The organism is Streptococcus parasanguinis (assembly GCF_040908565.1).
GTDB classification, from domain to species: Bacteria; Bacillota; Bacilli; order Lactobacillales; family Streptococcaceae; genus Streptococcus; species Streptococcus parasanguinis_AC.
The window spans coordinates 57,672-115,342 of sequence record NZ_JBDGEA010000003.1 but is presented as its reverse complement, the minus strand read 5'-3'; the positions used below and the strand labels follow the sequence as shown (position 1 = coordinate 115,342).

The 57,671-nt window shown below is 42.0% G+C and carries 54 protein-coding genes, 1 tRNA gene, 1 other RNA gene and 2 pseudogenes (1 of these 58 only partly in view); 14 read left to right on the top strand and 44 right to left on the bottom strand.

Features of this window, described 5'->3' with window-relative positions; translation table 11 throughout:
* Window positions 1-110: 110 nt before the first annotated feature.
* Together leuS and AB5Y61_RS02565 are read right to left on the bottom strand one after the other, a co-directional pair.
* Complete coding sequence (gene leuS / locus AB5Y61_RS02570) at window positions 111-2,612, bottom strand: leucine--tRNA ligase (protein ID WP_368403029.1); 2,502 nt, start codon at window positions 2,610-2,612, stop codon at window positions 111-113.
* 269 nt (window positions 2,613-2,881) lie between these two features.
* A complete protein-coding gene (locus AB5Y61_RS02565; protein WP_368403028.1) occupies window positions 2,882-4,861 on the bottom strand; it encodes a peptide ABC transporter substrate-binding protein in 1,980 nt (659 codons plus the stop codon).
* Window positions 4,862-5,005: 144 nt separating this feature from the next.
* Here AB5Y61_RS02565 and AB5Y61_RS02560 point away from each other — a divergent pair, with 144 nt between their 5' ends.
* Window positions 5,006-6,328, top strand: coding sequence for a DUF1958 domain-containing protein (locus AB5Y61_RS02560; protein ID WP_368403027.1), 1,323 nt, complete (start codon window positions 5,006-5,008; stop codon window positions 6,326-6,328).
* Window positions 6,329-6,393: 65 nt separating this feature from the next.
* Here the strand turns inward: AB5Y61_RS02560 and AB5Y61_RS02555 are convergent, their stop codons facing one another.
* From AB5Y61_RS02555 to AB5Y61_RS02520, 8 genes are all read right to left on the bottom strand, one after another.
* Window positions 6,394-7,485 carry a glycerol dehydrogenase gene (locus tag AB5Y61_RS02555; RefSeq protein ID WP_368403026.1) on the bottom strand — a complete coding sequence of 364 codons (1,092 nt, stop codon included), beginning with the start codon at window positions 7,483-7,485 and terminating at the stop codon, window positions 6,394-6,396.
* Window positions 7,486-7,499: 14 nt separating this feature from the next.
* Window positions 7,500-8,168: a fructose-6-phosphate aldolase gene (locus AB5Y61_RS02550; RefSeq protein WP_342983640.1), complete on the bottom strand. Its 669-nt coding sequence runs from the start codon at window positions 8,166-8,168 to the stop codon at window positions 7,500-7,502.
* Between the two features lie 15 nt (window positions 8,169-8,183).
* Window positions 8,184-10,622 (bottom strand): glycyl radical protein, encoded by a 2,439-nt coding sequence (locus AB5Y61_RS02545; RefSeq protein WP_368403024.1) that lies wholly within the window; start codon window positions 10,620-10,622, stop codon window positions 8,184-8,186.
* A gap of 141 nt (window positions 10,623-10,763) precedes the next feature.
* On the bottom strand, window positions 10,764-12,065 hold the full coding sequence (locus AB5Y61_RS02540) for a PTS sugar transporter subunit IIC (RefSeq protein ID WP_048691625.1): 1,302 nt from the start codon (window positions 12,063-12,065) through the stop codon (window positions 10,764-10,766).
* An 11-nt stretch (window positions 12,066-12,076) separates the two neighbouring features.
* Window positions 12,077-12,388: a PTS sugar transporter subunit IIB gene (locus tag AB5Y61_RS02535; RefSeq protein ID WP_368403023.1), complete on the bottom strand. Its 312-nt coding sequence runs from the start codon at window positions 12,386-12,388 to the stop codon at window positions 12,077-12,079.
* Window positions 12,389-12,398: 10 nt separating this feature from the next.
* Window positions 12,399-12,722: a PTS lactose/cellobiose transporter subunit IIA gene (locus tag AB5Y61_RS02530; protein WP_368403021.1), complete on the bottom strand. Its 324-nt coding sequence runs from the start codon at window positions 12,720-12,722 to the stop codon at window positions 12,399-12,401.
* A gap of 166 nt (window positions 12,723-12,888) precedes the next feature.
* Complete coding sequence (locus tag AB5Y61_RS02525; RefSeq protein ID WP_048717591.1) at window positions 12,889-13,860, bottom strand: sugar-binding transcriptional regulator; 972 nt, start codon at window positions 13,858-13,860, stop codon at window positions 12,889-12,891.
* A gap of 14 nt (window positions 13,861-13,874) precedes the next feature.
* A complete protein-coding gene (locus AB5Y61_RS02520; protein WP_368403018.1) occupies window positions 13,875-14,618 on the bottom strand; it encodes a DeoR/GlpR family DNA-binding transcription regulator in 744 nt (247 codons plus the stop codon).
* A gap of 129 nt (window positions 14,619-14,747) precedes the next feature.
* On the opposite strand from AB5Y61_RS02520, the gene AB5Y61_RS02515 reads away from it, so the two are divergent.
* Window positions 14,748-15,524: a glycyl-radical enzyme activating protein gene (locus tag AB5Y61_RS02515; protein WP_135783210.1), complete on the top strand. Its 777-nt coding sequence runs from the start codon at window positions 14,748-14,750 to the stop codon at window positions 15,522-15,524.
* Window positions 15,525-15,786: 262 nt separating this feature from the next.
* On the opposite strand, the gene AB5Y61_RS02510 is transcribed toward AB5Y61_RS02515, so the two are convergent.
* Window positions 15,787-17,682, bottom strand: a complete 1,896-nt coding sequence (locus AB5Y61_RS02510) for a M13 family metallopeptidase (RefSeq protein ID WP_368403017.1) — start codon at window positions 17,680-17,682, stop codon at window positions 15,787-15,789.
* A 148-nt stretch (window positions 17,683-17,830) separates the two neighbouring features.
* Between AB5Y61_RS02510 and AB5Y61_RS02505 the strand changes: the two genes are divergently transcribed.
* The 4 genes from AB5Y61_RS02505 (at window position 17,831) to tpx (ending at window position 20,910) form a co-directional block, all read left to right on the top strand.
* Window positions 17,831-18,553, top strand: coding sequence for a metal ABC transporter ATP-binding protein (locus AB5Y61_RS02505; RefSeq protein ID WP_048691612.1), 723 nt, complete (start codon window positions 17,831-17,833; stop codon window positions 18,551-18,553).
* A complete protein-coding gene (locus tag AB5Y61_RS02500; RefSeq protein WP_048691610.1) occupies window positions 18,550-19,392 on the top strand; it encodes a metal ABC transporter permease in 843 nt (280 codons plus the stop codon). Before AB5Y61_RS02505 ends, AB5Y61_RS02500 begins: the two co-directional genes overlap by 4 nt.
* 11 nt (window positions 19,393-19,403) lie before the next feature.
* Window positions 19,404-20,336 (top strand): metal ABC transporter substrate-binding lipoprotein/fibrin-binding adhesin FimA, encoded by a 933-nt coding sequence (fimA, locus tag AB5Y61_RS02495; RefSeq protein ID WP_368403015.1) that lies wholly within the window; start codon window positions 19,404-19,406, stop codon window positions 20,334-20,336.
* A 79-nt stretch (window positions 20,337-20,415) separates the two neighbouring features.
* Window positions 20,416-20,910, top strand: a complete 495-nt coding sequence (gene tpx, locus AB5Y61_RS02490) for a thiol peroxidase (protein ID WP_368403013.1) — start codon at window positions 20,416-20,418, stop codon at window positions 20,908-20,910.
* Between the two features lie 33 nt (window positions 20,911-20,943).
* Here the strand turns inward: tpx and AB5Y61_RS02485 are convergent, their stop codons facing one another.
* Complete coding sequence (locus AB5Y61_RS02485; RefSeq protein WP_368403011.1) at window positions 20,944-21,969, bottom strand: DUF3114 domain-containing protein; 1,026 nt, start codon at window positions 21,967-21,969, stop codon at window positions 20,944-20,946.
* A 124-nt stretch (window positions 21,970-22,093) separates the two neighbouring features.
* On the opposite strand from AB5Y61_RS02485, the gene AB5Y61_RS02480 reads away from it, so the two are divergent.
* Window positions 22,094-22,747, top strand: a complete 654-nt coding sequence (locus tag AB5Y61_RS02480; protein ID WP_368403009.1) for a metal-dependent transcriptional regulator — start codon at window positions 22,094-22,096, stop codon at window positions 22,745-22,747.
* Between the two features lie 21 nt (window positions 22,748-22,768).
* Here the strand turns inward: AB5Y61_RS02480 and dtd are convergent, their stop codons facing one another.
* From dtd to AB5Y61_RS02440, 8 genes are all read right to left on the bottom strand, one after another.
* On the bottom strand, window positions 22,769-23,212 hold the full coding sequence (dtd, locus tag AB5Y61_RS02475; protein WP_049473116.1) for a D-aminoacyl-tRNA deacylase: 444 nt from the start codon (window positions 23,210-23,212) through the stop codon (window positions 22,769-22,771).
* A gap of 320 nt (window positions 23,213-23,532) precedes the next feature.
* The gene (locus AB5Y61_RS02470) at window positions 23,533-25,752 is read right to left on the bottom strand and encodes a RelA/SpoT family protein (RefSeq protein WP_013904522.1); all 2,220 of its coding nucleotides are present in this window, start codon (window positions 25,750-25,752) and stop codon (window positions 23,533-23,535) included.
* Between the two features lie 83 nt (window positions 25,753-25,835).
* A complete protein-coding gene (locus AB5Y61_RS02465; protein ID WP_368403007.1) occupies window positions 25,836-26,129 on the bottom strand; it encodes a hypothetical protein in 294 nt (97 codons plus the stop codon).
* A complete protein-coding gene (locus AB5Y61_RS02460) occupies window positions 26,116-26,505 on the bottom strand; it encodes a hypothetical protein (protein WP_368403006.1) in 390 nt (129 codons plus the stop codon). The genes AB5Y61_RS02465 and AB5Y61_RS02460 overlap by 14 nt, the downstream gene beginning before the upstream one ends.
* A 3-nt stretch (window positions 26,506-26,508) precedes the next feature.
* The gene (locus tag AB5Y61_RS02455) at window positions 26,509-27,825 is read right to left on the bottom strand and encodes a hypothetical protein (RefSeq protein WP_368403004.1); all 1,317 of its coding nucleotides are present in this window, start codon (window positions 27,823-27,825) and stop codon (window positions 26,509-26,511) included.
* Window positions 27,826-27,827: 2 nt separating this feature from the next.
* Window positions 27,828-28,220, bottom strand: coding sequence for a DUF1310 family protein (locus AB5Y61_RS02450; RefSeq protein WP_368403003.1), 393 nt, complete (start codon window positions 28,218-28,220; stop codon window positions 27,828-27,830).
* A gap of 177 nt (window positions 28,221-28,397) precedes the next feature.
* Window positions 28,398-28,793, bottom strand: coding sequence for a DUF1310 family protein (locus tag AB5Y61_RS02445; RefSeq protein WP_368403002.1), 396 nt, complete (start codon window positions 28,791-28,793; stop codon window positions 28,398-28,400).
* Window positions 28,794-28,988: 195 nt separating this feature from the next.
* Window positions 28,989-29,381, bottom strand: a complete 393-nt coding sequence (locus tag AB5Y61_RS02440; protein ID WP_368402999.1) for a DUF1310 family protein — start codon at window positions 29,379-29,381, stop codon at window positions 28,989-28,991.
* 165 nt (window positions 29,382-29,546) lie between these two features.
* Between AB5Y61_RS02440 and AB5Y61_RS02435 the strand changes: the two genes are divergently transcribed.
* The gene (locus AB5Y61_RS02435) at window positions 29,547-31,964 is read left to right on the top strand and encodes a bifunctional 2',3'-cyclic-nucleotide 2'-phosphodiesterase/3'-nucleotidase (RefSeq protein ID WP_368402997.1); all 2,418 of its coding nucleotides are present in this window, start codon (window positions 29,547-29,549) and stop codon (window positions 31,962-31,964) included.
* 41 nt (window positions 31,965-32,005) lie between these two features.
* On the opposite strand, the gene AB5Y61_RS02430 is transcribed toward AB5Y61_RS02435, so the two are convergent.
* The 6 genes and pseudogenes from AB5Y61_RS02430 to AB5Y61_RS02405 all read right to left on the bottom strand — a co-directional run bounded on the left by AB5Y61_RS02430 (window position 32,006) and on the right by AB5Y61_RS02405 (window position 35,867).
* On the bottom strand, window positions 32,006-32,755 hold the full coding sequence (locus AB5Y61_RS02430; protein WP_368402996.1) for a 16S rRNA (uracil(1498)-N(3))-methyltransferase: 750 nt from the start codon (window positions 32,753-32,755) through the stop codon (window positions 32,006-32,008).
* 1 nt (window position 32,756) lies between these two features.
* Window positions 32,757-33,707, bottom strand: a complete 951-nt coding sequence (gene prmA / locus AB5Y61_RS02425) for a 50S ribosomal protein L11 methyltransferase (RefSeq protein WP_368403064.1) — start codon at window positions 33,705-33,707, stop codon at window positions 32,757-32,759.
* A gap of 137 nt (window positions 33,708-33,844) precedes the next feature.
* Window positions 33,845-34,318, bottom strand: a complete 474-nt coding sequence (locus AB5Y61_RS02420; RefSeq protein ID WP_368402994.1) for a GNAT family N-acetyltransferase — start codon at window positions 34,316-34,318, stop codon at window positions 33,845-33,847.
* Entirely contained in the window at window positions 34,315-34,749 is a 435-nt protein-coding gene (locus tag AB5Y61_RS02415) for an NUDIX hydrolase (RefSeq protein ID WP_031574864.1), read from the bottom strand. Before AB5Y61_RS02415 ends, AB5Y61_RS02420 begins: the two co-directional genes overlap by 4 nt.
* A 49-nt stretch (window positions 34,750-34,798) precedes the next feature.
* Window positions 34,799-35,342: pseudogene (locus AB5Y61_RS02410) on the bottom strand (hypothetical protein).
* Window positions 35,343-35,396: 54 nt separating this feature from the next.
* On the bottom strand, window positions 35,397-35,867 hold the full coding sequence (locus AB5Y61_RS02405) for a DUF3013 family protein (RefSeq protein WP_251457086.1): 471 nt from the start codon (window positions 35,865-35,867) through the stop codon (window positions 35,397-35,399).
* A gap of 114 nt (window positions 35,868-35,981) precedes the next feature.
* Between AB5Y61_RS02405 and AB5Y61_RS02400 the strand changes: the two genes are divergently transcribed.
* The 3 genes from AB5Y61_RS02400 (at window position 35,982) to AB5Y61_RS02390 (ending at window position 37,590) form a co-directional block, all read left to right on the top strand.
* Window positions 35,982-37,253 carry a replication-associated recombination protein A gene (locus AB5Y61_RS02400; protein WP_368402992.1) on the top strand — a complete coding sequence of 424 codons (1,272 nt, stop codon included), beginning with the start codon at window positions 35,982-35,984 and terminating at the stop codon, window positions 37,251-37,253.
* 66 nt (window positions 37,254-37,319) lie between these two features.
* A non-coding RNA gene (gene ssrS, locus AB5Y61_RS02395) (6S RNA) lies at window positions 37,320-37,512 on the top strand.
* 5 nt (window positions 37,513-37,517) lie between these two features.
* Window positions 37,518-37,590: transfer RNA gene (locus AB5Y61_RS02390), tRNA-Lys, on the top strand.
* 86 nt (window positions 37,591-37,676) lie between these two features.
* Here the strand turns inward: AB5Y61_RS02390 and AB5Y61_RS02385 are convergent.
* Complete coding sequence (locus tag AB5Y61_RS02385) at window positions 37,677-38,816, bottom strand: site-specific integrase (protein ID WP_003014245.1); 1,140 nt, start codon at window positions 38,814-38,816, stop codon at window positions 37,677-37,679.
* Between the two features lie 32 nt (window positions 38,817-38,848).
* On the opposite strand from AB5Y61_RS02385, the pseudogene AB5Y61_RS02380 reads away from it, so the two are divergent.
* From AB5Y61_RS02380 to AB5Y61_RS02370, 3 genes and pseudogenes are all read left to right on the top strand, one after another.
* A pseudogene (locus tag AB5Y61_RS02380) lies at window positions 38,849-39,169 on the top strand (XRE family transcriptional regulator); the annotation flags it as partial.
* A gap of 322 nt (window positions 39,170-39,491) precedes the next feature.
* Window positions 39,492-40,502, top strand: a complete 1,011-nt coding sequence (locus tag AB5Y61_RS02375) for a YeiH family protein (protein ID WP_003009857.1) — start codon at window positions 39,492-39,494, stop codon at window positions 40,500-40,502.
* 684 nt (window positions 40,503-41,186) lie between these two features.
* The gene (locus AB5Y61_RS02370; protein WP_368402990.1) at window positions 41,187-41,717 is read left to right on the top strand and encodes a hypothetical protein; all 531 of its coding nucleotides are present in this window, start codon (window positions 41,187-41,189) and stop codon (window positions 41,715-41,717) included.
* Between the two features lie 199 nt (window positions 41,718-41,916).
* Here the strand turns inward: AB5Y61_RS02370 and AB5Y61_RS02365 are convergent, their stop codons facing one another.
* From AB5Y61_RS02365 to ytpR, 17 genes are all read right to left on the bottom strand, one after another.
* The gene (locus AB5Y61_RS02365) at window positions 41,917-42,624 is read right to left on the bottom strand and encodes an ABC transporter (RefSeq protein WP_070586326.1); all 708 of its coding nucleotides are present in this window, start codon (window positions 42,622-42,624) and stop codon (window positions 41,917-41,919) included.
* A complete protein-coding gene (locus AB5Y61_RS02360) occupies window positions 42,621-43,301 on the bottom strand; it encodes an ABC transporter ATP-binding protein (protein ID WP_014712801.1) in 681 nt (226 codons plus the stop codon). The genes AB5Y61_RS02365 and AB5Y61_RS02360 overlap by 4 nt, the downstream gene beginning before the upstream one ends.
* 289 nt (window positions 43,302-43,590) lie before the next feature.
* The gene (locus AB5Y61_RS02355) at window positions 43,591-44,895 is read right to left on the bottom strand and encodes a sensor histidine kinase (protein WP_368402989.1); all 1,305 of its coding nucleotides are present in this window, start codon (window positions 44,893-44,895) and stop codon (window positions 43,591-43,593) included.
* Window positions 44,896-44,908: 13 nt separating this feature from the next.
* Window positions 44,909-45,643 carry a response regulator transcription factor gene (locus AB5Y61_RS02350; protein ID WP_368402987.1) on the bottom strand — a complete coding sequence of 245 codons (735 nt, stop codon included), beginning with the start codon at window positions 45,641-45,643 and terminating at the stop codon, window positions 44,909-44,911.
* A gap of 1,004 nt (window positions 45,644-46,647) precedes the next feature.
* Window positions 46,648-48,273, bottom strand: coding sequence for a chaperonin GroEL (gene groL / locus AB5Y61_RS02345; protein WP_070465259.1), 1,626 nt, complete (start codon window positions 48,271-48,273; stop codon window positions 46,648-46,650).
* A 21-nt stretch (window positions 48,274-48,294) separates the two neighbouring features.
* On the bottom strand, window positions 48,295-48,576 hold the full coding sequence (gene groES / locus AB5Y61_RS02340; RefSeq protein ID WP_041818410.1) for a co-chaperone GroES: 282 nt from the start codon (window positions 48,574-48,576) through the stop codon (window positions 48,295-48,297).
* Window positions 48,577-48,705: 129 nt separating this feature from the next.
* A complete protein-coding gene (locus AB5Y61_RS02335; RefSeq protein WP_003004348.1) occupies window positions 48,706-48,999 on the bottom strand; it encodes a hypothetical protein in 294 nt (97 codons plus the stop codon).
* 101 nt (window positions 49,000-49,100) lie between these two features.
* A complete protein-coding gene (locus AB5Y61_RS02330; RefSeq protein WP_195423977.1) occupies window positions 49,101-49,955 on the bottom strand; it encodes a PTS system mannose/fructose/sorbose family transporter subunit IID in 855 nt (284 codons plus the stop codon).
* Window positions 49,939-50,781 (bottom strand): PTS mannose/fructose/sorbose/N-acetylgalactosamine transporter subunit IIC, encoded by an 843-nt coding sequence (locus AB5Y61_RS02325; protein ID WP_049513889.1) that lies wholly within the window; start codon window positions 50,779-50,781, stop codon window positions 49,939-49,941. The genes AB5Y61_RS02330 and AB5Y61_RS02325 overlap by 17 nt, the downstream gene beginning before the upstream one ends.
* A 56-nt stretch (window positions 50,782-50,837) precedes the next feature.
* Window positions 50,838-51,332 carry a PTS system mannose/fructose/N-acetylgalactosamine-transporter subunit IIB gene (locus tag AB5Y61_RS02320; RefSeq protein ID WP_000261775.1) on the bottom strand — a complete coding sequence of 165 codons (495 nt, stop codon included), beginning with the start codon at window positions 51,330-51,332 and terminating at the stop codon, window positions 50,838-50,840.
* Window positions 51,333-51,346: 14 nt separating this feature from the next.
* Window positions 51,347-51,784, bottom strand: coding sequence for a PTS sugar transporter subunit IIA (locus AB5Y61_RS02315; protein ID WP_049499847.1), 438 nt, complete (start codon window positions 51,782-51,784; stop codon window positions 51,347-51,349).
* Window positions 51,785-51,924: 140 nt separating this feature from the next.
* Complete coding sequence (locus AB5Y61_RS02310; RefSeq protein ID WP_368402986.1) at window positions 51,925-53,223, bottom strand: ABC transporter substrate-binding protein; 1,299 nt, start codon at window positions 53,221-53,223, stop codon at window positions 51,925-51,927.
* Entirely contained in the window at window positions 53,220-53,903 is a 684-nt protein-coding gene (locus AB5Y61_RS02305; protein ID WP_049496902.1) for a response regulator transcription factor, read from the bottom strand. The genes AB5Y61_RS02310 and AB5Y61_RS02305 overlap by 4 nt, the downstream gene beginning before the upstream one ends.
* Window positions 53,904-53,908: 5 nt before the next feature.
* Window positions 53,909-55,225 (bottom strand): sensor histidine kinase, encoded by a 1,317-nt coding sequence (locus tag AB5Y61_RS02300; RefSeq protein WP_368402985.1) that lies wholly within the window; start codon window positions 55,223-55,225, stop codon window positions 53,909-53,911.
* A complete protein-coding gene (locus AB5Y61_RS02295) occupies window positions 55,225-56,208 on the bottom strand; it encodes a substrate-binding domain-containing protein (protein WP_368402983.1) in 984 nt (327 codons plus the stop codon). The genes AB5Y61_RS02300 and AB5Y61_RS02295 overlap by 1 nt, the downstream gene beginning before the upstream one ends.
* A gap of 188 nt (window positions 56,209-56,396) precedes the next feature.
* Window positions 56,397-56,792, bottom strand: coding sequence for a single-stranded DNA-binding protein (locus AB5Y61_RS02290; protein ID WP_003004675.1), 396 nt, complete (start codon window positions 56,790-56,792; stop codon window positions 56,397-56,399).
* Window positions 56,793-57,179: 387 nt separating this feature from the next.
* Window positions 57,180-57,671, bottom strand: partial view of a YtpR family tRNA-binding protein gene (gene ytpR / locus AB5Y61_RS02285; protein ID WP_368402982.1) — the 3' portion only. The gene runs 135 nt beyond the window's last position; 492 of the gene's 627 nt are visible here — the last part of the coding sequence; its start codon lies off the right edge, out of view; its stop codon occupies window positions 57,180-57,182.

The following is a 57,671-nucleotide window of genomic DNA, read 5'->3' as shown; positions in this document are numbered from 1 at the left end:
AGCTTAGCTCTGAAGGACTTTTAATTTTATTTCACAACAATATTTACAAGTTTGGTTGGCTCAAATAGTTTGGGAAACTGTTTGAGGTTGGAAATCAGCAAATAAATTGGTTATTTTACAACAATATTAACCAATTTATTTGGTACCGCAATCACTTTCACGATTTCTTTACCGTCAATCTCTGCCTTGACTTTTTCGTCAGCCAGAGCGACTTCTTGCAATTCTTCGCGTGATAGGTCTTTTGCGACCATGAGTTTGGCACGGACTTTTCCTTTGATTTGGACGACGATTTCAATTTCATCTTCAACCAATTTGCTTTCGTCCCATGTTGGCCAAGCCACATAAGAGATAGACTCGCCTGTTGCTGCCACTGTTTGCCAGAGTTCTTCTGCCAAGTGAGGGGCAAATGGAGCAATCAATTGGATGAAGCCTTTGGCGTAATCCACATAGAGTTTGTCTTCCTTGTTTGCCGCATTGACAAAGACCATGAGTTGAGCAATGGCTGTGTTGAATTTCATGGACTCGATTTGCTCTGTGACAGCCTTAACAGTTTCGTTGTAAACCTTGTCTAGAGCGCCATTGTTTTCCGCAACGATTTCTTTACTTGTGATCAAACGGTACACACGGTCGAGGAATTTACGACTTCCTTCCAGACCTTCTTCAGACCAAGCGATCGAAGCATCAAGTGGTCCCATGAACATTTCATAAACACGAAGGGTATCGGCACCATATTGTTCCACCACATCGTCTGGGTTGACCACGTTCTTGAGGGATTTAGACATCTTAGCTGGTGCTTGCTCCAATTCTTCCCCTGTTTCCACATGGAAGAAGGAACCATCACGTTTTTCAACCTTGTCAGTTGCTACAAGAGCACCACGGTGGTCACGGTAGCTGGTTCCCAAGATCATTCCTTGGTTAAAGAGTTTTTGGAATGGTTCTTTAGTAGGTACAACACCGATATCATAGAGGAATTTATGCCAGAAACGAGCGTAAAGTAAGTGAAGAACAGCGTGTTCTGCACCACCCACATAAATATCGACTGGCAACCATTGTTTGAGGAGATCCTCGTCAGCTAATTTTTCTGTGTTGTGTGGATCGATATAGCGGAGGTAGTACCAGCTTGAACCAGCCCATTGTGGCATGGTATTGGTCTCACGACGACCTTTGACGCCATCTTCACGAGTCACTTCCAGCCAGTCTGTCAAGTTAGCTAGTGGGCTTTCCCCAGTACCTGAAGGACGGATGTCCTTGGTGACTGGCAAGACAAGTGGCAAATCACTTTCTGGAACAGCTGTTGAAGTCCCATCTTCCCAATGGATGATTGGGATTGGCTCACCCCAGTAACGTTGACGGCTAAAGAGCCAGTCGCGGAGACGGTAGGTAACCTTTTCTTGACCACAGCCTTTTTCTTCCAACCAAGCCACAATTTTAGCAATGGCGTCTTCTTTATTCAATCCATCTAGGAAGTCAGAATTAACATGAAGGCCATCTTCTGTGTATGCAGCTTCTTCAACGTTTCCACCTTCCAAGACTTCTACAATTGGAAGTCCAAATTGTTTAGCAAATTCCCAGTCACGCTCATCGTGGGCAGGTACGGCCATAACAGCACCTGTACCGTAGCTAGCAAGAACGTAATCGGCAATCCAGATTGGGATTTCTTTACCATTGACAGGGTTGATGGCATAAGCACCAGTCCAAACCCCTGTTTTTTCCTTGGCAAGGTCTGTACGAGCCAAGTCTGATTTGAGGCTGGCTTGGTGTTTGTAGTCCGCTACAGCCTTAGCTTGTTCAGGTGTTGTAATGGCATCTACCAAGTCATGTTCAGGAGCCAAAACAGTGAAAGTCGCCCCAAAAAGAGTATCTGGACGTGTCGTAAATACTGTAAATTCCTTATCAGTTCCTTTTACTTTGAAAGTAACATTGGCACCAGTTGATTTTCCAATCCAGTTGCGTTGCATGTCCTTGATAGACTCTGGCCAATCAAGTTCATCCAAGTCATTGAGCAAACGCTCAGCATAGGCAGTGATTTTAAGCATCCATTGGCGCATTGGTTTACGGACAACTGGATAGCCACCACGCTCAGAAGTTCCATCTGGAAGGACTTCTTCATTGGCGATAGCTGTTCCCAATTCTTCAACCCAGTTTACTGGCACTTCAGCTTCATAGGCCAAACCTTTTTCGTAAAGCTTAGTGAAAATCCATTGCGTCCACTTGTAGTAGTTCGGATCTGTCGTATTGACTTCACGGTCCCAGTCATAAGAGAATCCAAGCGAATTGATTTGACGTTTGAAGTTAGCAATGTTTTCCGCTGTGAATTCTGCTGGGTCATTCCCTGTATCCATCGCATATTGCTCTGCAGGCAAACCAAAGGCATCCCAGCCCATTGGGTGAAGGACGTTGTAGCCTTGCGCACGTTTGAAACGGCTAAGGATATCTGTTGCTGTGTAGCCTTCTGGGTGTCCTACGTGTAGACCCGCTCCAGATGGGTAAGGGAACATGTCCAATGCATAAAACTTCGGTTTTGATGCGTCAGTTCCTGTCTTAAAAGTATGATGGTCAGCCCAGTATTTTTGCCACTTAGGCTCGATTTCTTTATGATCGTAAAAACTCATAGCGTCTCTCCAATTTTCGTGATGCTCCTATTATACCATTTTTAGGCGATTTTTAAAGGTTCAGACAAAGAAAAAGAGACTGGGCAAAAACTGTCCAGCCTTCGATGCTTGATAGAAATAACAGTATGACGCAGTGGTTGATTGGCATCTTTGGAGCTTTTTAAGCTCCAAAGATGACCTAATCAACTGTGCGGGGGTGGGAAAACGAACTCTTTTCATCCAGTCCGAGTTCTTTCCCACTCCCCCATCCTGTTTTCTCTAAGAAAAGTCTATTTCACATGCTTTTCAAGTTCTTCTTGCGCTTTTTTATTGGATTTTTCTTTTTCTTTCTTCCATTGTTCACGCGCTTTGTCGTAGTCTTTCGCCGCTACGACCTTGTCTTGAACTTCTAAATACTTATAGTTAAAGGTTTGACCCTTGTGGCCGGTCCAAGCAAAGGCTGCAGAGTATGGTACAGTCTTACGGACGACTGGAGAAGCTCCATCCGAATGAATCGGAATCAAGAGGGCACTATCGGTCAACCAAGCTTGAGCCGCAGCATATTTTTCATAACGCTTGTTGACATCTGTGTTTTCTTTTTGAGCGTCTTCAATTAATTGATTGTACTCATCAAAGCCAGCTGCTTTTGCGGCCGCATTATCCGTACCAGCATCGAATCCAAAGTAAGCATTGGCATTTTCACCAGATTTACCACTAGTGATGTCGATGTAAGAAGATGGGTCTGTATAGTCTGGTCCCCAACCCAAGTTATTGTTTAGATCCCAGTCTTGTTGGGAAGCATTTTCAGCAAAGTAAGTCACTCGTTGAAGATCATCCTCAGAAACCATATTCAGATCGATGACAATATTTTCTGCTCCCAATGTAGATTCAATCGACTGTTTGAAGGATTGGGCTTGTTTGATTCCTTCCGTATAAGTCGAAGAAGTTGGAAGGTCTAAATGAATTGGGAATTCAACTCCTTGAGACTGCAATTCTGCCTTAGCTTTGGCAAACTCTTCTTTGGCCTTGCTTGGATTGTAGAGGGTGTCTTTTCCATCTGCGACAGAGACCCCTTTCCATTCATCCCCATAAGCTTCTAAGTCTTTTTCTACTGCATCACCAAATTGTTTGCCATCGATTTGGACAAAGTTTGGTGGCGTAAAGGTATTACGGATCACCTTATTGGCACCCGCTTCCCCGTTAGTTTGCGCTACATAAGCCTTGCGGTTGAAGGCAAACATAATAGCTTGACGGAAGTCCTTGTTCAAGATTGCTTTCTTGGTAGAGGCCTTTTGAGCATCCGTGGTCTTCTTTGTGATTTCATAGGCCTGACGGTCAATGTTGAAGGAAAGGTTATAGGTTGAGGAACCTTGGTCAGTATAGACGATGTCGTCCTTATGCTTCTTCTCTACACTCTTATAGTTGGAACCATTTGGGAAAACACGGGCAACTGTATAGTCACCGTTATCAAATCCACGGATCAGAGACTCGGAGTCTTGACCATCATAATAGGTCAGTTTGACTTTACTGATCTTGACATTTTCCGCATCCCAGTAGGTTGGATTTTTTTCTAATATCGCAGAAGATTTCGAAGTAATGGATTTGATCAAATAAGGTCCGCAGTAGAGGATACTAGACGGAGAGGTTCCTTGACCGTAATCATCTCCCTTGGATTTCAAGAATTCTTCGTTGACCGGCATCAGGATCCCCATCGTGGTCTTAGAATTCCAGAAGCTTTCAGGCTGGCTCAAGGTATATTGAACGGTATAATCATCAATGGCTTTGATACCAACCGTTGAGAAGTCTTTGGTTTTTCCTGAGACATAATCATCCAAGCCTTTGACAGATTTTTGGACGAGATAGAGGGCCGAAGATTTCTTATCCGCTGCGTGCTTGAGACCTGTCACAAAGTCTTGGGCCTTAACCTCTCCTCCATATTCTTCCCCTTCAGAAGTCATCCATTTGACCCCTTTGCGGAGTTTATAAGTATAGGTCAAGCCGTCTTTGGAAACAGTCCAGTCTTTAGCAAGCGAAGGGATTAAGTTCCCATACTTGTCTACTTCCAATAATCCATCTACCGCATTTCCTGTAAACTCGGAAGTCGATTTTTTATTGGAAATCGAATAGTCGAGCGTATCCGGATCCTGGGTATAAACATAGCTAAACGTCTGTCCACCGGAACTTCCAGATTTTCCACCTGAGCAAGCTACTAGGACACCAGCTGATAAAAGCAGAGCGCTGGTAGCTAAGAGTACCTTTCCTTTGTTCATATAATTCACCTCATTGTAAAAATGTTATATTCAATTTAAATTATAGCACTTTCCAGGAAAATGTAAACGCTTTTACTGCGAAATTGTTCTCTTTTTTCTTTTTCTAGAATTTTTTCCGTTTTAATCCCTAATCTGTATGATATAATGGAATTTATGAATAACGGGAGACATTTACACAAACGACTAAAACACAGCCTCTTGTCCCTCCTTGTAGGAGTCTTGACATTAGGCCCTATCTCTACTGCTTTTGCGGACGATATCTATCAGCAAGAAGATGTCATGAAAATCGCAGCCGATGCTGGACTGGTATTGGATGATTTTTACAAGCCTAAGGCCGACATCGTCATCGATGCCAATACTGGAGCTATCCTATACGGAGACAATATTGATACGGTCCGGGACTCAGGCAGCATGGCCAAGCTCATGAGTGCCTATGTGGTCTTTCGGGCTCTCAAAGAAGGTAAGATCAAGTACGATACCGTGGTCACAGCAACAGAGGCTGATCAAGCTATTTCGGAAAACAATTTGTTAAGTAACTCACCTATTGTAGCTGGTGTGGACTATAAGGTATCTGAATTGATCAAGATGCTCTTTGTTCCATCTTCTAGCGCAGCTGTGATTATGCTCGCAAACGCTGTTACGGACAATGATCCCGATAAGTTTTTGGACTTAATGAATCAGTACGCACAAGAAATGGGGATGAGCCATACCAAATGGCACAATCCAAATGGGGCAATGATTTCGGTGCTTCAAGGCTACTACAACCCTCAGCGCTACGATGTCAATGCCAATAACGAAATTACAGCGCGAGACATGTCTATTCTGGCTTATCACATCGTAAACGACCTGCCAGAAATGTTGGAATACACCAAGCAAGCTCACACCACCATCATGGAAGGAACCCCTTACGAGCAAAGCTACGATAATTACAACACTTCCCTCGAAGGTGGAAAGTTCGCCCTCAAGGGGACAGATGGACTCAAGACCGGATCTAGCCCGACTGCTGACTACAACTACACCGCGACAACCAAGCGAGGTAAACAACGGATTATCGAAGTCATTTTGGGGGTTGGAAACTACGATGTCGAGATCGCCGAAAGCTACCGCAATCAAATCGGAAATACCTTAGCAGAGAAAATGTTTGCGGATTACCAATACAAAAAAGTTCTCTCTGCAGGGGAACACACCATCGACGGGAAGACCATTCAACTGAAGCAAGACTTTTATGCAACCGTTAAAAAAGGTACGAATCCAGCAATTAAACTGGAAAACAACCGCCTGGTCGTCCAAAACGGCTTGCAACAGGTATCTCCAAGTATTAAGGCGGGAATGGCCGTGAGCGATTCTAAAGCAACAAACTCTAGCAGTAAACAGAAGGGACTAGATGTTATGTGGCTCTTCTGCTTCTTGCCAGCCGGAATCTTATACCTGATCTTTAAACAAACCGATCCAAAAAGAAGAAAATAAAACAAGAACTCCCATTACCATAAGGTATGGGAGTTCTTGTTTTAGAAAGGAGTTCCGTTCTATAGTTAGCCTAAGGACTTGACATAAGCATCTACTGCTACAATGGCTTGAGCAATATCAGATGCTTGTACCTTGAATGGCATTTGGTGAATGGTTTCTCCTTCGATGGTAGCTTGTTGGCCAACCTTGATAAGATCTTCGTAGCTTGCATTTTCAAGATGCATTTCTTTCAGAGTCGTTGGCATGTCAATTTGTTGATAGAAACGAATGTATTTGTTCAATTCTTCTTTTGGTCGGTTTTCCAAGAACAATTGAACCAAGGTTCCATAGGCTACTTTTTCACCGTGAGTCAAATGGTGAATGTCTCCGGTGAGGGCCGTAAAGCCATTATGGATGGCGTGAGCCGCTGCTAACCCTCCACTTTCAAATCCAATCCCACTAAGAAGGGTATTGGCTTCAATGATGTTTTCAAGAGCAGGAGTTACGACTTTGGCTTCACAAGCAGCCATGGCTTGAAGACCGTCTGCAAATAAGGTTTCTTCACAACGTTGTGCAATCGCAACACCCGCTAAGGTTTGTCGTTGACCCAACATGTTTTTTCCATTGGCTTGCATTACCGCACGCGCTTCGACCCAAGTCGCTAATCCATCTGCAATACCAGAAGCGAGTAAACGTTTTGGTGCTTGAGAAATAACCTTACTATCCACTAATACCAATTCAGGGTTTTTAGAATAGAAGATATAGCGGGCAAAGGCCCCCTCATCCGTGTAGATAACTGACAAGGCTGAAACCGGAGCATCTGTAGAGGCAATAGTCGGAGCAATGACAACTGGTGATTTTAAAAGATCAGCAATGGCTTTTGCACTGTCGATGGTCTTTCCTCCACCAAGTCCGATAACTAAATCACAGCCATTTTCTTTAGCTAGGCCGACCACACGATTGATTTCATTATCAGAAGCTTCACCATTGAAGAATACTGGCAAGACTGTAAAGCCATACCGAAGGAGATACTTTTCAAAACGTTCCCCTACGATATCATAGACTACTGAATCACAGAGTAAAACGGCATGACTCCCCAGTTCTAAAATAGGTTTTGCATTTTCAAATAAAGCATTTTCACCTTGAATGTAACGGGATGGGCTTGCAAAATTTCTCATACACTCCTCCTTTATCAAATTGTATTCTTATGATGAACGGCTGACCAATCTGCCTCGAAGTCATCCACTGCTTTTGCAATAGAAGGCATTCCAAAAGCTGCTTCAAAGACATCTGCCCCTGCCGTAATTGCTTGTGTTCCTTCTTTAAATGCTCGATTAACTTGAGCCACATTTTTAAAGGAAGCTGCTAGAATTTTGCTTGATGAATGATTACGCTCTATGGCACTCGCTAACTGAGAAATAACCTGAGCTGAATCAATGTTTAAGTTTTCCATACGATTGTAATAAGGTGCTAAATAGTCGGCTCCTGCTTCAATAGCTAACAGTCCTTGAAAAACAGTATAGATTGCTGTTGCAGTAATTTTGTAACCCTCTGCTTTTAACACTTTAATTGCAGCAAGTCCTTCAGGTGTTACCGGGACTTTAATATAGGTGTTTTCATCGCATTGTTCGCGAATTTTAGCCGCATCTTTCAAAATTCCTTCATAATCTTTTGCGACAACTTGAACATGGATGGAAGGAGAGCCCCCAATGATTTCTCGCACCTTATGGATACGATCAAAAAAATCAATGTCCCCTTCTTTTTTAGCAATTGTTGGGTTCGAAGTTACCCCAGCAAGGGGTAACACTCGTGCCCATTTTTTTATCTCATCTAAATTTAAAGTATCAAGCATAAATTCCATATACATACCTCTTTACTATAGAGTATGCTCTGTCCGTCCAATAATATCATCTTGTGTAGCTCTTGATAGTACATTGAAGAAAGCTGAGTAGCCTGCAACACGTACAATTAAGTCACGGTGTTTTTCCGGATGTTTTTGAGCATCTAACAACGTTTCTCTAGAAACCACATTGTATTGAATATGGTATCCATGTAGACGATTAAAGAACGTACGGAGTAAAGCAATAAGTTTTAATTTATCTTCTTCTTTGGCTAAAGTTTGTGGGTTTACTTTTTGGTTCAGTAAAACACCACCAACAATTTCATCTGTTGGCAATTTAGAAACAGATTTTAGAACAGATGTTGGGCCATGTTGGTCCATATTGTGGGATGGAGAGCATCCTTCTGCTAGTGGAGTTCCGGCATTACGACCGTCCGGAGTAGCTAATGTTCCACGACCTTGTCCTACATTGGCTGAAATAGAAGATGTACCTGAGTAACGGATACCACCGATTGGCCCACGTCCATAGCGAGTATTTGGATATTTAGCAATTTCATCCACATAAATATCGTATGCTTCTCGAACTAAGCTGTCCGCATAGTCATCATCGTTTCCATATTTCGGTGCGTCATGGATAAGCATCTCTTGGATTTCTTTTCCACGTTCGTCCTCGTAATCGGTTTCTAGAGCATGCCATAGCTCTTGTGGCGTTAAGCGTCCTTCTTCGAATACCAGTTTCTTGATTGCTGCAAGTGAATCGGATAAGTTTGCAATACCCACTTGTAGACCAGAAATATAATCGTAGACAGCTCCACCTTCTTTTAGGTGTTTTCCACGTCCAATACAGTCATCTGTCAAAGCTGAACAGAGGATGTCTGGCACTTCTCTTTCAAGAGATAGGTCGATCGAGTTTTCTACGATCACACTCATGCGGGTTAAGTGGCGCAAAGTCTTGTCCCAAGCAGTCTGCAATTCATCGAAGCTCTTCATGTCTTTAAAATGACCGAAGCTTGGTGCAAAGCGCTTGCCAGAAGCAGGATCGATTCCATCATTCATCGTGATGAGCAAAACTTTAGGGAAGTTCATATAACTCATACCTGTACAGCGATATCCCCATTTACCTGGAACAGCTGTTTCTACACAACCAATTGCACTGTAATCATAAGCATCTTCTTCAAGAACACCTTTTGAAATAAAGGATGGAATTATGATCTCATCATTATTGAAAGCAGGCATACCGAATCCGAGCTTCATAACTTCAATACATTCGTTCATGAAGCGGGCATCCAAACCAGCATGGTAACGAACAGTTAAGTTTGGTTGAGGAAGGTGAGTTTGAGCAACAGACTTCAACACTAAATAAGACAATGGGTTGACAGCATCTTTCTTATCACGCGTTTGACCACCAATCGTAACGTTTTGATAAAGCGGACTACCTGCAGATGAGAAGGTATGTGCTTGACTACGTACTTTGTTAATTGTAATAGTCTTAATCCAAAGGTTGGTCAAGCGTTCAACAATACTCTCTTCAGTTTCCCGTCCACTTTCCAAATCAGCTTTAACGTATGGATACATATATTGGTCAAAACGGCCATATGAAAGTGAGTGTCCATTTGATTCAATCTGAAGAATACATTGGATAAACCAAACAGACTGAACAGCCTCTGCAAATGTACTTGCAGGCTCGTATGGAACTTTTGAGCAAATCTCAGCAATTTCAAGCAATTCCTTCTTGCGTTCAGGAGTTGCTGTTTCAGCAAGTTGTTTAGCAAGTTCCACAAATCGTTGAGCATAGGTCTTAACAGCATCAACTACGATAAAGATAGAATCGTAAAAATGGTACTTATCAATGCTAGCTGGATCCGTTAGATCTAGGGCTGCTTTAGCTTGGCGAGCTCTTTCTTCAAAACCTTTCAAGCCATATTGCAATAATTTTTGATAATTGACTGCTAAGTGGGCATCTCCTGAATTCATCTTCCCTTCCATACCGAAGAATCCTGTTTCCATATAGACAGATACTTCTTCAGGTAGAAGAGCTCCAGCTCTTGCACGTAAGTTATTATTTTCCCAGAACGGTGCGATACTACGGAGCTGTTCTTTCGTTTCTTCCGTAATATAGAAGACATCACCATCCCGCTTTTCAAAAAGATCCAATTCCTTCAAAACGAACTCTAAAGTATATTCTGGGAAAATCGGAGCATCTTTATTAGAGGATGCTTGGTTTCCAGCAATCATGGATTCATCCTCAATATAGATTGTCATATTTTCAAGAATCTCTTTCAACATATAGGCACGTTTAAGAACATTTGGTTGTTCCTTATAACGATCATATGCCTTAGTTGCAAGAACAGCACGTTCAGCATCGATGTAAGGCTTCTTGTTTAAGACATCTTCACGATACTTATTCATGCGTTCAGTGAGGCTTCCAAAATATTCTGTTTTAATGCTTGTACTTGCTACTTCTACTTGTTTCATTTTTTCAAAACCTTTCTTTTGAAATTATTTTGTTTTCTTTCGTAACTATAGTAGCATTAAATTTTACGAATTTCAATGAATTATGGATAATACCTATAAATTCTATTCCAGTCGCACATCTGTGCATTCCTAATAAACGCACTATTTTTCAGCTTGTAATTCGTTGTTATAAGCAAGATTATCTTGGAATTTGAAGAATGGGAAATATACGACAGTCGAGGTTGCAAGAACTAACACTTGAACAAAAGCACCTTGCCAACCTCCAACCATAAAGCCAGAAATAATGGCTGGTGTACTCCAAGGAAGGGTCACACCTGAGAATGGATGCATGAACCCAATAGCAATTGAAGTATAAACAATTATCGCTGCTAAAATTGGAACGATAATAAATGGAAGGAACATCACTGGGTTCATTACAATTGGGAAGCCAAATACGACGGGTTCATTAACATTGAAGATTGCAGGAAAAGCTGCAACTTTCCCAAGTGCCTTATATTGTTTTGACTTAGCAGCAAATAACATAGCAATAACCAAGCCAAAGGTTATACCTGATCCAGACAAAATAAGGAAACTATCTAGGAATTGTTGGGTTACAATGTGGGCACCATTTTCAACGGATAGCTTCCCAGCTGCTAACATTGATTTATTGGCATCTAGGTTAGAAAGTAGCAAGGCTGTTACTACCCCATTGACAACTGATTGTCCGTGTACACCAAACCACCACAAGAATGAAATAAAGAAGGCAATTCCAATCGCTCCGTAAAGGGATCCTGTTAGACCTTGTAGAGGAACCTGAATGACATCATAAATCATTTCAATGAAGGTACCGCCACTTGTCACTACTTTTGATACGATATAGACAATCATTGATAGTAAGAAAATCACGAAAGCAGGAATCATCGCTTCAAATTGTTTGGCAATGGCTTGAGGTACTTGTTCTGGCATTTTAATAACAATATGTCTTTGGATAAACACAGTATAAATCGCACCAACTACCAGACCAATAATAATAGCACCGATAATCCCTTGACCACCAAACCATACTTTTGCAATGGCATCACCAATCGGTTCTCCCTTAGCTGGTACATAAGAAGATTTTAACAAGATAAAGAATGAAGATAGGGACAAAACTCCTGCTGGCAAGGGTTCTACTCCACTGTTTTTAGCATATGAATAACCAATGGAGAAGCAAGAAATTAATCCCATGATGGCGAATGTTCCTGAATAAACCTGCATAAATGGCTCTGTCCATGTATCGCCAAATACACTAGCAATAGCCTGGTTAAGACCTTCAAATGGTAATTGCCCAATAATCAGAAACAAACTACCAACTACCGTTAATGGAAGGATCGCTAACATCCCATCTTTAAGAGCAATAATTCCTTTCATGTTTACAAAACGCATGATTGGAGCGATAATTTTCTGAGAATTAAAATTAGACATGGGAAGCCTCCTTATTTTTCTCCTAGCAATTCTAGAGCTAGATTTAGTACTTTCTTACCATCCAACATCCCATAATCTGCCATAGGGATGACAGCAATAGGAATATTATTTGCCTCACAAATCGCTTTTGATTTATCCAAAGTATAAGCTACTTGAGGGCCCAACAATGCAACATCGATTTCTGGGGCAAAATCTGCTAATTTCGCTTGAGAATAGGCATCGATTTCAGCATCAATCCCTAATTCTTTAGCCGCCACCTTCATATTATTTACCAACATTCCTGTTGAAAATCCTGCTGCACAAAACAATCCAATTTTCATCATCTTTTCCTCCTTATTGTTTCGCTGAAAGTTCTTTACGTAAGTCAATCATTTCTTTAATCAAGTTAATCTCTGTGATGGAAGTCATTAAGTGATCTTGTGAGTGCACAAACAGAGCTGTAATATCTGTCTTTGTCCCACCTGCTTCCTGGGCTAAAAATTGTGTTTGCAGGTTATGCGCTTCTAGCAATGCTGCATCTGCTTTTGCAATTTCGTCTTCAGAAGATGTAAAATCGCCCTCCTTAGCATATGATAAAGCTTGGTAAATATGCTGTTTAGCATCACCCGCATTTAAAATCAATCCCATAATAATTTGGTCTGCAACAATTATTTCCATGTGCATTACACTCCTTTGTCAATCTGCTGAAAGCGCTTTTTCTATTGTCAATATACCATTTATATTTTTGCCGGTCAATAAAAATCGCAACATTTGATTGTTGTTTTTAATTTTTGCACATTTGTGCTTTTTGGCTCAAAAAAATAAGGACCGCATACCTGCTGTCCTATTTTTTAGTAAATTGCTGATCACCATCTAATTCTAAGACTTTCAAGATCGTTGCTTCATCTGTGACTAAATGATTGATATAGTTGGCTTTCAAAACCGATAAAATTGCTTTTGCTTTCTGATCACCGTAAGCCAAAGAGATGGTGTTTGGTACCTTTCTCAATTCCTCCAATGTGATAGATATTGTTCTTTCCTGTAATTCAGGATAAACGGGGATACCTTCTTGATCAAAAAAACGACAGCATACTTCTCCTACAGCATGTTCTGACTCCAATTTCTTAAAATCATTCGATGTCAGCATATCAAACCACTGAGGATTCTTGCTATCTGCATAGCCACCAATCCCCACAGCCGCAACATCCAAGCAACGCCAACTAGCTTTCAAGTCCTCAAAATACTTAGAAGATAAGATGCCTTCCGTCACCTCAGAATTTTCTTGAATGACACTAGCATTTATAAAATGACATTCCCCATGAAATTTACTCGCCATACTGTAGATTAGCGTATTGACATGGTATCGAGCATGGATATGACTAGGGCCTCCAGCTAAGGGATAAAATTGAACACCATCCAAACGCTTAGTTCCAACTTGTTCCACCATTAATCTGAGAGACTTGCCCCATGAAAAACCAACTGTCATTCCATCTTCAATCAAATTTCGAAGCATGACAGCACTTGCTTGCGCTAGCCGCTTTTCAAGGCTTTCTCGTGGCTCATCAACTAGATTTGGTATAATCTCGATAGCTTTCAAGCCATATTTTTGTTTGATATAATTTTCTAAATGGAAGAGGCGAGTATCAAAATTTTCAATTTCAATTTTTACAACTCCCTCTTTTTTAGCCTCCGCTAACATTCTGCTGACAGTTGTACGGTAGATTCCAGTTTCTGCTGCGATTTGCGATTGACTTTTGTCTTCAACATAGTATAGATAGGCTAATTTAGCAAGTAACTTTTTCCGTTCATCTTTCAATTGACTTCTCCTTCTTATACTAGGTTTAAAATCGTTTGCGAATCCTCAAGTTTTTCTTTCGTTTCTTGAGATATATTCTTATCCGTTATGACTCTCGAAACTTGTGAAAGTGCAAATCGTCTGACAGTCCCACATTTCTCAAATTTACTTGAATCCGTCAAGACAATCACTTCTTTAGAAACATCGGACATAGCTTGAACAACTTCACTTCTCATCATATCTTTCCCAGTAAAACCAAGCTCGTCATCATATCCGTCTACCCCTACAAAAGCAAAGGGAACTCTAAACGAGCGGATTAATTCTTTCAAAAGCGGACCTACAGTTACTCTCGATTCTTTTTGAAATTCACCACCAAGTAGGATGATTTTACAAGAATCATATTCCTGAATATAATCTGCAATAAAGTAAGAATTTGTCACAATCTTAACATTCTTTTTTGTTTGGCAAATTTCTTCCGCTAGCAAGGCACATGTAGAGCCCGATTCAATCAAAACCGTGTCGTTATCCTTAATTAATTTAGCAGCTTCCCTGGCTATTCTTTTCTTGGTATCATATTGAAAGGACAATCGAACATTGATATCATCTCCACTATTTAAAACAGCATAGCCGTGTTCTCTATGCAATAATCCTTTGGATTCTAGCTTGTCCAAATCCTTTCGAATGGTCACTTTAGAGACTTGTAATTTCTCAGACAAGCTATTAACATCAATCTTTTCAAACTCCGATACTAATTTCAATATTTCATCTAAACGTTGCATTGTTTTTACCTCTTCTCTATTTTAGCAAATTTTCGAGTGAATTCAAAACAAAATAAACTTTCGTTCGTAATTGAATTAGTTTCTTAAATAATGTATAATAGACTTACTAGATTGATAGGAGAGCAAAATATGGAACAAAATCGTGGCATTATCTTTAACATCCAACACTTTAGTATCCATGATGGCCCTGGCATCCGAACTACTGTATTTCTAAAAGGATGTCCTCTGCGTTGTCCATGGTGCTCCAATCCTGAATCCCAGCGTGCAAATCCTGAAAAAATGTTAGATGCTGTTACTAAAAAGGAAACTATCACGGGAGAAGAAAAAACAGTCACAGAAATCATAGATGATGTCTTAAAAGACGTTGACTTCTATGAAGAATCTGGTGGTGGCCTTACCCTGTCTGGTGGAGAAATCTTTGCTCAATTTGAATTTGCCAAATCTATCTTAAAAGCTGCGAAAGAAGTTGGACTTCATACTGCAATCGAAACGACAGCTTTTGTTGAACATGAAAAATTTGTCGATCTCATTCAGTATGTCGATTTTATTTATACAGACCTTAAACATTACAATACACTTAAACATAAGAGGGTTGTCGGAGTCAACAATCATCTGATTATTAAAAATATTCATTATGCCTTTGCTCAAAACAAAACAATCGTTTTACGTATTCCAGTCATTCCTAATTTCAATGACTCTTTAAACGATGCTGAAGAATTTGCTTCTCTTTTTAATTCTCTCAACATCGATGAAGTACAGCTTCTCCCATTTCACCAGTTTGGAGAAAACAAATACAAGCTTTTAGGGCGTCGCTATGAAATGGAAGGAATAAAGGCTCTGCATCCAGAAGATTTATATGACTACCAGCAAGTTTTTTTAGATCATGACATTCACTGTTATTTCTAATACACTCAAAAATCCCCAAAGCTAGTTTCAGTCAGCTGAAACTTGGCTTCGGGGATTTTTAGTTTTTTTCACGAGCGATCAAGAAAATCAATCAATTGCTTAACTGAAGTCGAGACTACTTCCTTTGATCAACAAAACTAGTATCGCGAAATTGAACTCGCCCTAAAAGCGTCGAGAAAAAGAGAGATTGCCTGGTGGGCATGGCCCACATGGTCAATCTCCTATTTTCTTCTCGCTTTTTTTACGGGCTTAGTATCTTGATTTACCAAATGATCACACGATCTTCTGGTGCGCGCCACATGCCGTCGCCTTCTTTGACATCAAAGGTTTCAAAGAATTCGTCAAAGTTTGGTAATTGGACATTGGTGCGGAGTTTTCCTGGTGCGTGGACATCGACACTTGCGAGGAGTTGCATGTACTCTGTCCGAGCTTTCATGCGCCAGATGCGAGCAAAGTTGGTGAAGAATTCTTCTGCTGAGAAATCTTCCTCTTTCTTAGCGGCTTCAAGGGCTGCAGCGATACCACCGAGGTCTGCTACGTTTTCAGAAACGGTCAATTTCCCGTTGATCTTGGCACCGTAAGAGTCTTGTCCTTCAAACTGATCGATGACTTTTTGAGTCCGAGCGGTAAAGGCTTCGTAATCTTCTGGTTTCCACCAGTCTTTCAAGCTACCATGCTCGTCAAAGGATGCTCCATTGGTGTCAAAGGCGTGGGAGATTTCATGGGCAATGACTGCACCGATTCCGCCGTAGTTGGCTGATGATGATTGGTGAAGGTCATAGAAAGGTGCTTGTAAAATCGCTGCTGGGAAGACGATTTGGTTTTGTTGCGGATCATAGTAAGCATTGACCATATTAGCTGGCATGTGCCATTCGCTTCGATCAACCGGTTGGTTCCACTTGCTCCAAGTATGGGCAATGGAAATTTCGTAAAGGGCTTGAGCATTTTCCACCAAGGTCTTGCTCTCGTCGATGATCTTCTTGGCGTATGTTTCTGGTAATTTTTCAGGGTAGCCGATATGCGGTGTGATGACATTGAGCTTGACAATAGCTTTTTCGCGAGTTTCAGGAGCGAGCCAGCCTGCTTTTTCCAGACGATCCTTGTAGACCTCAATCATGGTCGCTACTTTATGCTCTACGTCTGCTTTTGCTTCTGGTGAGAATTTTTCACCTGCATACCAGAGTCCAAGCGCTTGGCTATATGGTACTTCTGCTAATGACAAGGCCGCCTTTTCTTTTGGACGAGCTTCTGGAATACCCGAAATGGTCCGTCCATATTCACCAGCCAAGACACGAATTTCTTCGGTTAAGAATAAAGTCCAATCTACGGCTGCACTGAGTTTCAATCTTGCATGAATAGTTTCCCAGTTGGCTGCTGAATAGAATGTTGGTGCGAATTCCTTCCAGAAACGCTCTTCTGGAACGATGATTTTATCTGGTGTTTGTCCGATCACTTCTGTAAAGAAAGTATCGAGTGGCAATTCTGGAACCAAGGCCTTGAAATCTGCCCACTTATAAGGATGGTAGAGTTTATTGTACTCGGATCTTTCTTCATTTGACAAGATATATTTGGCCAATTCTGCATCCGACGCAATGACCTTATCCAGGATATCTTTGATTTCTGCCTCTGAGAATTCAAATTTAGGTAAAAGTTTTTCCATCATTTGGCGCCAGATAGCCAGTAATTCTGGGCCTTTTTCGTTACCTTCTTCATAGTAGGTCGTATCTGGCAAGATATGAGCCGGCGCTTCTCCCCACAAGACATTCATTTGGGCATTCATATAGTCTGGTGACACGCTAAATGGCATGAGATTTGGTTTGCCAGCTAGTTCATAGGCTCCCAGCTTGCTGGTATAGTCTTCAAAAGAAGTCAGAGCCTTGATTTCATTGATCAAGGGCATCGCTGGAGCCACACCAGCTGCTTCTCGCGCATCAAAATCTGCCACCATTTTATGGTATTTGACAAAGTTTTGCAGAATACTGTCTTCTGGCAATTCTTCTCCTCTTTGCCATTTTCCGGTAATATCCAACATCAAGTTTTCGATATCTTGGATCAAGTCCATAAAGCCACCGGTTGACGGTTTGTCATCAGGAATCACAGCTGTCTCAGCCCATTTCCCATTGACGTAATCATAAAAATCATCTTGTAAACGTACCATGATCTTCTCGCTTTCATTCTTTTCTATTAACCTTACCAAAAATAGGAACTTTTTTCAATGATTACAAAAGATTTAATCTAAATTATTTTAAAAATTAACTTGACTTAATTTTTTCATTCATGTATATTAATGGTAAAGGAGAAAAATCATGATTCAAATTGAACATCTAAGTGTTGCTTACCAGCAAACACTGGCCTTGGAGGATCTTTCCCTCACCATCCAGGGTCCAACCATCCTAGGCATTCTTGGACCCAACGGAGCTGGAAAATCAACCCTGATCAAGGCCATGCTAGGACTTCTCCCTCATTCGGGAAAGGTCCAGCTCGATCAAAAAGACCTCGGCCAAGTTCTTCAACGAGTGGCCTACGTCGAACAGAAATCCGCTATTGATTTCCACTTCCCCATCACGGTGCGGGAGTGTGTCTCGCTGGGGCTCTATCCCCATCTTTCTATCTTCAAGAGAAAAAGCAAAGAGGATCTCCAAAAAGTAGAAAATGCCTTGAAACTTGTCAATCTTCTTGATCTAGCAGATCGCCAGATTGGCCAGCTTTCAGGAGGGCAATTCCAAAGGGTTCTGATCGCCCGCTGCTTGGTTCAAGAAGCAGAGGTCATCTTCTTGGATGAGCCCTTTGCTGGGATTGACTCTGTTAGCGAAGACATCATCATGCAGACACTCCAAACCTTGAAAAAGGAAGGCAAGACCATCCTGATTGTCCATCACGATCTGAGCAAGGTCCCAGCTTATTTTGACCAGATCCTGCTCCTTCATCGCAAACTGATTGCTTTTGGGAAAACAGAAGAAACCTTTACCAAAGAGAATCTTCACGCAGCCTACGGTCATGAACTTTTTATAGGAGGTGAAATCAGATGATTGCAGAATTTATCGATGGATTACAACAATTTCATTTCCTCCAAAACGCTCTCATTACAGCTATTGCCATCGGGATCGTCGCTGGTGCAGTCGGATGTTTCATCATTTTGCGAGGCATGTCTCTCATGGGAGATGCCATCTCACACGCGGTCCTTCCAGGTGTGGCCCTTTCCTTTATCCTGGGCATCAATTTCTTTATTGGCGCCATTACCTTTGGACTTTTAGCTTCCATCCTCATCACCTATATCAAGAGCAACTCCATCATCAAGAGCGACACTGCAATTGGGATTACCTTTTCTTCTTTCCTCGCCTTAGGAGTCATTCTGATTGGAATCGCTAAAAGTTCCACCGACCTTTTCCACATCCTCTTTGGGAATATCTTGGCCGTGCAAGACCAGGATATGTGGATGACCATCGGTATTGGGGTGGCGGTCTTGCTGGTGATTTGCCTGCTCTTTCGACCCTTACTGCTCACATCTTTTGACCCCGTTCTGGCTCAGTCCATGGGCGTCCGGGTCAAGGTCTATCACTACCTTCTCATGGTGCTCTTGACCTTGGTTTCTGTCACTGCTATGCAGAGTGTCGGGACCATTCTCATCGTTGCCATGCTCATCACACCCGCTGCGACAGCCTATCTCTATGCCAATAGCCTCTGGTCCATGATGCTCCTTTCATCCGGATTAGGTGCTCTTGCATCCATCCTGGGACTCTTTATTGGCTACAGCTTTAACATCGCCGTTGGGTCTTGTATCGTCCTCACTTCTGCAGTCTTCTTTCTCATCAGCTTCTTTATCGCTCCTAAGCAGAGAAAGAATAAGCACGCTCTTTCACCTCATTAAAGGAGAAACACATGAAAAAAATCGCTTCTGTCCTTGCCCTCTTTGTGGCGCTCTTATTCGGCCTTATGGCCTGTAGCAAAGGCTCTTCTTCCAAGTCCTCATCTGATAAATTGAAGGTGGTCACCACCAACTCCATCCTCGCAGATATCACCAAAAATATCGCGGGGGATAAAATCGAGCTACACAGTATTGTCCCTGTCGGCCAAGATCCCCATGAATACGAACCACTCCCAGAAGATGTCAAAAAAACTTCACAAGCAGACCTCATCTTCTACAACGGCATCAACCTCGAAACGGGTGGCAATGCTTGGTTTACCAAGTTGGTCAAAAATGCTAATAAAGTAGAAAACAAGGACTATTTCGCTGCCAGCGATGGCGTAGAGGTCATCTACCTAGAAGGCCAAAACCAAGCTGGAAAAGAAGACCCTCACGCTTGGCTCAATCTCGAAAACGGGATCATCTATGCTAAAAACATTGCTAAACAATTGATCGCCAAAGATCCAAAAAATAAGGACTTCTACGAAAAAAATCTAGCAGCCTATACTGAAAAACTGAGCAAGCTGGATCAAGAAGCCAAGCAAGCATTCAATAACATCCCAGCAGAGAAGAAGATGATCGTAACCAGTGAGGGTTGCTTCAAGTACTTCTCCAAAGCCTACGGCGTCCCATCTGCCTATATCTGGGAAATCAACACTGAAGAAGAAGGGACACCTGAACAAATCAAAACGCTGCTAGAGAAATTGCGTCAAACCAAAGTACCGTCCCTCTTTGTCGAATCCAGTGTCGATGAGCGTCCTATGAAAACTGTGTCTAAGGATACCAATATCCCTATCTTTGCAAAAATCTTTACTGACTCGATTGCCAAAGAAGGGGAAAAGGGTGATAGCTACTACAGCATGATGAAGTGGAACTTAGACAAGATCGCAGAAGGATTGAGTCAGTAGACCATTCAGATTTCTAAACAAATCAGTGGCCCCTCCTCCGGTATTGCGGTACAATAAAAACAAAAAAAGGAGTCTTTTTATGGCAACATTTTTAGGAAACCCTGTTACCTTTACCGGATCTCAACTTCAAGTAGGGGAAATGGCTCATGATTTTTCATTGATCACTCCAGCTCTTGAGAAGAAATCTTTAGCTGATTTTGCTGGCAAGAAAAAAGTCCTCAGCATCATCCCATCCATCGACACAGGGATCTGTTCGATGCAAACACGTCACTTCAACAAGACCTTATCGGACTTGGAAGACACTGTCGTCTTGACGGTCTCTGTCGACCTTCCTTTTGCTCAAGATAAATGGTGCGCTGCTGAAGGGCTCGACAATGCTATCATGCTCTCAGACTACTACGATCATTCCTTCGGGAAAGCCTACGGCCTCTTGATCAATGAATGGCACTTGCTTGCGCGTGCTGTCTTGGTCTTAGATGCAGACAACAAGGTGACTTACGTTGAATACCTAGACAACATTAACAGCGAACCCAATTACGACGCCGCAATCGAAGCTGTCAAAGCACTTGGATAAACGAAAAAGAGGTCGTAGACCTCTTTTTGTCTGCTATAAAATCCGATGGAGCCCATTTTGGAGGAGGACCCGCCAGCGTAAGCGAGGGATGCCTTGTAGGAAGCTTCGCACGCGCTTTGCCACTTGTTGCTTATAGCTCTTACCTCCCTGTGCAAAAACTCCTTTTCGACTCCAATAACCTTGCTCTCCTCGGTCATTCTTCGGAGCTAGATAGCGAACACCTTGCTGATAGAGGACCTGCTTGCGAAAGGCTGGATCCCAAGCTTTGACGGGATCAATATCCAAGTCCTTATGGGTCCGGCCCCTAGCCAAGCCGTAGTTAAAACTGGCACCATTGACAATGCCATTTTCAGAAACTTCTATTGGATCAACTTCATTGAGAAAATGCCCAGCTTGATCGAGAATATACTCCGTATGAAAATTTAACAAGACCTTGAAATTAACTTGTTGGGAGGCCCCTGATGGATAATGAAGGTGACCATCTGGCCTTAGGGAGACCTTGTTGTGAAGGCGGGCAGCCGCATAAGCATCCACCGTGACCGCTCTAGCCTCCTGTAGGTAAGCTTGTAAAGCCTCCTCGTCAGTCTGTCCAGCTCTCGCATTATGCGTCCGAATCCATTGTGCCTGGTAACTTGAAAGTAGGTAGCGCAACTGGTGAACCTGGCGTTTCAAAAGCTGATCTCCTGACTGATCTGCTAAGGGATCTCTTTCAAAGGCGACCTGCACGACGCATGAAAAAGCCGTCCAAAAGTCGGAACCTGGTGGACAATCTGGAGCCATTCTACTCAGAAGAAAGGCTGTTTCTTCACAAGTTCCAGACAAGTCACTTGGCATAAGGAGAATTTTCATGACTCCCCTCAGCAAGTCTTGGGCAGCAGTTTCCGTTAGATCCTTGATCTCTTGAAACCACATGTTTTGAAACAGAGGACTGGCAAAGAAAAAGACAGACTGGTATTGTTCTTGGTAGGCTTGTGGATCTTTGTATCCCTGCAAATGCTTCTCTAGATAGGCTAAACTATTTTCTCTCCAGCCTAGTCTCGCTAATTCCCGTCTGTTCATGATGCCGTCCTTTCTATGATTCTATACTACCATCTTTTGGAGCTTGAGACAATTCTCATTACTCCACTAGCGTTTTTGAGGATTTTTTTGATATACTAGAAGTGAGCGAAGAAAAGAGGAAAGCATGACACCAAACAAAGAAGATTACCTCAAGTGCATTTATGAAATTGGCACAGAAGTAGAAAAAATCAGTAATAAGGAAATCGCTAGTCGCATGCAGGTCTCTCCACCCGCTGTGACTGAGATGATTAAGCGCATGGTCTCTGAGGGCCTCTTGGTGAAAGATAAGACCCATGGCTATCTACTAACAGATCTGGGCTCGCAATTGGTCTCTGATCTCTACCGCAAGCACCGCTTGATCGAAGTATTTCTGCTGAAAAATCTTGGCTACACAACTGAAGAAGTCCATGAAGAGGCAGAAGTTCTCGAGCATACTGTTTCTGAACATTTCATCGACCGGCTGGATCACATGCTTGGAAACCCTAAGACCTGCCCTCACGGTGGGACAATTCCAAAGAAAGGCGAAAGGCTTGTCGAAGCCTACCAAGACCGTCTCAGTGAAACGACCCAACCTGGTCTGTATATTCTGCAAAGGGTCTATGACACCTATGAATTGTTAAAATTCTTAGACCAGATTCATCTCCAAATTGGTGATACCATCGCGTTTCAACGGTACGATGACTACACAGGGCTCTATCACTTCGTTATCCATGGACAAGAAATTTCTATCAACCAATTGATCGCCCAACAACTCTATATCGAAAAACATGCAGTCTAACCCGACTGCATGTTTTCTTACTTATGGATTTTTTGTATCTAGTAAAATCGTCACCGGACCATCATTGATCAATTCAATCGCCATATCGGCTCCAAAGATCCCTCGTTTGACAGGGACTTCTTTTTCTAATTGATCATTAAAGGCATCATATAACTGACTGGCCATATCTGGCTTGGCAGCCCCTATAAAAGCAGGACGGTTGCCTTTTTTTGTCTCCGCAAAGAGGGTAAATTGAGAGATCGACAAGATTTCCCCTTGGATATCTTTGACCGAAAGATTCATCTTATCTTCCTCATCTGAGAAAATACGCATCTGCGATACTTTGCGGACCGCATACTCCAAATCCTTCTGGTCATCCTCAGGCCCCACTCCCACTAGGAGCAACAAGCCTTGCTGGATCGCATTGTAGACTTGGCCATCAATGGAAACCGAGGCACTCTTAACCCGTTGAATCACTAATTTCATTTTATTATCCTATTTTATAAATATATCGAGCATTCACTGCTAACCTTCAAAGAACATCAACCTCAGACGACGAGTTAACCAAGCAATAAAAGAGTTCTGAGCATGTCCTATTCTTCAAAGAAAATCGACATCAGACAAGGCAGCGAGACGAAGACAATACTTAATTACCGCGAGGCGAGCTAACCAACTAATAAAAGAGTTCTGACCATGTTCTACTTGCTTCAAAGAAAATCGGCTCCAGACAAGGCAGTGAGACGCAGGCATAACTATAGTTAGACCAGTCGAAACTAACGCAGTATGAAGTCGATTTTCGCAGAAGACTAGCCGTTGGTACGCTTAACAGAGTATACCTCCGGCACACTCTTAATCTTATCCACAACTGTTGTCAACATAGACAAGTTTGGAATCCCAAAGGAAATGTGTATATTGGCAAATTTCATGTCTTTGGTTGGTTGGGCATTAACAGTTGAGATCATTTTAGCTGTATTGGAAAGGACTTGGAGCACGTCGTTCAGAAGGCCTGCACGGTTGAGCCCGTAGATATCGATGTGAGCGATATAGTCCTTGGTCGTGTTGTTATCTTCCCACTCCACATCAATCAAGCGTTGCTCGTAGTTGTCTTGGGCACGTAGGTTCATACAGTCTCGACGATGAATCGCAACACCGCGCCCTTTGGTGATGTAGCCGACGATTTCATCACCTGGAACTGGGTTACAGCACTTTGCAATCCGAATCAAGAGCCCAGAAGCACCTTGGATGACCACGCCACCTTCGTGACGGACCTTGAGGGTGTCTTTTTTATTTTCAACCTTGACCTCGCCACCTTTGACCAGCTCTTCTGCTTCTGCGCGTGCCTTAGCCCGCTCTTCTTCTCGACGTTCATCCTCCGTCAAGCGGTTAAAGATGGTAATAGCCCCAATCTCTCCAAAACCAATCGCAGCAAACAAGGCTTCTTCTGTCTTGTAACTTGATTTTTGTAGCACTTTGTCCATGTGCTTTTTGTCCATGAACTTATTGGCTACCAAGTCATGCTCATGGAATTGGGCCATCAAGAGGTCACGACCCCGGTTAATCGACAATTCCTTATCTTGATTTTTAAAGAATTGACGAATCTTGTTGCGCGCCTTGCTGGTTTTGACAAGGGTCAGCCAGTCACGGCTCGGACCAAAGGAGTTGGCATTGGTGATAATCTCCACCTGGTCTCCCGTCCGAAGTTTGGTATTGAGGGGCACCATCCGGCCGTTGACCTTGGCACCAATCGCTTTTTCCCCAACCTTGGTGTGGATTTCATAGGCAAAATCGATCGGCCCGGAATCTTTCGGAAGGGAACGAACGGTTCCATCCGGTGTGAAGACGTAAATTTCTTCTGCCAGGATATCTTCTTTTACATTTTCAACAAATTCTTTGGCATCACCTGACTGGTCCTGGAGCTCCATCATCTCCTTGATCCAGTTCATCCCAATGGCAGATTCCTTGCTGTTGACTTGACCTTTGATCCCTTTTTTGTAAGCCCAGTGAGCCGCAACCCCGTATTCGGCAACCTCGTGCATCTCCTTGGTACGAATCTGGAACTCAATCGGTCCTTTAGGGCCATAGACCGTCGTATGGATAGACTGATAGCCATTGGCCTTCCGGTTGGCAATATAGTCCTTAAAACGCCCTGGCATTGGCTTCCAGAGCTCATGGATGTAGCCTAGCATGGCATAGACATCGCTTGGGGTATCCAGGATACAGCGGATGGCAATCAAATCATATATTTCATCAAAGCGCTTCTTCTTATCCTGCATCTTGCGATAGATGGAGTAGATATGCTTTGGCCGGCCATAAATTTTTCCATGCAAATGGCGTTCACCAGCATAAGTCTCAATCTTGTGGACAACCTCTTCGACCAACTCTTCTCGCTCACGACGTTTTTCCTTCATCATATGAGAAATCTTGTAGAATTCTGTCTCATTCAAATAACGGAAGGACAAATCCTCAAGTTCCCACTTAACGCTGGAAATCCCGAGACGGTGGGCCAGTGGTGCATAGATCTCCATGGTCTCACGCGAAATGCGTTCTTGCTTATCTTTGCGCAAATGCTTGAGGGTGCGCATATTATGCAAGCGGTCGGCTAGTTTGACCAAAATTACACGGATATCTTGAGACATGGCCATGAGCATCTTGCGATGATTTTCCGCCAATTGCTCTTCGTGGGACTTGTACTTGACCTTCCCGAGCTTGGTCACCCCATCGACGATCACACGCACGTCATGACCAAATTCGCGCTCTAAATCATCTAAGGTTGCATCCGTATCCTCCACAACATCATGCAAAAAGCCACAGGCTACCGTCACAGCGTCCAGTTTTAGCTTAGCAAGGATTCCTGCTACTTGAATGGGATGAATGATGTAAGGTTCACCGGACTGACGGAATTGCCCACTATGGCAATCAACCGCATAGACCAAAGCCTTCTGCACAAAAGCAACATCTTCAGGGGATAAATATTTTTTTGTAAGGGCAACAACTTGGTCCCCTGTTAAATTCTCTTCTTTCGGCATGTATTTTCTCCAATTTCTTGGATACTATTTTAACACTTTTAGAAGCAGATGGGAACCAATGAAGCTACTTTAATATACGGATACTACTTTGTCTTACAAAATTCTTGCAAAGAACGTAACTCTACTTTCTTTCTTCCAACGCCTTCTTTAACAGAGTTTGAAAATTTTCCAGCTAAATCTAAATCAATACTTCCAATAACCTGATCTAAAGAACTTTCAAGTTCTGTTAAACTAGATGAAATTCTATTTTTTATGTTTTTTTGGTCAACAGTGGCCTTTGTTAAAGCAATTTTCCCCATAAATTTAACACTAATGAGAGCCGCCAAGTACCGTTTATCTTCGTAAGTAAGATCATTTAAAGGATCAATTTTCGACATACATTTCCTTTCGCAATATTGCAATCTCATTCGAACATTTTTCAGAAACTACCTGTAGCTCCTTTTGTTTCATTTGATGCATTTCCTCAAAATGCGCTAATTCTCGATGATAGCCCGAATTCAAATCTTCATAAACATCTAATAATTCTCGATAATAATCCGATAAACATTCCGTACTATCCATCGCCTTCGAAAAGTAGCCAACCTCCTCTTCCATCATTTCTATGTTCTGTTTTGTAAAACAGTACTGGTCATGGATATGATTCATCTTTTTTTCTAGTTTTTTCATTTCCATCTTTAATGCTTCTTCAGTACTATTCCATTTTTCCTCTACTTTTCTAATTGCATTAATCCATTCCAGCTCTTTGTTTTCCATTCTTTACCATTGCAATTGAAGTTGGCTTGCTAGAGCAATATCTGTAGCTGCAACAGTTGCAATCCCTTTCGCTATGTCTGTTGATAGACCAAAAATACTATCCTTTATTTTTAGAGTATCTTTTTTAATTTTCTCTAATTCTGTGATCCGATTGATCTCAATCGTTTCTTTTGTTGCACCAACTTGAGCAAGTGCATTGACGATATCACTCTCTGTACATCGGCTTCCCGATACAGTTGTACGGCAAGAGGCTAATAATGTATCCCAAGCCCCTTTTACATCCGCAATACCAAAATCACAGACAGCTAAAATATAATCAGAGGCAATGAGAGCAAACTCCTTCAACGATTCCACTATTCTTATGGCCTGAATTGTGTCCATGGAAATGAGATCACGTCCGGAAAGCCCTCTCTTTTTCCAAGATTCCAGTGCTTGTTTTTTTATTTGCAGTTGCTCTTTTGCCTGCTTGACTCGAGCTAATCGATAATCATCTAAACTCTCTTCTTTGAGGTTCAAGTAGCCAGCCTTGTAGTCGTAACCTCCCCACATATGTTGTTTAATAAGGCCACCTGCATCCTTACTGTCAATTCGAACAAGTGTTCCAACAACTCCTTCATTCCCTTCTTCAGCATGTTCCCATGTAATCAAGTCTCGCTTATCTATAAAATTATAAATTTTATATTTAATCTTATCGATCTGTTTCTTTTCTGCATCACTTAACTGTGGATAAAAATTAGGCGCTTCATATATATAAGCCGCATCAATTCTATCTAAATATTTATCCGCCAAAGAGCCAAGGGATGATTGGATATTTAAGCCCCCTAAAGAATGAGCATAAAATTTGAAACGCGCATTCGGATATCGATCCATTGCTGCTTTTACTTCTTTCGAAGCTGCGTCAAGCTGGGAAGTTTTCCCAGTTTTGATCCCGAGTCTTTTAGCCATTGATATTTGTAAGGCGGTTGGAGCATCGGTTAGTCCCCAGTCTCTCAGGGCTCCCATGAAATTTTGATCAAATTTAGCTTCTGAGCCCTCAAATAATATTGTTACTTCATTCACATCTTCTGGTCTGGTTTCCTGAGTGATTTCTTTATCTGTCACAATATAACCATTTAAACCAGATATTTCTCCTAGAAACCGTGCTTCCAAGTCTTGAGGAGAGGTGACCATATCTTTTTCTGGTGGTCGACCAAAAATTTCAGAAACATAACCTATTGTTTTTTTCCGATTATTTATATCAATTTTTACACCATCCCCAACAATGTATTTCGTATATTCCTGCCATGCAATATCATTCTTCTCTTCATCATTAATTACCATTGTTACTCCCCTATTAGATTCCTAAGCGCTTTAGATTCGGACATTCCTACAGATCTAATTGGACCGTCTTCACTACGCTTCCTCAACCCCATACTTCCAGTGATCTCTTTATTTCCATTTATAATCACTTTAAACATAATCCCCCCCATTGGATTGTGTTCAATCGTCTTATTATCAATCGCATAGGAGCGAATCTTGCCTTTTGGTGTTAAGGCATCTGGATCTGTTGCCTTTAATTCTTCTTCTATCAACTTTTCTACTTCTTTACTATGCACAATCTCAACCATTTCATTTTGAAAATCAAGATGGTTCTTTACAAGTAGACCTCCCCATACCAAGACTCCTAATAGCAACACTCCAAATATATAACGACCAATTTTTCTTTTTTGTTTCATCTTCATCCTCCATAAAGTGTTAGTAGTATCACTTTACACTATTTAGTTTTCAATTTTATTACTCTCACTTTAATAATTCGTAAAAAATTTTTGAAAAAAGATACTTTTTAAAAATTTTTTGTAAATATACAAATTAAAAATATTTGAATCGAATCTTCTTTTCATATATTTTGATTATCATTTCTTTTCTAATAGGTTTTGAAATCCAACAGATCTACTCACTCCCACTTGTTCAATTGGTCCATCCTCGCTATATTTCCTTAATCCAAAATTTTCAGTTATTTCCTTATCTCCATTGATAATGATAAGAAACATGATCCCTCCCATTGGATTGTGTTCAATCGTTTCATCATAAATTTCATAGGAGCGGATCTTACCTTTTGGTGTTAAGGCGTTTGGATCCGATTCCTTTAGTTCTTCTTTTATTAACTTTTCCACTTCTTTACTATGGACAATCTGTACCATTTCATTTTGAAAATCAAGATGGTTCTTTACAAGTAAACCTCCCCATACTAAGACTCCTAATAGCAACGCTCCAAATATATAACGACCAATTTTTCTTTTTGGTTTCATCTTCATACTCCATTCATTAATAGTAGTATCACTTTATACTATTTAGTTTTCTAATTTATCACTCTCACTTTAATAATTCGTAAAAATTTTCGAAAATGTGACACTAATTTCTAATTCTTTTAGTTTTAGAACCGATATCCAACCAAATAAGTTGGATCCTTCAATTGAAGATTGATTTAAAGGTAAACACCAAGCTTATTCTTTCATCAGTTTTTGAAGTCCGTCAGATGCATCCATTCCCACGGATTCAATCGGACCGTCCGAACTGGTTTTCCACAACCCTAGGCTACCGATTATATCCTCATCTTCATTTATGGTCACATCAAACATAATCCCTCCCATTGGATTATGTTCAATCGTTTCATCATCAATTCTAAACGATTGGATTTTTCCTTTTTCTGTAAATGCGAATGGATCTTTTTGTTTTAAATTATCTATGATAATCTTTTCTACTTCTTTACTATGAACGATTCGAACCATTTCTTGCTGAAATTCCAAATGCTCCTTTACTTTCGACCCAATCCATATCATGAGTCCAATAACTATCAAAGAAAATATCAAACGGCATCCTTTTCTTTTTTTGTTCATCTGTATCGCCCCCTCACTTTTATCATTCGTAATTTTTTTGAAAACTGATCCTTTATTTTGGAAAAATTTTTATCAATTTATCATATAGAAAGGTTACGAAAACGGATACATTCTGAACAAAATAAGATATAATAGAAAGACATCATTTTAATTAGGAGGACAACCATGTCATCATTCCGTAAACAGGCTACTCTATTCAGTCTTGCTGCTGCTTTCTTGGCAACGACGACTGCCCAGGCAGATGAAGCGACAAGCTCAAACGCAACTGATTCGTCAGCAACTGCTGTCACAGAGGCCACAACTTCTGCGTCTCCTGCGACTAGCTCTGAAGCAACCGAAGCGACTCCCGCAGCACCTCAAAATAGTGCCAGTGACGCAAAAGCGACCGCTCCAGTTGAGGGGCAAGAAGTCGACGTCCGCATCCTTGCGACAACGGACCTTCATACCAACTTGGTCAACTATGACTACTACCAAGACAAACCAGCGCAAAACGTTGGTCTGGCAAAAACAGCTGTCTTGATCGAAGATGCAAAAAAAGAAAACAGAAACGTCCTCCTCGTTGATAACGGAGATACTATCCAAGGAACTCCTCTTGGTACCTACAAGGCCATCGTCAATCCTATCAAAGATGGTGAACAACACCCGATGTATACAGCTCTTCAAAAATTGGGCTTTGATGCAGGAACCCTTGGAAACCACGAATTCAACTACGGACTAGACTACCTCAAAAAGGTCATCGCAACTGCTGGTATGCCAATCGTCAATGCCAACGTTGTAGATGCAAATACTGGCGCTTTTGTCTATGATCCCTACAAGATCATCAAAAAGACCTATACCGATAAGAACGGTCGTTCAGTCGATGTCAATATCGGGGTAACAGGGATCGTCCCTCCACAGATCCTCAGCTGGGACAAGGCCAACCTCGAAGGCAAGGTCAAGGTTAATGACTCCGTCGAAGCCATCCAAGCCATCATCCCAGAAATGCGCAAAGCCGGAGCTGACGTCGTCCTCGTCCTTTCTCACTCTGGTATCGGAGATGACAAGTATGAAAAAGGCGAAGAAAACGAAGGCTACCAAATTGCCAGCCTCCCAGGTGTTGACGCCGTTGTAACAGGTCATTCACACGCAGAATTCCCAAGTGGAAACGGAACTGGCTTCTACGAAAAATATGCGGGTGTCGACGGTGTAAACGGTAAAATCAATGGAACACCCGTCACCATGGCTGGAAAATACGGCGACCACCTCGGAGTAATCGACCTCAATCTTCGTTATACCGATGGTAAATGGTCTGTTGTTGGAAGTAAGGCTGCCATCCGTAAGATTGACACCAAGTCAAAAATAGCCGATGAGCGCATTACAGCGATCGCGAAGGAATCCCACGAAGGTACAGTCAAATATGTCCGCCAACAAGTCGGAACCACTTCTGCTCCAATCACCAGCTACTTTGCCCTTGTGAAAGATGATCCATCTGTCCAAATCGTGAACAATGCACAAACTTGGTACGCTAAGAAAGAGTTGGCAGGAACTCCTGAAGCCAACCTTCCAATCCTTTCTGCTGCAGCGCCATTTAAGGCGGGTACCCGTGGAGATGCTACTGCCTATACGGATATCCCAGCTGGCCCAATCGCCATCAAGAACGTCGCTGATCTTTATCTCTATGATAACGTCACTGCCATCCTCAAGGTGACTGGTGCGCAACTCAAGGAATGGTTGGAAATGTCTGCTGGACAATTCAACACGATTGACCCAACTAGCAAAGAGCCTCAACAGCTTGTCAACCCTAACTATTGGACTTACAACTTTGACGTCATCGACGGGGTGACCTACGAGTTTGACGTGACCCAGCCAAATAAATACGACCGCGAAGGAAAAACAGTTAACCCCGATGCTAGCCGTGTCCGCAACTTGAAATATCAAGGCAAAGAAGTAGCCGCGGATCAAGAATTTATCGTTGTGACCAACAACTACCGGGCAAACGGAACATTCCCAGGCGTTCGCGACGCTAGCTTGAACCAACTCCTTGGATTGGAAAACCGCCAAGCTATCATCAACTATATCTTGGAAGAAAAGAACATCAACCCAAGTGCAGACGGCAACTGGCGCTTTACAGACAGCATCAAGGGGGTAGATGTCCGCTTCTTAACTGCTGACAAAGCTAAAGATATGGTTGGTAAAGACGGAGATGTTGTCTACCTTGAACCATCTAAACAAGAAGGATTTGGAGAATTCCGCTTTGTTTATGTGGAACCAAAAGTAGAACCTGAAACAAAACCAGAAGAACCGACAAAACCAGAAACAGGAAACCCTTCATTTGTCTTTGTACCGAACCATCAGAAACCGGCACAAGAGGAAACCATCACCCTGTCTCATAGCCAACAAACCATTACCCTTCCTGCTCCAAGTCAAGAAGGAGCTCGCTCTGCAGAAGCACCCCAAGAAACTACTAAGCCAGTAGTTGCCTCTTCTATCAGCGAAAAAACCTTGCCTGAAACAGGAGAGCGTGCTTCTATCTTAGCCCTTGTCGGATTGATGATGACCGGTGTTGGCTTCCTTCTCCCATCTCGTAAGAAAGAACACAAGTAATTCTTTCCTATCCTAAAAAAATTAACGCGTGAAGTTGACCTTCACGCGTTTTTCATTAATTCTGTGACAACACTCACTGCGCTAAGAGCGTAGAGTGGGGCTGTTTCTGCTCGTAGGATGCGAGGCCCAAGTCCTGCTAGGATTGCTCCTTTGGCTTCAAAACTTTCAATTTCCGTAGGGGATAAACCACCTTCTGGACCAAAGATAAAGAGCATTTTAGCTCCCTTTTCTAACCCAGCAACAGCTTGGATAAGCGCAGCTGATTCTCCTTCTTTGGCTGACTCTTCATAGGCCACCACGATGTGGTCAAACTGGTCCAGTTGTGCAAGAAAATCAACCTTTTTCTCAAAAAGAGCAATGCTCGGGACCAAATTTCGCTTGCTTTGTTCGGCTGCTCCAAGGGCGATTTTTTCTAGTTTTTCAACCTTTTTACCCAATTTCTTGCCATCCCACTTGGCAACGGACCAGTCTGCAGGAAAGGCCCATATCTGGCTAGCACCCAGTTCCGTCACCTTTTGAGTGATAAACTCGAGTTTATCCCCCTTGGGAAAGCCTGAAGCGATGGTCACTTGAATAGGTAGTTCCACATTGTCAGCTAATTCTTTGATTAGCTCCAACTGACGAGCCTCCACATTGACCACGCGCGCCAAACGCTTGATGCCATCATCAAAGACTAGGGTCACCTGGTCATCTTCTTTCAAGCGCATGACCTGAAACATATGCTTGCTGGTTTCCTTGTCCTCGATGGTGACAGGCGAGATTGCACTACCATTGACAAAATACTGCTGCATGCTAGCCTCCAATCACACCTGAGACATCCTTGGTCTTCTTGAAGACGCAGGCATTCCATTCCCCTTGGATCATGTGGGTTTCAAGGAAAAATCCAGCTGACTCAGCCGACTCACGTACCATGTCCCACTTGTCCTTAATAATGCCACTCATGATCAGGTAACCTTCGTCCTTGACCAAACGATAAGCATCATCTGTCAGATGAATGAGGATATCCGCCAAGATATTGGCCACGATGACATCTGCCCCAATCTCCACGCCTTTAAGCAAATCACCTGGGGCTACATGGATATTTTCCATGCCAGGGTTGAGTTCAATATTCTCCTGAGCAACGCGAACTGCCACATCATCCAAGTCATAGGCGAAGATTTCCTTGGCACCTAGAAGTGAGCTAGCAATAGAAAGGACACCTGAACCTGTCCCCACATCCAGCACTGTTTCTCCACCACGAAGAACCTGTTCCAAGGCGAAAAGGCTCATCTTGGTAGTTGGGTGGGTTCCTGTCCCGAAGGCCATACCAGGATCTAGCTTAATAATCTTTTCCCCAGCAGTCGCCTCATAGTCTGTCCAAGACGGCACGATAGTCAAATCATGAGTGATACGAGCTGGCTCATAGTATTTCTTCCAGTTATCTGCCCAGTCTTCCTCAGCCAAGGCAGTCGTCCCCATCTTGACCTCTCCTAGATCCATAAAATCTGTCAATTCTGCTAGGCGAGCCTGCAAGTCTGCCTCAACCACTGCCACATCAACCGTATCAGGATAGTAGGCTGTCACTACGATTTCTTCTTGCTGCTCTACCTCTGGGAAAATCTCACCAAAACGATCCACATTGCCCACATAGTCCATGCTATCTTCAATTGCTACCCCTTGGGCACCTAACTCAATCAAGAGGTTGGAAACCAACTCCTCTCCCTCACGCTTCACTGTAACTTTTAACTCTTGCCATGTTTCCATCATTAAGATACCAAGCCCGTAAAACACAAAGCCAAAATAGGAAACTCTCTGAAGACGTTTGTGTCTAAGAGAAGTTTATCTTTTTGGCATAGTGTTTAGGGCGGGTTCAGTTTAGAAATTTAACCGAACCGTCCTTTCTATTTGTCAATCAATTTTTTCATGTAGACCATATCCATACCTTCTTTTTCAGGCTCGATATGGGTTTGATGGTAGCCATTCTTCTCGTAGAACGCGACCATGCCTGCATCCTGTAACACCGTACACAAATCCCACTGTGTGATGGTTGGAAATTCCTCTTCTAGCAAGCGCAATCCTTCAGAACCATACCCTTTTTCCTGATACGGAGGCAAAATCGCTGCGGTCCCTAACCAAGCTTCCGTTAACTCTTCATTGGTCTGAACTCGTAAAAATCCGATGTTTTCTTCATCTTTTTTTACAAAGTAGTAATAGCTATTGGGACGCTCTGCCAGTTTCCATTTGATTCGTTCACGGTCCTCGAGATAAGGGTCATATTCATCATGGTATTTTTCATAAACAGCCTTAAAGCTAGCTCTCTGAATTGCAATAATAGTTTCTAAATCCTCTGCTCCCGCTCGAACAAGTGTTATCATAAACCTTCCTCCAAATAATCCCTCAATCTCCCCTGTAGCTGAGGCACTGCCTGTTTAGACTTCAAAAATTCCTCAATAGGCATCAGTTTATAGGCCTGTCCTTCATTCCCAAAGGTAATATTGTCAAATTGTTCTTGTCTTAGCTGACCAACCATAAAGACCGATTGCTTGTCTTTAAAGATTACGCTAGGATAAATCTTGCTCCAAAGCAGACAGTCTTCATCTAAATGAATTCCCAATTCCTCATAAACTTCACGCGCTGCGCACTCGAAAGGGCTTTCGTTTCCTTCACGACCACCACCTGGCAACTCCCACATGTTGGGACAAGGGATATCGTCCTTGTCATCACGTAAGATAGTCAAGACCTTATCCCCACAAATCAAGGCAATCTTGCAACCTTGGAAATCCATTCTGCTATCCAATAATTCCATGATATTTACTCTTTTCTATGATAACAATTACTCTCTAGGAAAATACGAGCTAGCTTTCTTCGATTACTTTTTGGCACTCTGCATCCCAGTATGCTTGCCATCTGCCATGTTTTTTTAGCAAAATAAACCGTAAACTCATCATTTATATAATCTGCAACATATCGAAGATTAGGCGGATTTTCCTCACCATTTAATATCCAAGGATGGAAGTAAAATGTCCTTTCCCATCTCTTCTGAGTATAGCCGAGATCCTTGGCATACTGAGGGATGGGTTGTTGCATCTCACTTTCCAAATAGGACTGAATGGCATTGTCAATACTATTTAAACGAGCTAATAGTTGTTGGAACTGATCTTCCTCTTCCGTTTTAAAACCAACTAAAAATTCAAATTCCGCAAAGTCTTCAGGAAATTCAAGTTCTGTGACTGTGCCATCTTCTGCATAACGTCCCTCCTCATCGACAAGGCGACGAGTTCCAGACTTCAACACTCTCTCGAAATCTAAATTCGCAAAGCGATTACGGGGAAGAATGCAAACTGATTGCTCAGATTTATCTGACCTTCTCCTGAAAAACTGTTTGACTTTTTCTAGCATAGTTTTCCCCTTCTCCTTGAATCCAGTATTCAAAAAAACCACTTAGAATCTTTTCTAATATCTCGGATAGGGATAAAACGTGCTTTCTTCTAGGCCAACTTTGCCTTCTTCAAAAACTTCTTGGTTCCAGACGATCTCAAAGCTCTCTGCTTCTTCGTCTGCTAAGAAATCCATGAGCTCATCCAAGGCCAGCTCGGCTGTATCTCGAAGGAAAGTCGCAAAATAAGCTAGAAACTCCCGAGACAATCCTTTTTTAGGCTCATAAGGAATCGTCGTTAAATAGGCATCTTCCTCCACATGCGACTTGGCTGGATTGTAAAAGAGCACAGCTTCTTCAAAGAAAATATCCTCATCAGACTCTTCACCCGCTTCATCAACCAAGGCAACCCCTCCTGTATTCTGTGCTTCCAAGAGGAAAGCCACTTCTACCGCATGGTTTTTCTTATCCCAATTGATCTCAAAATCAAAAGGAAAAACCTTGTCCATCTCCTCTTCTAAAATATCCAAAAATCCATATTTAGACATAGCGTCCTCTTTCTAATTTCCCACTCTTAGAGCGGAATATGATACAATAGTTACTACAATCTTACCATAAAAAACGCCTCTTTGAAAGGAGACAAAGCTAGAAAGGAGAAGGAAATGCCCGACAATCTCGCACTCCGTATGCGCCCACGGACGATCGATCAAGTCATTGGTCAACAACACCTGGTCGGAGAAGGCAAAATCATCCGCCGCATGGTCGAGGCCAATCGTCTGTCTTCCATGATTCTCTATGGACCTCCGGGGATCGGAAAGACCAGTATTGCTTCTGCCATCGCAGGAACGACCAAGTATGCCTTTCGGACCTTTAATGCAACGGTTGACAGTAAAAAACGCCTCCAAGAAATCGCAGAGGAAGCCAAGTTTTCAGGTGGCTTGGTCCTGCTTTTAGACGAGATCCATCGCCTTGATAAAACCAAGCAAGATTTTCTTTTGCCTTTGCTCGAAAGCGGTCTGGTCATCATGATCGGTGCAACGACTGAAAATCCCTTTTTCTCTGTAACACCTGCTATTCGTAGCCGCGTACAGATCTTTGAGCTGGAACCTTTGACGACGGAGGAGGTCAAGCAAGCTCTAAAAACGGCGCTAGATGATCCCGATCGTGGCTTTGACTTTCCTGTCATTCTCGATGAGGACGCTTTGGATTTTATCGCTACTTCGACCAATGGAGATCTTCGTTCCGCCTTTAACTCTCTCGATCTGGCTGTGCTGTCGACCTCTGAAAATGCAGAAGGCATCCGCCATATTTCGTTAGAGATCATGGAAAACAGCCTCCAGCGCAGCTACATCACCATGGACAAAGATGGAGACGGCCACTACGATGTGCTCTCTGCCCTGCAAAAATCCATCCGTGGATCCGATGTCGATGCTAGTCTCCACTATGCTGCTCGCTTGATAGAAGCTGGTGACCTACCCAGCCTAGCTCGTCGTTTGACTGTGATTGCTTATGAGGATATCGGCCTGGCCAATCCAGATGCGCAGATTCATACCGTGACGGCGTTGCAAGCAGCTGAGCGTATCGGATTTCCTGAGGCACGCATTCTCATCGCCAACATTGTCATCGATCTAGCCCTTTCGCCTAAGTCCAACTCAGCCTACGTTGCGATGGATAAGGCCCTGTCTGATCTGAGGACATCTGGCAACCTTCCCATTCCTCGCCACCTCCGCGATGGTCATTATGCTGGAAGCAAGGAACTGGGAAATGCACAAAACTATAAATATCCCCACAACTACCCCGGCAACTGGGTCAATCAAGACTACCTGCCAGACAAGCTCAAACACGCATCCTACTTTATTCCCAATGAAAATGGCAAGTACGAACGTGCTCTCGGAGCTACCAAGGAGAAGATTGACCAATTCAAGAAAAAGTGACATCGGTTTCAAAAAAATGAGATTTTTTCTTGAAATATTTCCAAAATGTGGTATCATATACATATAGAAACGCTGTGGTGTACGAACTCACACTTAAGTGTTGACCGACTATTTTTTGTATTATTAGGGAAACAAAAGACTTCTGGCAGTATGCAGGCCGTTTCACGCGGAAGCAGCTAAGTCAGAGCGAGTTGCCCACCTGCTTAATTGCGCGGGTTCAATACAAATCGTGAAGTTTCGGCACCAATACAGCTTTTTATATTTGCCTCCTTAGCTCAGTTGGTAGAGCAGTAGACTCTTAATCTATGGGTCACAGGTTCGAGCCCTGTAGGGGGCATCAAACTTCAACAGTAAAAGCCTTGATAACCAAGGCTTTTTTGCTTGTCTTAAGAGCATTTGCCCCATCATTTGCCCCACATTTTTTTATGAGCAATCTCTCCAGATATCTCTGATTTGATTAAATTCCTCAAAAATTTTCTCTTCTAAAGTGTGTCCATATACTTCTACTAACATTGAAATATCTCTATGCCCTAGAATTTTTGCAATAACTCCAAGGTCAAAACCTTTGTGCCAGAGGTAGCTTCCATAGGTATGACGTGCTCCTTTTGTCGTGATAATTGGATAAATATCTAATTCATTTAAAAGAACACTCAAAGCTTTATTGACACTTGCAATATCTGGTACCAAGTGAATATATCCATAATGCTGAAAAATCATTTTATACTTATTCTTGATTCCTAGCTCTTTATTAGCCTTCTCCTGTTCAATTTTTAGGACTTGTAATATCTTAATGCATTCTTCATCTATCGGTACCATCCGAATAGACGTTTTGTTTTTTGGAGGGACAAATTTATGAGAAAGGGTATTAAACCTCCTATATGTTTTTAGTAGTCCTCTGTCAAAATCAACATCATTCCAAGTTAACGCTATTAACTCTCCAAACCTCATGCCTGTTTTTAATAGAAAATAGACGATATAAGGAACAATTGAACGTTGGTAATCAAATTTTCTCTTTACTGCTAAAAGTAAATCCAGATAGTCCTTTTCTGTATGTAAATATTTCTCTTCTGTCACCTGTTGTTCTTTGGATGAAAATAACTCGACATGTTGTGTAAAATCATCTATTAGAACTTTGTCTGCAATTGCCATTTGGATGCTCTGATGAATTCCAGTATTCAATCTACCAAGAAAATTTCTACCAACTGTTTGCCCATACTTATTCATTATTCTTTGGTATTCACTCGCACGAATTTGAGTGACTTTTTTATTTCCAAATAATCTTTCAATTGTGTTTTTACGGAGAAGATATTTTTTCTTTGTCTCTTCCGACCTACTACTCGGTAGAATTTTTAGTTCAAGCCATTCTTGATAGAGATCGACAAGAGAAATATCTCTAGAAATTCTTTTCCCTAAACGAAGTTCTTGCAGAATCGGCTCAGCTTCTGACTCTGCAAGTTTTTTTGTTTTAAAACCGCTATTATGAGCAACAGTTTTTCCTTCGTTACGAATTTCATAGGTCCATAAGTTACTATCTCCTCGCTTTCGATAACGAACACTTGCCATATTACGCCACCTCTATTCCTAGAATCTCATTTACAACACTTTTTGGAACAAGTAAGGAGATTGAATTAGAAAAGAGTGTTCTTGAATCGAATGAATACTCTGATAAAGTAAGTGAGATCTTAAAGGCTGTCAAATACATCGAACATTTTCTACAAACTGATGGACAGTACTTAGAGGATTTACTTTACCTAACAAGAGGCAAACAGCTATACACAGAAGATGGAGATGAGTTGTATATTGATCCAACTTCTCAGAAAAGAACATTTCATAACCAATATGAACCTGGTTTTATTGTAGCAAGAGATAAATCCCCACTAGAACTCTTAATTGAAAATAAGGACCTATTAGATTAAAAAAAGCGAGGATATGTACTGATCCCAAAAGTTAGATTTTTTCTGTCTAACTTTTGGGGTGCAGTACATTTTCAACTCTCTTATTTATTTTCTTATCTCACATAATTACTTCACATGTCCAGGCTCATCAAATTCATTTTTTTCAATAACATATGCCACATTTGCATCCTTATTGATCAAAGAACATATATCTATTAAACTACAAAAGCTCTCTGACCGCAAAATTCCGTTAATTTACTACCTTATTCCTACTTTCTATTTTCTATTTTACTTTTCTGATAAATAAGATTATAATAAGGGGTATTTATTTTCGGAGGTTTTTATGTCATTTCTATCAAAAAATTGGGCAGGACTGTTAGTCTGTCTGATCATTTCTATCATCTCTTGGGTTTTAGGAGGCTTTCTGCCTGTTGTGGGAGCACCTGTTTTCGCCATTTTTATCGGAATGATTCTCTACCCCTTTCTCACTCCCTATAAACAACTGGATGCTGGTTTGACTTATAGCTCCAAAAAATTGCTTCAGTATGCTGTTATCTTACTTGGTTTTGGACTCAATATCTCTCAAGTTTTCGCAGTTGGAAAATCTTCCCTCCCTGTCATCCTTTCGACTATTTCTATCGCTTTAATTATTGCTTTCTTTTTCCAACGATTTTTTAACATGGATACAAAGCTAGCTACCTTGATTGGGGTAGGCTCTTCTATCTGTGGCGGTTCTGCCATTGCAGCGACTGCTCCTGTTATTCACGCCAAGGAAAAAGAAGTAGCCCAAGCCATTTCTGTTATCTTTTTCTTCAATGTCTTGGCAGCTCTTATCTTTCCAACTCTAGGTTCTTGGCTCCATCTCTCCAACGAAGGTTTTGCTCTCTTTGCGGGTACTGCGGTCAACGATACTTCCTCTGTAACAGCCACAGCTAGCGCCTGGGATAGTCTGTATCATACCAATACTCTAGAATCTGCAACCATTGTCAAACTGACTCGTACCTTAGCTATTATCCCTATTACTCTCTTCCTCTCCTATTGGCAAAGCCGTCAACAAGACAACAACCAAGGAGTAAAGCTTAAAAAAATCTTCCCCGTTTTCATTCTCTACTTCATCCTAGCTTCTCTGCTAACTACCGTCCTTACTTCTTTTGGTGTTAGCAATAGCTTCTTTTCACCTCTCAAACAGCTCTCCAAATTCCTCATCATCATGGCTATGAGTGCTATTGGTCTCAAAACTAACCTCGTTGCTATGATCAAATCCAGTGGAAAATCCATTCTTCTTGGAGCCCTTTGCTGGATCGCTATCATCCTGACTAGTCTTGGCATGCAATTACTCATCGGTATTTTCTAAGAAAAAAGGGAGCCTAAAGGCTACCTCAGAACGTAGACAAACGTCATTTTTGGCGTTTGTCTTTTTGTATCTTCAAAGATATTTTGTCTTATCATCTACTATTCCATCCAAAAATCTGATTTAAAGCAAAATAAAAAGGGATATTCCCTATCCATTTCGATAATTTTTTCATTAATTTGTTTTTCCGTTTTATCCTCCGATTAGTCTCGCACTGATATTTATTGATAACAACACTATATTTCTAGTATAGCAAAATCATTAGATATTATAGGTTTTCAAACCAAATGAGAGTCATTCGTTTTTGCCCCACTTTTGCCCCATTTTTAAATCATGACATTGGAAATACCTAAAAGTACTTCCCTAAAATCACTTATATTTCAATATTTTTAATTACTCTCAATATGAAAATCCTTTCCAAATCCATGCAGGGGGCATCTAAATCAACAGGAAAAAGCCTTGATTTAAAAGGCTTTTTTGCTTGTCTCAAAAGTATTTAGCTCACTTTTTTAGATACTATAATGTAGCGTACGAAGTTAGAACATCCTGCATCATTGTTATTCCATTTAAAATAAAAAAGCACCTTTGAACCCTAGCAAACATTTGACAGTTCTTGCCTGAATCCGCTATGATAAGGGTACTTGAAATTCCAAGTTTTCGTTGCATCTTAAATGTAAGGAGTCCAAAATGAAAATCTATTATTCAAAATATATCGGATATGGCTCTCTGGCTTTTGCCTGTGCGCTCTTTGTCCACTTAGCGTTTTTATCTTTCCTAGGTTTTGAGGGGATTCCCAAAGTCAGTTTCGTCACCCTCATTCAGATCCTTTTATTTCTAATTGCGATCTATGCAACCATTGCTGGTATCAAAAGACTGACCAGCCGTCAGATCGCCTTTGAACTGACTTCTGATGGGATCCATGCTTATCAGGGAGTGATCCTGACAAAAGATATCTTTATCTCCAAGGATGATTTGGTAACTGCAGCCTATAAAGTGGTTGACGTCAGTGACCCGGATCACCAAAATAGTAAGAGTTATTTCATCGAATTTCAACTGAGAGACAATACAGCACTAGAAAATCTCTCAAAATCGAATGTCATCATTAACACAGAGCACCATACCGTAAAACTCTTCGTCAATCTCTGTAAATTTAAGGAAGAAGATTGGCAAAACCTATCCAAATACCTGATGGACGAATACCGAATAACCGTTTTATAGCAAAGAAAAAGAGGCTGGGACAAAAGTCCTAGCCTCTCAATTGTCTTTGGATTGTCGAGCAAGACGCAGTGGTTGAGTGGGCTCTACTACGCTGATTTCATCAGCTTTTACAGCCCTACTCAACTGTGCGGAGGTGGGACGACGAAATCGAATTCTAACGAATTACCGATTTCTGTCCCACTCTCTTTTTTATCTGTTCTTAGTTCCCCATTTCCCCTTTGGGTACGAGCAGATAGAAAAATAGCAAATTCAATCCAAATACGGCAACAAAGAGCGCTAATTGGGTGACATCAATCGTTTGTTTCTCAGTCAAATCTTGGATTAGCTTTGTATAATAATAGCCTGGGAAAGCCCGTTGTAGCTTGCCAACTAAGTCCATAAATCCTCCACTTGCGCCAAGCGTATCAAAGGGAATAATGGTCATGGCTGCTAAAATAATAACTGGAAAGCCAATGGTATCAATCGTCTTGGCATCTACCCTCACCCCAAGTACAAAGCCAATCACACTAAAGTAGATCCCCATCAAGGATAAGAGGAAAAATTGTACCAACAGGCTAGTCGTCACTGGAAAGTGAAAACCTAGGACAGCAACTACTAGCACCGCTAAAAAGATCAAGCTGTTCAGAATCAGTTGTACGATGCTTTGATCCCATAAATAGTTCTTGACACTATAGCTTGTAAAGCGGGATTCAAAAGAATAAAACCCGATATCTGAGGCGATACGCTTACTAAAAGTTGCAAGGCTATTGCCAATGACCCCGATAAATACGGCAATGCCTAATAAAATACTTGGTGAAACCCCTTTTTGAAGCTGATAAAAGAAGATATACCAGCCTATGGGTAAAATAATGGTGAATAATACGAAGCGTTTATTTCGTAAAACTTGTTTTAATTGAATCTTTCTCATGCTTGTTCCCCTCCTTTATTCATCTCTTCTCGGAAATACTGCTCAATGGTTTGACCAGCCTGGTGAATATCCTCAACAGCCTTTGTTGCAGCAATTCGACCGTCTTTTAAAATCAGGACTTTTGTAAAAAAGGCATCAATTTGGTTAAAATCATGGGTCACCACAACAGATGTAAACTCTTGCTGCTCCAGCAATTTCCAAAAATTATCCACTGCTTCCAAGTCCATGCCAGTCGTTGGCTCATCTAAAAAAATCAACTTTGGATGATTCAAAATAGTTAGCAACAAGGACAAGCGTCTCTTTTGACCACCAGAAAGACTTCCCACCATCTGCTCTCTAGATTCTCTCAATTCAACCATCTCTAAGAGTCCATTGATATCAGCCTGCTTCAGCTGATTCATCCGACTTTTTAATTCGACGAATTCAGCAACGGTTAGATCCTCGATGAGCAGATCCCCCTGAGGCATCATCCCAATTTCTCTTTGAAAATCAAGCGAAGTCTTTATCGTCCCCGAATCAGCCTGGAGCTGCCCTGCGATAATGTTGAAGAGGGTGCTTTTACCTGCTCCATTATTTCCCAGCAAGGCAATTTTGTCTCCTTCTTCTATCGAAAAAGACACCCCCTTTAATACAGCTTTCTCCTTAAACGATTTTGTAATAGATGCTACCTGAAACATAGGATCCCTCTTTTCTTATTGATCTTGTGTCCATTATACGTCAAAGAGAAAGCCTTGGAGGCTCTCTGTCAGAATCTGTCAAAAAATCGTCGTGAATGGTCAAAAAAGAGGCTGGGACAAAAGTCCTAGCCTCTCAATTATTTTTGGATTGTCGAGCAAGGCGCAGTGGTTGAGTGGGCTCTACTACGCTGATTTCATCAGCTTTTACAGCCCTACTCAACTGTGCGGAGGTGGGACGACGAAATCGAATTCTAACGAATGACTGATTTCTGTCCCACTCTCTCTTCTATTATTCCTTCCAAAAGGTCAAGCTCTGGGTAAATCGGTAGTTTGAACTCTTGGTAGACACTGTCGTTTTGGGATATTTTTCCAGTAATTGTTGGATCTTGTACAAGCCAAGACCGCGGCCATCTCCTTTACTTGAGTAGTCCTTTTCAAAAATTCTCGCCAGATCGATTTTTTCAGCTTTTGTACTATTTTCAACTATTAAGATGAGGGAGTTTTCCTCCTGAAGCATGGCAAGAGTCAGCTGTGGGTTATCTGATTCAAGACTCGCTTCGATAGCATTGTCACAAAGGATGGATAAGAAGGTGATGAAATCTAAAACCTCGATGAATAAATCACGAACAGGTTCATCGATCTCGACAGAGATCCCAATCCCTTTATTTTGAGCCTCCAATAATTTTGCGGACAGAACACTTTTTACAGCTGGATTTTCAATGTGACTGAGTTTGGCAATATCAAACTTACTATCGTAAAATTGTTGGCCACTCTCTCGAAGAACGTTCTCATAGACTTCCCTGATCCCCTTGAGATCTTCATGCTCAATACTTAACTTGAGACTGGTTAAAATATTCAGGTAATCATGACGAAAGGCACGAATCTCCCCATAGAGCATTTCGACGTGTTGACTATAGGTGGCTAACTCCTGCAGTTGCCTATCTTTTTGCTCTAGAATCTCTTGTTTCAATCGTTCTTTGGACACTGCATTGAAATACAAGAGCATCATAAAAAATAAGATCAAATAAATACTATTTAAATGTTCCCGTAAAGCATCTGCATGCGGAATAGCATCCTCAAAAACCACCAGACCTACAACACTGACTAAATACACAAACATAGAAAGATCCATTGGAAGTAAGAAACGATTAAAATACTGCCGTTGAAACCCTACTTTTAAATCTGTAAAATCTAGTTTTAACAATCTAGTGAGCCCTAAATAGACAGGAAAGACCAGCAATTCAAGTAGAGCATCATACCAGCTGACAGATGCCTCATGAACAAGTACAATCCCTAGCATTGGAAAGACATAAAAGGCTAAGAGACGCCCAATGAGACTCTCCATGACAACCGGGTAGAGCCCATAAAAAATGTTCAAAAGGTGTCGTATGTTACGATTTCGATAGAAACTATAGGCAATAAATACTAAGAAATAGCCAAAAAAGCCTACCGGTGGCACAAGGGTAAAGACGACTGCAAAGAAGAAGGGGCACAAAAAGAGCCAGCGCCAAGCGAACTCTTGTCTACTGATATGACGATAGATCAGCATACTGACGAAGAACTTTAAGTAATATATGAGAAAATCTAACAGCAATTCTTTCTCCCTTCTATTTTTTCAAAGCTTCCAGTAAGCCTCTGTACTTGGTCCGTGAGATCAAGCAATTGTCCCCATTTTCAAAAAAAGCTTTCTTGTCTTCTTTATCAATCTTCGTAATATTTTGTGGATTCACCACAAAGGAGCGGTGGCACCGATACAAGCGAGGAGCTGCTTTTTCGATATCGGCAATACTAGCGTAAAATTCCAAGCGCTCATCCTGGGTATGTAAAATGACCTTGTGAATAGTTGGAGACGTTTCAACATACAAAATCTTATTAAAGGGAACTTGTACACGCGCCATCGCACTCTCAAATGTAAAAGCATCTTGCGCAATCGTGGTCCCAGCTTGCTCCAAGGTATAGTCAATGGCCGAGTCGATTCTTTTTCTGAACTCTTCCTCACCCAGCGTTTTATCGATAAAATCCAAGGCGGCTACTTTGTACTGAAAGGTAATGGGCATGAATTCAGAGTGAGTGGTGACAAAGACAATGGTCGCATGGGGGTCTTTCTTACGAATCTCTTTTGCAATCTCCAGACCTTTTTTCTCCTCACCTTTAATCTCGATATCTAAAAAGAATAGGTGATGAGCGCCTCTCTCTGTGATAGCATCTAGCAACTGGCTTGATTTCCCAAACACTTCTGGCGCTTTGCATTGCAAGGACTTCTGAGCGATAAGTTCCTGCAAGACCGATTCGATTCGTGATTGCTGGATCCACTCATCTTCTAACACAAAAATCTTCAACAAAGTCTTCACTCCTTCCCCTCGACGAATATGTTCTATTTTACCATAAATAATAGCTGCTGAGCCACTCTTTCAAAGTAGACTCAAAAGGCATTCTATCTTTTCTCCTTAACAAGAAAAAACTCTCCCGGAGGAATCCGGAAGAGCTTGCGCAAGGGGAATTTGAAAAATATTTTTTAATATGAAAAAGGTCGATAAAATCTACACTATGTTCAAACTCTCATTTTACTAACAGCGATATTACGATCAAGTTTTATTGTCAATAGACATGTATGTGGGAAGTTCTCCCCTTGCAACAATGTAGACCTGTGATCTACTCTTAATAGTATACACTAGAATTATTACAAAATCAGTTAATTTGTATTGCAATTTGTTGGCAAATACTTCTCCACCAAAAAATACCACAAACGCTTGACTCCCAAGTATTTACACAAGTCCTCTTTAACTAGTATTTATCATTTCTGTTACAAAATTTAAAATAAAAATATTATTCCATAACAAATGAAATTCCCAAAGTACGATAAAAAGGGAGCGGGACAGAACGAGTTTATGAAAAAACTCGTTCGTTGTCTCGCCCCCGCAAGGCTGATTAGAGCTCTTCCGAGTTTAAGAAGCGAAGGGAGATTTAGGGAACTTGCTTCGCAAGTCCTATCCGCCACCTCAAAGCAGTGCTTTGAGCAATCAGCTACTGCATCATTTAACTCACCCTATGATTGGTCGCGAAGATTAGAAAGATTCTTCCACTCCCTTTACGCTAGTAAGATGATTAGGTAGACCGCAACATAGCGGCTGGCGTCAAATGATGAGAGGCAAACCTCAATCGTGTACCAGTTACGACAGAAAATAAAGAAGGCCGATCTTGCCTTCTTTGTTTTACATAGGTTACGACGTGAAAAGGGAGGAACGATATTTTCCTCCCTTTGAGCTAGTAAGATGATTAGGTAGACCGTAACATAGCGGATACCGTCCAATGATTCGGTGCTTTAGCACCAATCATTGGTATCAGGTTACATCATCCCACCCATCATGCTTGGATCCATTCCTGGTCCTGCTGGGGCTGCTGGTTCTGGTTTGTTGGCTACGACTGCTTCAGTTGTTAAAATGAGGCTAGCAACAGAAGCTGCGTTTTGAAGGGCTGAACGGCTCACCTTCACTGGGTCGATGATTCCTGCATCAATCATATTCACCCATTCACCTGTTGCAGCATTGAAACCTGTTCCGACTTCGGCATTTTTCAAGCGATCAATCACAATGGATCCTTCGTAACCGGCATTGTGGGCAATTTGGCGCACTGGCTCTTCCAAAGCACGAAGAACGATATTGCGTCCGGTCGCTTCATCTCCTTCCAATTCAAGGGCTGCGACTGCAGAGATAACATTGACAAGAGCTGTACCACCTCCGGCAACGATCCCTTCTTCAACGGCTGCACGAGTCGCATTAAGAGCATCTTCGATACGGAGTTTCATTTCTTTCAATTCTGTTTCTGTTGCAGCACCAACCTTGATCACGGCAACACCACCAGACAATTTGGCTAGGCGTTCTTGTAATTTTTCACGGTCAAATTCAGAGGTTGTGGTTTCGATTTGTGACTTGATAACAGCAACACGGTTAGCGATGGCTTCTGGGTTACCAGAACCTTCGACAATGACGGTACTGTCTTTATCGACTGAAACTTTAGCTGCTTGACCAAGCGCTTCAATGGTTGCATCTTTCAATTCCAAACCAAGATCGTCTGTAATGACTGTACCACCTGTGAGAATCGCAATATCTTCAAGCATGGCTTTGCGGCGATCTCCAAATCCTGGTGCCTTAACAGCTACAACATTAAAGGTACCACGGATCTTGTTCAAGACAAGTGTTGGAAGAGCTTCGCCATCGACATCATCTGCGATGATCAAGAGTGGACGGTTGCTTTGAAGAATGCTTTCCAATAATGGCAAGATTTCTTGGATGTTAGAGATCTTTTTATCAGTGATCAAAATGTATGGATTTTCAAGATCAGCTACCATTTTTTCATTGTCAGTGACCATGTATTGTGAAAGGTAACCACGGTCAAACTGCATGCCTTCAACAACTTCTAGTTCTGTCTCCATTCCACGAGACTCTTCAATGGTGATGACCCCATCTTTGCCAACTTTTTCCATGGCTTCAGAGATGTACTCACCGACTTTTTCAGAACGAGAAGACACGGCAGCTACTTGAGCAATGGCTTCCTTGCTTGATACTGGAATCGCATTGTTTTTCAAAGCTTCTACTGCTGTTACAACAGCGGTCTCGATCCCACGGCGGATGCCAATTGGATTAGCACCTGCAGTGACGTTTTTGATCCCTTCACGCACAATCGCTTGGGTCAAGACTGTTGCAGTTGTTGTACCGTCACCTGCGATATCGTTGGTCTTAGAAGCCACTTCTGACACCAATTTGGCACCCATATTTTCAAAATGGTCTTCTAATTCGATTTCTTTTGCGATGGTCACCCCATCATTTGTGATCAAGGGAGAACCAAATGATTTTTCAAGAACCACATTGCGTCCTTTAGGGCCCAACGTAACTTTCACTGTATCTGCTAAGACATCGACACCACGGACCATTGCAGAACGTGCATCAGATGAAAATTTAATATCTTTTGCCATTTCTCTTACCTCTTTCTTCTCTTACTCTACAATTGCAAGAATGTTTGATGTTCCAACGATGGTGTAGGTTTCTTCCCCATCTTTAACTTCAATTCCTGCATGGCTTTCAACCAAAACTTGATCTCCTGCTTTTACAGCTGGGGCGATGAGTTCACCACTTAGGGTACGCACACCTTCACCAACGGCCACTACTTCAGCTGTTTTTGTATCGGCCTTGCTCGCACCTGCGAGGACAAACCCTCCAACAGTCTGTTCTTTTTCTTCTACTTTTAAGACAACACGGTCTCCTAATGGTTTTAACATGTTCATTCCTCCATACGTGTTTTTAGCACTCTCTATACACAAGTGCCAACTTATGTTTCTATTGTATCACTTGGTCAGAAATAGTCAAGAAAAAAACACCTCAAAAATAAATGAGATGCTTCTAAAATTTCAATTTAAAATTGTCAATTTTTGATTGAAATCATCGATCACTTTTTGAAGATTGATCCGCCCGCGGTAGATGCCATATCCAAAAACAATCATGCCTAAAATTCCAACCAAGGCTAGTAAAATCCCGAGGATCAAGAGCGGGAGGAAACTTTTGTGAAAGAGATAGATCAAGACCACACCAATACTGGCAATGATAAAGAGTAAGCTAAACCAACGACCAAGGTTTTCAAGCATGTGACGTTGGTACTTGATTTCTGTTTCATATCCATTGACAAGTTCTTGTTTTGTAACCATGGGATTCCTCCTGATAAAAATTGAGAATGAAGTGTAAGTAAAGGAGGTCCATTCACTTCATTCTCAAAAACTCCTACTAGCAAATTCGTTTTTTCTTTACCTTAGTATTTAAGATGTGGATCAAAGATACCAAGAGCGACACCGATCAAAGCAACTACAACGAGAAGCAACATGACTTTGTTTGGTGAAATTTTTTTCTTAGACATCAACCACCAGCAAAGAGTGATGACGGCCGCTGTCAAGAGACCTGGATAAACACCATCGATCTTTTCTTGGATGTTCAAGAAGACTTTTCCTTCAGAATTCTTGAATTGAAGGGCTGTTGTAACAGATACCCAAGTAGCTGCTACGGCACCGATAACCATACCACCGACAACGCTGATCGCTTTACGAAGAGCTTGTCCTTTTGGTCCTACAAGGAATTCAACGGCTTTATCCCCTAATTGGTAACCTTTGAAGAAGGCAAAGCGCATACCAAAGTAAACCAAGAGGTTCCATACGACGATGTAGAAGAGAGCACCAGCGATGTTCCCACCCTTAGAAAGGCCAAGGGCAATCCCTAAAAGAACAGGAATCAAGGTACCAACGACCAATGAGTCACCAATACCAGCGATTGGTCCCATCAAACCGGCACGCATACCGTTGATGGTTTCGCCATCTACTGCATCTCCGTTTGCACGCGCTTCTTCCAAACCAGCTGTGATCCCTACAACAAGAGATCCAAGTTGTGGTTCAGTGTTGAAGAAGGCCGTATAGGTTTGCATCGCATCTTTTTGTTCTTCTTTGGTGTCATACATTTCTTCTACGATTGGAAGCATAGAAGTCAAATACCCGAAGGTTTGCATATGTTCTTGAGAGAAACAAGTCAAATGACCATAATACCAATGATGGAATGCTTTTGCTAATGTTTTCTTTGAAATTTTCTTTCTATCAGCCATTTTAAATATCCTCCTCATCATCGTCTAGGTCCACCACTCCGGCTGGAGCAGCTTTCATCGATTTGATCACTTCAAGTTCATAGTAGATTACTGCAAAGATTAATGAAACAACGGCACTAGCTACCAAGTTTAAACCGAGAGATTTCGCCAAGGTAAATCCAACAAAGAATGGAATAAAGTCAGTTGCTTCTGTAACAATTTGTTTCAACAAGATGGCAATACCGACACATGGGAGGAGAGCACCGACTGTAAAGAGGGCTTTCATCCAGTAACCATCCATAGGAAGGTATTGTTTCATCAAATCAACCATGTTTTCACCATATTTGGTGATAATCATTGTTGGAAGGAAAGAGAAGAGGAAGTGAGAGATCCAAGGGTAAACCCAGTCAACTGCGTAGAGTTTTTTGAAGTTTCCTTCTGCAACGGCTTTCCAACCAATATGTTGCCATACCAAGTTCATAGTAGCGGTACCGTAGAAAAGAACGGTACCGATGGTCCCAACGGCTGCACCGATTGGTGCTGCAGCTGCGGCGATTCCAGCTTCATCTGTGATGTTATTGGCATGCACAAACAAGATAGCAAGAGGAATTCCGATATAAGAGATAGCCCGCACATCGGCAGATACGGTACCACCAGGTGTTACCAAGGCGATATAAACGACTTGAAGGGCAACCCCAACCATAATACCAGTTGTCACATCTCCAAGAATTAAACCTGAAATCAACCCACCGATCAAGGGACGACCGAGTGTATAGTTCCCGATACTGGTACCTCCCATACCAGGCATTGAAGACAAGCTGGCGAAAATACCAAGCAAGATTGCTTGAATCCATGAAATTGTCATAACAAACGCTCCTTTTGTTTGTAAATTTATTTACCTAACAGATAAGACTGTCGGGTTTAAAAACCAAATTTTGATTTGAAATCATCCCAATAACCGATGGAAACATCTGGCAACAACTGGAATTTCACCTTGTAGCCTGCTGCTTGAATAGCTTGGAAAGCTTCTGCTTCTTCCTGAGTGATGGATTGGTTATTTCCCAATTTTACAGCACCCGGACGATCATTTGCAGGGCCAACGATGATTTCTTTGACATCACCTGGGACAAAGCCTTGGTCGACCAAAATTTCCTTCATATCGATGGGATTCTTGGTGATCAAGAAATAACGACTATCTGATTCCGTTACTTTTGCTGATTTCTCTTTAAAGGCTTCCTTTGTCCATACAAAGGTTTTCTTGTCGGATGCGCCTTTGTAAGCTTGAATCAAAACCTTGTTTGATGCTGCTGCATCGTTTACGGCAATCAAACCATCACATGGTTTTTCCTTTGCCCAGCGTGTGACTGTTTGACCGTGAATCATGCGGTCATCAATCCGTACAAATGTTACTACCATAAGGTACCTCCCTATTAAATATCGTCATCATCTTCTTCAGCACTAGTGGCTGAAACTTCAAAAGGCTGTAGTGCAGATCGTGCTTCTGATAAGATGGTGGCTGACAAATCGTCTCCATCCAACACATCCTTCATCACAACTGCCGTCAAGGCCATGGTGAGGTTCATCCCACCAAGGATCAAGGCTCCATCGAGCTTTCCAGCTTCTTCTAGAACCGTGGCTGCAGTGGTTAATGGACTACCCCCTACAATATCTGCCAAAACCAAAACAGAATCATCAGCTGTCAATCCTGAAATGCTCTCTCTGAAATCAACTGCGAAGTCATCGACTGATTTTCCTTCTTTGAGTCCAACTGCGATGACCTGATCCAACTTGTCACCAGCAAACATGGCTAGTGATGTTTTTAGACCTTCTGCCAGTCCACCATGACTGACCAAAATGAGGTATTTCATTTTGCTACGCCTCCTTTATTTGACTCTATTGTAGACTATTTGAAAGCGCTTTTACATTGTCAAATGTCACATTCCCAATATGACATTTAGCAATAAAAAAATGACATCTGTCACTTGACAAAATGCCATCTTATTTTACTCTAAACTCCTACCTGTAGACTACTTTCAATCTCCCTCTGAATTTGAGGCAAGCGGTTCTCGACATCTTGATCGCGCAAAGCATTGCCAATCAAGTAGTCCAGCTTTTCTAATACCTCTTTTGAGACATTTTTCGGACTACTTTCAACAGCTTGTTCCATGATGCGGTTCAAGGTCTGATTGGTCAGGGAATCCGTTCCAAAATCATCTACCTGCAGGAGGTCTTTACTAGAGCGACTCTTGACGACCTGTGGCATGACGGAGATCCCTTGGGATTGGGCAAAGAGGGTTTGTTGAATTTCTGGATCCTCTGTCAAAACTTGCATCAACTCCCAAGCTAACTTGGAATGAGAACTTCGAGATGACATAGCAAAAGAAGTTGTCGTGACTAAGGTCGCCTTGGTAGTTTTTGACTTAGCAGGCATCGGGATGCAGGTCCAGGTAAAGTTTGAATATTTAGAAACATGGTAGGGATACGGTTTATAGGTCCGATATTGGGCCAAGGTCATGGGATAAAAGGCGACTTTCCCCTGGTCAAAATCTTTAGAGCTCACCTTGTAATTTTTATTTAGATCTTCCAATTTTTGAAGAAAAGTCAAAGACTCTTTGACTTCTGGAGCTGTCAGCTTGAGCATCCCTCCTTGGAAAAGATGACCTCCATTTGCCGCCAAGGCTTCTTTCCAGGTGTATTCTGTACTCCCAAATTGGTCCAATTGCCCATCCCCATTGGTATCTTTGGTTAGTTTCTTGCAAATCGTATAGAACTCTTCAAGGGTCCAACCTTCTTTGGGAATCGCGATGCCTTCTTTATCCAAGAGATCTTTATTGACACACATCAAAATCGGATTGCTTTCATAAGGTAAGGCATAGGTTTGTCCCTGATAGACACCCGATTCAAAGGCAACGGGATAAAAGGCAGCTTGGTCTTTTCGATCCATATAGCCGTTTAACTTTTCTAGCACCCCACGCGCCGCTAATAAGGAAAGATCTTGCTCAGAGACCATAAACACATCTGGCGTCTTTCCTGAGACAATCTTTTCAGAGAGCCAGTCTGAATAATCTGACTGCGGGATCCCATTTTCATACTCCACACGAACGTGGGGATGAGACTTTTCAAATTTTTCAATCGCACGATCCAAGGCATGGGGACGTTGACTGGTCGGCACATCCCAACTAGAACCTGCATACACGCCAATATGAAGCACGGTCGGTTGCTGTTTCCACCAATAAAAACCCACGCTCGCACAGAGCACAACAAGGAGACCAAGCCCCCAACAAAGATGCTTTCGCTTCAATTTCATTCTGTATTTCCTTTAGAAAAATCACGTCTGGTCACTCCAGTTTGGACTGACCAGATCGCTAATTGCGTTCGATCTCTTAGGTTTAATTTCGCCAAAATCGTTGATAAGTAATTGCGCACGGTTCCTTCTGACAAGAAGAGTTTGGCCGCAATTTCTTTATTGGACTCCCCATAGCCAACTTCTTGGATAATGCGCCATTCTGTTGTGCTCAAATCCTTGACATTGTCCTCATCCACAGCAATAGAGAAGTTGGATTTGGCCATTTGTGAGAAAATTTGAAAGACTTTACTAGCGATATTCGGGTTGATCATGGCTCCGCCCTGATACACCACCTTAATCGCTTCATAAAGCTCGTCTGTCGAGGCTCCCTTTAAGAGATAGCCTGAAGCACCATACTTGAGCGCACTATAGATAAACTCATCATCATCAAAAGTTGTCAAAATAATAATTTTGATATCCGGATAGTGCTCTTTGACTTCTTTTGTCGCCAAGACCCCATCCATACCTGGCATCCGAATATCCATTAAGATCAGGTCAGGATGTGTCTGCGGAATGCTAGACAAGACGTGGTTCCCGTCTTCCACCGTGGCCACCACTTCGATATCGGGGTGGGCTGACAAAATTATTTTCAGAGATTCTCGAATCAAGGCCTGGTCATCTGCCACCATTACTTTTATCACCATCTCTATCTCCCTTCTTTATATTTCGGTAAACTGACGCGCGTGAAAAATCCATCGCGGCTTTCAAATTGAAGTTGTCCTCCTAGGATGGAAATACGTTCCATCATCTGCTTGAGCCCATATCCGTAGGTCAAGGTTTCAAACCCAACCCCATTGTCCTGCAACTCGATCAGGTAATCTTCTTCATTCTCAAAAAAATGAAGGCTCATCTGACTGGCATGACCGTGGCGAACCGCATTGGTCATAGACTCTTGGATCACACGAAAGATCGTATCTTCAATCATGACGTCCATATCGACATCGACCCATTCATAGTGTAAATCAACCTGCAAGTTGGAAAGCGTCTGGTACTCGCGGATCATCTTTTCTAAAGCATCTTTGAGGGTTCGTCCCTCAAGGGCACCTGGACGGAGGCGGTTGAGAGAGCCTCTCACATCCTGGATTCCTTCACGGACAACTTCTGATACGCTTTTCACCTGCTCTTTTGCCCGATTGGGATCGATATCAATCAAGACCCCAACAGCATCTAAGCCTGCCGAGATCCCTGTTAGCGCGTGCCCTAAGGTATCGTGAATTTCCCGAGCAATCCGCTTACGTTCCCGATCTTCTGCAATCTTCTCAGACAAGGCCATATAGTTGTTCAACTCTGTATTGACCTTCGAAACCATGGCCAACTCTTCTTCCACTTCGTGGTTTTCCGCAAGAACATTCATAATATAGAACAAAAGCGAAATAATGAAGAGTACCATATTCAAGGCATAGAGGGAATTCTTCAAGAAAAAGGCCAGAATCCGAATGGAGGCAGGATAAAAATGAATATAGACATCAAGAGAAGGTATCGGAAGAAAAAGCGAAAAGACGTCTGAATTGGTCACAAGAAGCATCAAGAAACTCACTAGGATAAACGCAAACCAATACTTGCGGTCTCGCTTGGTATTCAACTCTTTGGAACCATAGAAGATATCTGCAAAAACCAATAGAATAAGCCCGTTATAAGCTACATTTTGGACCCACATCAAGAGCAACATCAGGAGGATCTCCAGAATGTTCCACTTATCAAAAATGGACCATCGACTCGTTTGAGACCGGTAACGACTCATGGAGATCAAGGCAATTCCAGCAAATAAGAGCGCAGACAACCAAAAAGTTGTAGAGGGCGCAAAAGGAATACGCTCTAAGCGTTCTACTAATAGAGAAGCTTGCCTTTGGGCAATGATATAGTTGGTTGCTTGAAGATAGATGATACTGTTGAGCATAACAGCGATAAAATTCACGACCATCAGGATGGCCAAACTGTATCTCACACCTCTAAATTTTCTCATTACTGCCACCCATTCACATCAAAGTGATCGATGTTTTCCTTTGTCATCATTTGAACCGGAATGGTTATTTCTTTTTGGTAGCTCTTCCCAGCCGTCATATCTTGGATGACCTCCATCACGCGATCTCCCATCTTCAACGGAGACTGGGCAACGGTTCCCACGACATCATCTGTCGAGTGCAGCAAGGCTTTCATATCTGGTGAGCCATCAATCCCATAGATCGCAATAGGATGGGTGATTCCTTGCTCCTTGATCGCCGCTAAAGCTCCTATAGCCGAGCGGTCATTTAGGGCAACTAGTGTATCGACATCCACCCCTGACTGCAAGAACTTACGGACAGCGGGCATGGCGATCTCCGTCTGACCCTTGGTTTCTAGTTCCGAGATGATCTCATAAGACCCATGCCCTTTGATGGTATCCTTAAATCCCTGAATCCGCGTATCTGCTGAAACCGTCCCCTTGTGCTCCAAGAGAAGGATCCGAGCATTTGAAGAGCGTTTCATCAACTCTTTCGCAATCAAGACTCCTGCCTGGTAGTTATCAGAGACAATGCTGGCATCCGGCTTAAAATGCTTGAGCTGGGTATCAACTGCAATGATCTTAATTCCTTGTTTTCTAGCTTTTTTAAGAGCCCTTAAAATGGGCTGACTATCCCCTTTGACCGGATTAATCACAATCACATTTACCTTTTGGGCGCAAAAATCATCGATCTGCTGGCTCTGCCTTTTTTCGTCCAATTCTGGATCTCGGACATAGACAAGAGCCCCTTTCTCATCGGCAATTCGACTTATTTCCGAATGAATACTTTTATAGAACTCATTGTTCATGGTCATATAGGTGACACCGATCTTGGTCTGATCCTTGATGCTACTGGTTTGACAAACGGCATAGATCCACAAGAGGATGCAGGTCAATGGAATCACCAGTAGAACCCGTTTTATCAGCCATTTTAACAGTTCTTTTCTTTCTTCTCTCCCCTTCAAACTCCGTTCCTTTTCTGAAAATTTTGAATATATATTACTTTATTTTACTACTTTTTCAAGAAAAGTGCTTGTTTTTATTGTACAGATGCATTTATTTGATTCATTTTAAAAAGAGTCATTCCCGAATAAAATCCCTCATAAGTATCAAAAAAGCTAGTCTATGGACGAACTAGCTTTCTTTTTTACTTCTAAAAGGGAAGATCTTCCTCTTCTAAGATAATATCAGCCAAATCTCCTGTTCCACCATTTTCACGCATAGCCCGCTGAGCCCGGCTCTCTAGCAACTGAAAACTTTGGCAAAGGACCTCTGTCACATACTGCATGACGCCATTTTTCTCGTAGCGGCGCGTCCGAATCTCTCCATCCAAAGAGATCAAACTCCCTTTACTGGCATAACTAGCCATGGTTTCAGCCAATTTCCCCCAGACAACGACATTGACAAAATCAGTCTCTCGCTCCCCGTTTTGGTCCTTGTAGCGACGATTGACCGCAACGGTCACTCGGGCAACGGATTTGTCTGTGCTGGTTTTATGCAATTCTGGAGCCGCTACTAGGCGACCGATTAAAATAACTTTATTATACATCATTTACCTCCTATCTATTTATTCGAAAAAATTTCAAAAAATGGAGGTGGCAAACCAAAATCAAAAAAATCTAGGATTCAAAAAATCCTAGATTTAGAATGTAGACAAACTACTTTAAAGTAAAATAAGTTAAGCGATTTTGCAAAAAAATAAAAATTAGTTCCAATTTTTAAATCGATTCAAGAAAATACCGAAACTTTCCGCTGTGAGAAAAGTGCCTGAAACAATAACGTTTCAGGCACTCGGGAGTTTTGAGACCCTAGGCTCAAAACTAAGTCTTGGAACTTCGAAGAAGTTCGCTGACGTCCGTACTCACCTAAGGAAAGTTTTTTATATGGCTTTGTCTTCAATCTGAATCTAGGATTCAAAACATCCTAGATTCTTTCCTTATTCATGCCAGTGACGAGCAGGATCAAATGGTGTTCCTGCTACTTCTGCGTCATCCAATTCAATAATGCCTCGTTTTTGAGGAGCATTTGGCAAGTGCAATTCGCGAGGACTGCACATCATGCCATAGCTTTTTTCTCCACGAAGAGCTCCTGGGAAAATCAAGCTGCCATCCGGCATCATGGCACCTGGAAGAGCAACAATGGTCTTGAGACCCACCCGCGCATTTGGAGCCCCTGCTACGATCTGAACCGTCTTATCTGCCCCAACTGCTACTTGGCAGATATTCAAGTGGTCACTATCTGGATGGGCCACCATTTCAAGGATTTCTCCCACCACAAATTTTGGTTCCCGATCATTGACCAAGCGTTCTGAAAAACCTTCTCTTTCCAATTCTTGGTTCAAACGATCCACTTGCTCATCTGTCAAAAAGACTTGGCCATTGCCTTCGATGGCGAAGAAAGATGAGGCGTCAAAAATATTCCAGGCAAC

Coding starts and splice junctions, on each gene's coding strand:
- leuS (WP_368403029.1), bottom strand. CDS start 2,612: ATGAGTTTTTACGATCATAAAGAAATCGAGCCTAAGTGGCAAAAATAC.
- AB5Y61_RS02565 (WP_368403028.1), bottom strand. CDS start 4,861: ATGAACAAAGGAAAGGTACTCTTAGCTACCAGCGCTCTGCTTTTATCA.
- AB5Y61_RS02560 (WP_368403027.1), top strand. CDS start 5,006: ATGGAATTTATGAATAACGGGAGACATTTACACAAACGACTAAAACAC.
- AB5Y61_RS02555 (WP_368403026.1), bottom strand. CDS start 7,485: ATGAGAAATTTTGCAAGCCCATCCCGTTACATTCAAGGTGAAAATGCT.
- AB5Y61_RS02550 (WP_342983640.1), bottom strand. CDS start 8,168: ATGGAATTTATGCTTGATACTTTAAATTTAGATGAGATAAAAAAATGG.
- AB5Y61_RS02545 (WP_368403024.1), bottom strand. CDS start 10,622: ATGAAACAAGTAGAAGTAGCAAGTACAAGCATTAAAACAGAATATTTT.
- AB5Y61_RS02540 (WP_048691625.1), bottom strand. CDS start 12,065: ATGTCTAATTTTAATTCTCAGAAAATTATCGCTCCAATCATGCGTTTT.
- AB5Y61_RS02535 (WP_368403023.1), bottom strand. CDS start 12,388: ATGATGAAAATTGGATTGTTTTGTGCAGCAGGATTTTCAACAGGAATG.
- AB5Y61_RS02530 (WP_368403021.1), bottom strand. CDS start 12,722: ATGGAAATAATTGTTGCAGACCAAATTATTATGGGATTGATTTTAAAT.
- AB5Y61_RS02520 (WP_368403018.1), bottom strand. CDS start 14,618: ATGCAACGTTTAGATGAAATATTGAAATTAGTATCGGAGTTTGAAAAG.
- AB5Y61_RS02515 (WP_135783210.1), top strand. CDS start 14,748: ATGGAACAAAATCGTGGCATTATCTTTAACATCCAACACTTTAGTATC.
- AB5Y61_RS02510 (WP_368403017.1), bottom strand. CDS start 17,682: ATGGTACGTTTACAAGATGATTTTTATGATTACGTCAATGGGAAATGG.
- AB5Y61_RS02505 (WP_048691612.1), top strand. CDS start 17,831: ATGATTCAAATTGAACATCTAAGTGTTGCTTACCAGCAAACACTGGCC.
- AB5Y61_RS02500 (WP_048691610.1), top strand. CDS start 18,550: ATGATTGCAGAATTTATCGATGGATTACAACAATTTCATTTCCTCCAA.
- fimA (WP_368403015.1), top strand. CDS start 19,404: ATGAAAAAAATCGCTTCTGTCCTTGCCCTCTTTGTGGCGCTCTTATTC.
- tpx (WP_368403013.1), top strand. CDS start 20,416: ATGGCAACATTTTTAGGAAACCCTGTTACCTTTACCGGATCTCAACTT.
- AB5Y61_RS02485 (WP_368403011.1), bottom strand. CDS start 21,969: ATGAACAGACGGGAATTAGCGAGACTAGGCTGGAGAGAAAATAGTTTA.
- AB5Y61_RS02480 (WP_368403009.1), top strand. CDS start 22,094: ATGACACCAAACAAAGAAGATTACCTCAAGTGCATTTATGAAATTGGC.
- dtd (WP_049473116.1), bottom strand. CDS start 23,212: ATGAAATTAGTGATTCAACGGGTTAAGAGTGCCTCGGTTTCCATTGAT.
- AB5Y61_RS02470 (WP_013904522.1), bottom strand. CDS start 25,752: ATGCCGAAAGAAGAGAATTTAACAGGGGACCAAGTTGTTGCCCTTACA.
- AB5Y61_RS02465 (WP_368403007.1), bottom strand. CDS start 26,129: ATGTCGAAAATTGATCCTTTAAATGATCTTACTTACGAAGATAAACGG.
- AB5Y61_RS02460 (WP_368403006.1), bottom strand. CDS start 26,505: ATGGAAAACAAAGAGCTGGAATGGATTAATGCAATTAGAAAAGTAGAG.
- AB5Y61_RS02455 (WP_368403004.1), bottom strand. CDS start 27,825: ATGGTAATTAATGATGAAGAGAAGAATGATATTGCATGGCAGGAATAT.
- AB5Y61_RS02450 (WP_368403003.1), bottom strand. CDS start 28,220: ATGAAACAAAAAAGAAAAATTGGTCGTTATATATTTGGAGTGTTGCTA.
- AB5Y61_RS02445 (WP_368403002.1), bottom strand. CDS start 28,793: ATGAAACCAAAAAGAAAAATTGGTCGTTATATATTTGGAGCGTTGCTA.
- AB5Y61_RS02440 (WP_368402999.1), bottom strand. CDS start 29,381: ATGAACAAAAAAAGAAAAGGATGCCGTTTGATATTTTCTTTGATAGTT.
- AB5Y61_RS02435 (WP_368402997.1), top strand. CDS start 29,547: ATGTCATCATTCCGTAAACAGGCTACTCTATTCAGTCTTGCTGCTGCT.
- AB5Y61_RS02430 (WP_368402996.1), bottom strand. CDS start 32,755: ATGCAGCAGTATTTTGTCAATGGTAGTGCAATCTCGCCTGTCACCATC.
- prmA (WP_368403064.1), bottom strand. CDS start 33,707: ATGGAAACATGGCAAGAGTTAAAAGTTACAGTGAAGCGTGAGGGAGAG.
- AB5Y61_RS02420 (WP_368402994.1), bottom strand. CDS start 34,318: ATGATAACACTTGTTCGAGCGGGAGCAGAGGATTTAGAAACTATTATT.
- AB5Y61_RS02415 (WP_031574864.1), bottom strand. CDS start 34,749: ATGGAATTATTGGATAGCAGAATGGATTTCCAAGGTTGCAAGATTGCC.
- AB5Y61_RS02405 (WP_251457086.1), bottom strand. CDS start 35,867: ATGTCTAAATATGGATTTTTGGATATTTTAGAAGAGGAGATGGACAAG.
- AB5Y61_RS02400 (WP_368402992.1), top strand. CDS start 35,982: ATGCCCGACAATCTCGCACTCCGTATGCGCCCACGGACGATCGATCAA.
- AB5Y61_RS02385 (WP_003014245.1), bottom strand. CDS start 38,816: ATGGCAAGTGTTCGTTATCGAAAGCGAGGAGATAGTAACTTATGGACC.
- AB5Y61_RS02375 (WP_003009857.1), top strand. CDS start 39,492: ATGTCATTTCTATCAAAAAATTGGGCAGGACTGTTAGTCTGTCTGATC.
- AB5Y61_RS02370 (WP_368402990.1), top strand. CDS start 41,187: ATGAAAATCTATTATTCAAAATATATCGGATATGGCTCTCTGGCTTTT.
- AB5Y61_RS02365 (WP_070586326.1), bottom strand. CDS start 42,624: ATGAGAAAGATTCAATTAAAACAAGTTTTACGAAATAAACGCTTCGTA.
- AB5Y61_RS02360 (WP_014712801.1), bottom strand. CDS start 43,301: ATGTTTCAGGTAGCATCTATTACAAAATCGTTTAAGGAGAAAGCTGTA.
- groL (WP_070465259.1), bottom strand. CDS start 48,273: ATGGCAAAAGATATTAAATTTTCATCTGATGCACGTTCTGCAATGGTC.
- groES (WP_041818410.1), bottom strand. CDS start 48,576: ATGTTAAAACCATTAGGAGACCGTGTTGTCTTAAAAGTAGAAGAAAAA.
- AB5Y61_RS02335 (WP_003004348.1), bottom strand. CDS start 48,999: ATGGTTACAAAACAAGAACTTGTCAATGGATATGAAACAGAAATCAAG.
- AB5Y61_RS02330 (WP_195423977.1), bottom strand. CDS start 49,955: ATGAGGAGGATATTTAAAATGGCTGATAGAAAGAAAATTTCAAAGAAA.
- AB5Y61_RS02325 (WP_049513889.1), bottom strand. CDS start 50,781: ATGACAATTTCATGGATTCAAGCAATCTTGCTTGGTATTTTCGCCAGC.
- AB5Y61_RS02320 (WP_000261775.1), bottom strand. CDS start 51,332: ATGGTAGTAACATTTGTACGGATTGATGACCGCATGATTCACGGTCAA.
- AB5Y61_RS02315 (WP_049499847.1), bottom strand. CDS start 51,784: ATGAAATACCTCATTTTGGTCAGTCATGGTGGACTGGCAGAAGGTCTA.
- AB5Y61_RS02310 (WP_368402986.1), bottom strand. CDS start 53,223: ATGAAATTGAAGCGAAAGCATCTTTGTTGGGGGCTTGGTCTCCTTGTT.
- AB5Y61_RS02300 (WP_368402985.1), bottom strand. CDS start 55,225: ATGAGAAAATTTAGAGGTGTGAGATACAGTTTGGCCATCCTGATGGTC.
- AB5Y61_RS02290 (WP_003004675.1), bottom strand. CDS start 56,792: ATGTATAATAAAGTTATTTTAATCGGTCGCCTAGTAGCGGCTCCAGAA.